Origin of the sequence: Salinibacillus kushneri, from assembly GCF_900111405.1 — a bacterium.
Lineage (GTDB): Bacteria > Bacillota > Bacilli > Bacillales > Alkalibacillaceae > Salinibacillus > Salinibacillus kushneri.
This window is the reverse complement of sequence record NZ_FOHJ01000014.1, coordinates 1-57,292: the sequence shown is the minus strand read 5'-3', so window position 1 is coordinate 57,292 and position 57,292 is coordinate 1. Positions and strand designations below refer to the sequence as shown.

The following is a 57,292-nucleotide window of genomic DNA, read 5'->3' as shown; positions in this document are numbered from 1 at the left end:
TCAGGATGCGGCATCATACCAAGTACATTTCCTCTCTTATTCATAATTCCTGCAATGTCATCTTTAGAACCGTTCGGGTTATGACCATCATAACGGAAAACGATTTGATTATTCTTTATCATTTCCTCCCAAGTCGTATCATCACATTCGTAATTTCCATCTCCATGCGCTATAGGGATAACAATGCTTTCACCAGACTCATATTGATTCGTAAACATGGTCTTGTTATTTTCAACGCGAAGTTTTACATTTCGGCACATGAACTTTACATCTCGATTTTGTTTCATAGCTCCTGGTAAAAGACCGGACTCTAATAAAATTTGGAACCCATTACATACCCCTAACACGGGCTTCCCTTCGTCAGCCGCTTCTTGTACGGCTTTCATGATTGGAGCAAAACGAGCGATTGCACCAGAACGCAAATAATCTCCATAGGAAAATCCCCCTGGTAAGAGGATGGCATCAAATGAAGATAAATCGTACTCCGAATGAGGGACAAATACTGCCTCTTCCCCTAATTCATCTTGAATAGCATGAAACATATCTACATCACAATTAGATCCTGGAAAAACAACCACTGCAAACTTCATTGGCCAACTACCTCCTCCATCTCATAGCGATAATCTTCAATGACAGGATTGGCAAGCAGCCGTTGACACATTTCTTCTACTTTGGATCCAACATTTTCACTTTTCTCCATAATAAGCTCCATATATTTACCAACACGTACATCTTGCACTTGATCATAATCCATTGTGTGAAGAGCTTTTTCGACGGCCTTACCTTGTGGGTCTAGTACACCTTGTTTTAATGTGACATAAACTTTTATCTTATACATGCTGGTTCACCTCCTTTAGACGTTGTAAAATTTCAGCATACGCATCCGTTAAACTACCGATTCCCCTTCTAAACACATCTTTATCTAATTTTTGATTGGTTGCTATATCCCACAACCTGCATGTATCCGGAGATATTTCGTCTGCCAGGAGAAGTTTACCTTCATGATCAATACCAAATTCTAACTTAAAATCAACTAACCTAACATCGCACTTATTAAAGTAATTTATCAAAATATCGTTAATATTCCGTGCCATCTTTCGTATTTGTAAGATTTCATCCTGTGAAGCGATATTTAATATGTTCATATGATCCTCGTTAATTAATGGATCCCCCAAGTCATCATCTTTGTAATAAAATTCTAAGACTGGTTTCGATAAAACCGTTCCTTCCTCTATTCCCATTCTTCTGGAAAGGCTTCCTGCAACGACATTCCTTACTACTACTTCAATAGGTATTATTTTTGTTTCTCGGACAAGCTGTTCCGTTTTAGAAAATTGTTTTACAAAATGAGTCGGAATCTTATAATGCTGAAGCAGTTGAAAAATCAACGATGAAATTTCGTTATTGTAACGACCTTTTCCATTAATTGTAGCTTTCTTTTCGGCATTAAACGCAGTCGCACTGTCTTTGTATTCAACCCATAAAACACCTTCTTGATCTGTTTGATATAATCGCTTTGCTTTCCCCTCATAGACCAATTGCTGCTTTACCATTCGCCATCTCTCCCTTTAGATTCAATCAATACCTAAGCGAGCAAATATTCTATCTACATTCTTCAAATGGTGTTGATGATTAAAACACTCCTCTATCTCTTCCTCTGAGAGTAACGAGGTAATTTGCTTTGATTGCTTTACTAATCCCTTGAATGTCTTCTGGTCGTGCCAGGCCTCCATCGCAAGTGGTTGCACAATATCATAGGCTTCTTCTCGAACCATTCCCTTATTTACAAGTCCAAGTAGCACACGCTGGGAATATATCAATCCATAAGTATGATCCATATTTTGCTTCATATTTTGATCAAACACGGTTAAATTCTTTATAATGTTTCCGAATCGATGAAGCATGTAATCAATCGCAATCGTCACATCTGGAATAATGATTCGCTCAGCAGAAGAATGTGATATATCCCGTTCATGCCAAAGGGGTACATTTTCATAACTAGTAAGCATATATCCTCGTATAACCCGTGCCATTCCGGTCATATTTTCAGAACCAATCGGGTTTCGTTTATGGGGCATGGCCGATGAACCTTTTTGTCCCTTAGCAAAAAACTCTTCTACTTCCCGTGTTTCACTCTTTTGAAGCGCTCGAATTTCGACTGCCATTTTTTCAATAGAGGTAGCTATCAAAGCTAGTGTCCCTATATAATGAGCATGACGATCACGTTGCAGCGTTTGGGTGGAAATAGGAGCATACTTTAAACCCAGCCTATCGCAAACGTATTCTTCAACGAATGGATCAATATTCGCGTAGGTACCAACTGCTCCGGACATTTTCCCGACCTCCATTTGGTCGCAAGCTTGATTAAATCGTTCCATGTTTCGTTTCATTTCTTCATACCAAAGGGCTAATTTCAACCCGAACGTTGTTGGTTCGGCATGGACTCCATGTGTTCTTCCCATTTGCACAGTATATTTATACTTTTTAGCTTTTTCTTTCAGTATCTCTAAAAAGGCAGTCAGTTTTTTACGTATTAAACCATTAGCTTGCTTGATGAGATAAGATAGGGCTGTGTCAACTACATCTGTTGAAGTTAATCCATAATGAATCCACTTCCTTTCTTCTCCTAATGTTTCAGAAACGGCTCTCGTAAACGCCACCACATCATGCCGCGTCTCCTCTTCCATGGCTAAAATACGATTCACACTGAAAGAAGCACGTTCTCGAATCAGCTCGACATCTTTCGTTGGTATTTCCCCAAGTTCTGCCCAAGCTTCACAGGCTAATATTTCAACCTCTAACCAAGCTTTATATTTATTGTCATCCCTCCATATAGCCCCCATTTCCGGACGGGTATAGCGGTCAATCATAACGTAGCCCCCTGTTTCATTTCCTGCCATATTTGCATAGCTGAAATGTTTTCTAAAATCGTTCCATGATCCTTACCGATGAAATTTATATGACCCATTTTACGTTTTCGTTTCGCTTCGCCTTTGCCATATAAATGAACATGACAGCCATTCATTTGTGGAATTGCGGTTAAGGTTTTCGCTAAATGTTCGCCCAATATATTCATCATCACAACAGGTGTACGTATTGCTGTAGATCCTAATGGCCAATTGCATATGGCACGAATATGCTGCTGAAATTGCGTAGTTTCGCAGGCATTTAATGTATAATGACCAGAGTTATGAGGCCTTGGGGCTAATTCATTTATATATATCTTTGCATCTGATGTTAGAAACATTTCCACACCAAGTGTTCCAACCATATCCAGTGATTCAGCTAAATTTTTGGCTGTGGTTCCAGCCAGTTCCCTAGTGTTAGCGTCGATTTGAGCCGGTACAATCGTTTGAATCAAGATGTGTTCTTTATGTGTATTTTCCCCGACCGGAAACGTCTTCAATTCTCCATCCCGATTTCGATGAACGATAACAGAAAGCTCTTTTTCAAACGGGATAAACTGTTCGAGAATACATGGACCCTTTTGAAGCAAGGTCACTGCTTTCTTCAAATCCGCTTCCGTGTGAATCATGATTTGGCCTTTCCCGTCATAACCACCAGTCCTTGTTTTTAATACAGCTGGTATCCCCATCTTTTCCACCGCTTGCTTTACATCTGTTTCTGAATTAACAAGATGGTAATAAACAGGCTTTCCTCCACTTTGTTCAATGGCACGTTTTTCATTTGCTCGGTCCTGTGTCACCTCAATAAGACTGCTGCCTTGAGGGAGATTAGCGTTTTGCTCAAGCCATAAGAGCACCCTATAATCGATATTCTCAAATTCATATGTAATCACATCACTTATGTTTGCAAGTTGTCGTGCCGCTTCCATGTCATGGTATGGAGCAACGATTTCAAAATCGGCTATTTGACCGGTTGGCGAGTTCTCCTTTGGATCTAATACAGCGACTTTATACCCCATCTCTTTTGCTGCAATGGCCATCATTCTTCCGAGTTGACCTCCACCAATAATTCCAATCGTACTATCTGGTAAAATCATATCCATATTTATAACTCCTCACTACTTTCCTCTACTTGTTCCTTCATTTGTTCACGACGTTTTACTAACTTCGTATCCATTTCTTTATATTGCGTTGCTAATATCTGACAAGCTAGTAATCCTGCATTTATAGATCCCGCTTTCCCTATTGCAACCGTCGCAACCGGGACTCCTCCAGGCATCTGAGCAATGGAAAGAAGCGAATCAAGCCCATTGAGAGCCTTTGATTGAACAGGTACACCTATTACGGGTAAAGTTGTCTTAGCTGCTACCATCCCTGGTAAATGGGCCGCCCCGCCCGCACCTGCAATAATGACCTTTATCCCTCTTTCTTTTGCAGACTCCGCATATCGAAACATCCGATTCGGTGTACGGTGAGCAGATACAACTTTCTTTTCAAAAGGTACCTGACATTCATCTAATATTCTGCAGGCATGCTCCATCGTTTCCCAATCGGATACACTTCCCATAATCACACCAACTAAAGGGCCATTCTCCATGTGAAATCATCTCCTCATTAAAAAAGTGCAGACTGCTTCTACGAGAGAAAGCAGTCTGCACCCTGTTGTTCTACACTACGCCTTTAAAAAATTCATCTCTTCTATAACGAATGTGGAAGCTTTTTTATACGAGCTTCCTATTAAGGAATACATAAAAGACTTTTACGGTATACAAACTCTTCCTCTCATAGTCTAGTCATTTACGGTAACTAGGTAGAAACTTTTGGGCCATATTCCCAATATTATATGAGAGGTACTCTATTAAATTTCGGTTGATGTTTCCAATTCCATTTCATTATAACATGCATTTATCGGAAAAAAAGATGTAATTTCATTTTTTACGAACGAAAATCCATTGATTTTTATCAATATTCGCTTTTAATAGGTTACTTTCCATAAAAATAACCCTTGTGGAGGTGCTGTTAATCCGGCCAATGCTCGATCTTTTTGTTCAATAATCGCTGGAATCTCTTCTGCTTTTTTCTTGCCTTGCCCTACCTCTACCAGGGTACCTGTTATAATTCTAACCATATTATATAAAAAGCCACTACCTTCCACTTGAATGGCTATTCTATTCCCTTCTTGAAGGCAGTCTACATTATACATCGTACGAACCTTATCGCCTCTAATGGTTGTTTTCGTAGAGCTAAACGATGTAAAATCATGAGTCCCCATTATATTTCTACAGGCTTCTTTCATGTTTTCAACATTTAATGACTGGTTCACATGCCAATGATAGTAACGATTGAAAAGGTCCGGCTCCTTTTGATTTAAAATTTGGTAACGGTACTCTTTCACCTTCACATCAAAACGGGCATGAAAATCATCGGAGACTTTTTCGACAGCAGCTATATAAATATCGTCTGGCAACAGGGAATTAAGGGCTTTTTTCCACTTGTCTTCGGAAAGGTTTAAATCTGAATCATAATGAAAAACCTGTCCACGTGCATGAACACCTGTATCCGTTCTGCCGGAAGCAATAATACGGATAAATCGATTTCGATGCATACGTTGAAGCGCACCTTCAATTTCTCCCTGAACCGTTCGTCTATCTGGCTGAATCTGAAAACCTGAAAAGAAAGTCCCGTCATACTGTACCGTACACTTCACTCTTTCCATCGGCTTCACCCTTTATGTGCGTAAAATCCAAAATGTAATCAGAACAATGATGAAAAGGATAAATATCCACACATCCATTGGTTTAAGTTTTAATTCACGAAATTTTGTTCTGCCTTCTCCACCTTTATATCCTCTTGCTTCCATTGCCATAGCCAGCTCTTCTGCCCGCTTAAAGGCACTGACAAACAAGGGAACTAATAATGGTACGACAGCCTTTAACCTTTCCTTAATCGTTCCTGTACGGAAATCAACTCCACGAGACGCCTGAGCTTTTGAAATTTTGTCGGTTTCCTGCATGAGAGTTGGGATAAACCGTAAAGAAATGGACATCATAAGCGCTAGCTCATGAACAGGAAACCGAATTCTTTTTAATGGCTGAAATAAGCTCTCTATGGCATCTGTAATGGAAATCGGTGTGGTCGTTAAAGTCAGCAATGTTGTCATTAAGATTAATAAAAAGAAACGTAAAGAGATTTCTAATCCCTTCCACAAAGCCCCAGAGTAAACATCAAAGTTCCAAATGGAAAACAGTATGTCTCCCTCTTTAGTTACAATTAAATGTAAAATAAAGGTGAAAATAATTAAAAACCATACAGGCTTTAGTCCCTTTATAACAAAAGAAGGGGCAATTCTGGTCGTCACTACACTAAGCAGTGCAAACAGTGTTAAAACCAAATAGCTCATCCAGCTGTTTGCAAGAAAGATAAAAATGATAAATAGAAAGACCATAATCATTTTTAGTCGTGGATCCAAACGGTGTACTAGCGATTGTCCAGGGACGTATTGTCCAATAATGACCGAATTACTCATCTTTCACGCCCCTCCTGACAATCTCCGTCATCTCTTTTGCTAATTCTTGAATCGATTGACCCTTAAATGGGATAGACTGTCCAAACCTGCTCTCAAATGCATGAAGAAATTTAATGACTTCTGGTACAGCTAATCCCACTTGATTTAATGCCTCTTCCTTTTGAAACACTTCCAAAGGGGTTCCTTCCATAACAAGCTTTCCATGATTCATAATAAATACATAATCTGCATATTTCAAAGCGTCTTCCATACTATGTGTAACAAGGATTGTCGTCCGTTGTGTTTCTTTATGAACACGAGAAAACATGTCCATCATTTCCTTTTGTCCACGCGGATCTAAACCTGCAGTTGGCTCATCTAATACAAGCAGGTCAGGGCTCATCATAAGCACGCCTGCAATGGCTACTCTTCTCATTTGTCCTCCACTTAAATCAAAGGGGGACCTGGACAATAGACCTTCAGGAAGATTTACCGATTTTAATACTTCAGGAAGACGTGAATCAATCTTATCTTGAGATAGGCCGAAGTTTTTAGGCCCAAACTGAATATCCTTTTCAACCGTTTCTTCAAATAACTGATGTTCCGGATACTGAAAGACGACCCCTACTCGCTTTCTTAAATCCATAATGTCTTTAACCTTTTTCTCGGCAGTTATGTTAAAATCACCCATTCGAATGTGTCCACTGGTAGGTTTAAGCAAGCCATTAAAATGCTGAATAAGAGTAGATTTTCCACTTCCAGTATGTCCAATAATCGCTGCAAATGAACCTGCTGGTATATGAAAGGAAACCTCTTCCAGTGCTTTAAATTCAAAGGGTGTATTCTTTTGATATATATGGCTTACGTTCTCGAATAAAATGTCCATAATTCATCCATCAATTCCTTGTGTGTTAATGGTTCCTGATTCAGTACTATACCTTCTGATTTTAATGAATTTGAAAGCTGTGTAACAAAAGGGGTGTCTAACCCGATTTCACCGAGTTCTTTATGAAGATTAAATATCTCTCTAGGGGTTCCTTCTTTCCAGACCTCCCCGTCATTCATAACAATGACGCGGTCTGCAAACAACACTTCATTTAAATCATGGGTAATGGTTACAACCGAAACGTCCCGCTCGCTTCTTACATGATCAACAGTTTCCATAATAGAGTTCCGTCCTATTGGATCTAACATGGCTGTTGCTTCATCTAAAATAATGATATCGGGCTCAATAGCAAGCACACTGGCTATAGCTACCCGCTGTTTTTGACCACCTGAAAGATTATGAGGTTCATGGTTTTCATAACCCTCCATTTTGACAGCTTCCAGACTATATTTCATACGTTTAAGCATTTCATCCCTTTGAACACCATGATTTTCCAGTCCAAAAGCGATATCATCGATGACCGTTGTTCCCACAAATTGATTATCAGGATTTTGAAATACCATCCCTACTTTTTTTCGCACTTCCCAAATATTCTCTTCATTTACTTCCAAACCTTTAATATGAATTCGTCCGCTTTGTGGAGTGAGTAAACCATTCATTAATTTTGCGATGGTTGATTTTCCGGATCCATTATGACCGATAATGGCTACCCATTCATTTTCCTCTATATGAAAAGATACATCCTTTAAAGCCCACTCATCACCTTGGGGATATTGAAAGGATATATTCTGAAAGGATATATCATTAGGCTGACTCATAAAATTACCTCCGCTATTCTAAAGGCTCGACTATTTCCTAGGTAATAGAATGGTTATTCGTCTATTACCTTTTGATGAGTTTTTGATTTATTCTCTACCATAAGAACAAGTGGCAGTTCTCACTGACTAATAGAAGTTTCACTTTATTTTAACATAAACCATGTAAAACTTTTGGATAAAATAAAAAAGGGTCGGAATCACATCCCAGGATGCTTACCGCCCTTTCACCTACGAAAATCTTATACAAGTTCAATAATCACCGTTTTAGCACCGTCTCCACGACGCTCCCCTAATTTAAGGATACGAGTATAACCGCCTTGACGGTCTTCATAACGTGGTGCTACATCAGCAAACAATTTTTGTAGAGCTGTTTGCTTCTCTTCTTCATCAACATTAACATTCTGTAAAAATGATTCTGCCTGACGACGAGCATGTAAGTCACCGCGTTTACCAAGAGTAATCATTTTTTCAACAACAGAACGTAACTCCTTAGCCTTTGCTTCAGTAGTCTCAATACGTTCCTTAACGATAAGATCTGTAGCTAGATTCCGGAGTAACGCAATGCGTTGATCTGTTGAACGACCAAGCTTAGTATTAGCCATTTCGTTTCCCTCCTTTTTCACAAAAGATCATAGATGCATATCATTAATCGTCGTTACGTAAACCTAAACCTAAATCAGCCAATTTGTATTTCACTTCATCAAGTGATTTACGCCCAAGATTACGTACTTTCATCATATCTTCTTCTGATTTTTGAGTGAGTTCCTGAACGGAATTAATTCCAGCACGTTTTAAGCAATTGTATGAACGAACGGACAAGTCAAGTTCTTCAATGGTCATTTCAAGGACTTTTTCTTTTTGATCTTCTTCTTTTTCTACCATAATTTCCGCGTTTTGTGCTTCATCTGTAAGTCCAACAAAAATATTTAAATGCTCTGTGAATACCTTAGCACCTAGTGAAACGGCTTCTTCTGGTCGAATACTACCATCTGTCCAAACATCTAGCGTAAGCTTATCAAAATTAGCCACTTGACCTACACGTGTGTCCTCAACTTGATAGGTTGCACGTGAAACTGGTGTGAAGATAGAGTCAACTGGAATGACACCAATAGGCTGATCCTCTTTCTTATTCTCCTCTGCTGGACGATAGCCACGACCACGCTCTGCTGTAATACGCATATGGAAGTTTGCATTACTGGATAGAGTGGCAATATAGAGATCTGGATTCAAAATTTCTACATCGCTATCGTGGGTAATATCAGCAGCTGTTACCGTTCCTTCTCCCTGAACATCAATCTCCATCGTTTTAACATCATCAGAATAGATTTTTAAAGCTAAGTTCTTAAGATTTAAAATGATGGTTGTAACATCTTCCACAACGCCTTCTACTGTTGAAAATTCATGAAGAACACCGTCAATTTGTACAGATGTTACAGCTGCACCTGGGAGTGAGGATAATAGGATACGACGTAAGGAGTTACCCATTGTTGTACCATATCCACGTTCCAGTGGTTCAACAACGAACTTTCCAAATGTAGCATCTTCACTTACTTCAACCGTCTCAATTTTTGGCTTTTCAATTTCAATCATTTTTATAAAACCCTCCTTCAAAACGTCGAAACCCCGGTTAGACCGTATGCCTAACCGAAATTCCTCAGGTAGGCAAGTCCCTCGTGTCTTCACGTGAAACTAAATGTCCTGCTGCAAGCGTGCTTGGTGTATAAGCTATCATAACCCATTATAGACAGGGTAACAAATGTCTATACAAAACGATTATACACGACGACGTTTTGGTGGGCGGCACCCATTATGAGGCACCGGTGTCACATCAGCGATGGCAGTTACTTCAAGCCCTGCAGCTTGAAGGGCACGAATAGCTGCTTCCCGGCCTGCACCAGGTCCTTTTACAGCTACTTCAATAGATTTCACACCATGTTCCATAGATGCTTTAGCTGCCGCCTCTGCAGCCATTTGTGCAGCAAATGGTGTTGATTTACGGGATCCTTTAAAGCCCAATGCACCAGCACTGCTCCATGCAAGGGAATTTCCTTGAGTATCTGTGATGGTAACAATGGTGTTGTTAAATGTAGAACGGATATGTGCCACACCCGTCTCTATATTCTTTTTCACTTTACGCTTTCTGCGAGCTGCTGTAGATTTACGAGCCATAGTTTAGCTAACCTCCTTTTTAAAGTTATTTTCTCTTATTAGCGATTGTACGTTTTGGACCTTTACGAGTACGGGAGTTATTTTTCGTCTTTTGACCTCTTAGTGGTAAACCACGACGATGACGGATACCGCGGTATGAACCAATTTCGATTAAACGTTTAATGTTTAAAGAAGTTTCACGACGAAGGTCACCTTCAACAGTTAGGTTGTTTACCTCAGTACGAATGCGACCAAGTTCATCCTCTGTAAGATCACGCACACGAGTATCAGGGGATACACCTGCATCTTCTACAACTTGTGCAGCAGTAGATTTACCAATTCCGTAAATGTATGTCAAAGAAACAACAACTCTTTTATCACGAGGAATATCAATACCTGCAATACGTGCCATTTATACAAGCACCTCCTTTATTATCCTTGTTTTTGTTTGTGTTTAGGGTTTTCACATATCACCATTACTTTACCTTTACGACGAATAACTTTGCACTTTTCGCACATTGGTTTAACAGACGGTTTTACCTTCATTTCACTCTTACCTCCTTTTACTCGGAGTATTTACTTATAACGGTAGACAATTCGACCTCTTGTTAAATCGTATGGAGATAGTTCAACAGTTACCTTGTCTCCAGCCAATATTCGTATAAAATGCATACGAATTTTTCCGGAAACATGGGCCAAAACCGTATGGCCATTTTCTAACTCCACTTTAAACATTGCATTGGGTAAAGTCTCTACTACTTTACCTTCCATTTCAATTACATCATCTTTCGCCATCGAGTTGATCTCCCTTCTTCAAATCAATCAAGTTTTCATTGATGAATTTTGATAAGGCAAAACGCAATTTACCGTTTGTCACTCGACCAGTCTCTAATAAGCTGTTTCTCACTTCAGGTGAAACATATTCACATAATTCGATATGCTGGATATTCTTTAGCTTAGGCTTATCAAACTTACGCTTTTCACCATCAGCTAATAAAACAGAACGTCCCTCAACAACCTCAATAACAATTGCATACTGTCCGGCTTCTCGGCCTTTTGAGATCCGTACAATTTGACCTATTTGCGGACTCGACCCTGGATCACTCAAATATCATCACCTTCACTTGGGGCTTTCGTTTTAAAACATCCTCAAGCAACGATTAATTATATGCTCATAAACAATATATGGTCGGGTATAAACCTTCATTTATTATAAGATTGATTCTTCTCTAATCATAGGAATCCCATCATCAAAATCTATACTTATATGAAAGAACATTCTTTCACAACGTCTATTATACCTCCAGAAAGGTGCTCATGTATAGAAAATCATAAGCCTTTTCTTCTGATATAACATGTTGATGCTAAAAAGAATAGGATAAGACTCTCGCATCATAACAATTTCTTAAGGAGTTTTGCAAATGATTATGAAGAAATCTTCCCAAGTTTCTCATCAATATCCTGGAATACCTGATCAATTTCCCGGTCCCCATCTATCGTAACAAGATAGCCTTTTTCGTCATAGAAATCTAATAATGGCTTTGCCTGATCCATATTAACTTCTAATCGATTTTTTACAGTGTCAGGCTGATCATCCTCACGTTGTATTAACTTCTCGCCATCTATATCACATTTTCCATCCACTTCAGGCGGATTGAATTCAACATGGTAAGTTGCCCCACACTTCGGACAAATACGACGACCTGTTAAACGATCAACAAGCTTTTCTTTTGGAACTTCAATATGAAGCACATAATTAATCTTAGAATTCATATCATCCAAAAGATTTTCAAGAGCTTCTGCTTGTGCAATGGTTCGTGGAAATCCATCTAGTAAAAATCCATTCTTACAATCAGGTTTACCTAATCGTTCTCGAACAATACCAATTGTTACCTCATCTGGTACAAGTTCACCTTTATCCATGAAGGACTTAGCTTTTTTACCTAATTCAGTGCCTTCTTTAATAGCTGAGCGGAACATATCTCCTGTTGAGATATGAGGGATTCCATACTTTTCAACAATTTTTTCTGCTTGCGTACCTTTTCCGGCACCTGGCAGACCCATTAAAATTAAATTCATGCTTTTCCCCTCGCTCTCATTTACCATTCGAAGCTGCTACTTTCTTTACTTAATAAATCCTGTATAATGGCGTTTGACCAATTGACTTTCCAGTTGTTTCATCGTTTCAAGCCCTACACTTACTACAATGAGCAAGCTCGTTCCGCCAATTTGAACAGCAGAAGGAAGACCAGCTACCGATCCTAAAATGATTGGCAGTACAGCTACAGATGCAAGAAAGATTGAACCAACAAAGGTTAGACGATACATAACACGTGTAAGATACGTTTCTGTATTCTTACCAGGACGAATACCTGGTACATATCCACCTTGTTTTTTTAGGTTATCAGCCATTTGTTCTGGATTGACCTGCACAAATGTATAGAAATATGAAAATGCAATAATCAACGCAATGTAAATCACCATACCAATTGGTTCCTGATAGTTAAATACTCGCTCAATAAAGCTTGCAACATTACCTTCAAAGAACTGTGCAACCGTTCTTGGTGCTATGATGAAAGAAATGGCAAAAATAACCGGGATAACTCCGGCTGCGTTAACTTTTAAAGGCAAGTGTGTTGACTGTCCACCAACCGGGGAACGATTTACAAGTCGTTTAGCATATTGAACAGGAATTTTACGTAATGCCTGTTGAATGAAGATAACACCTACAACAACGGCAAGTATAACAAGCACAATCAATGCCAGGATAACCAAGTTGATAAACAATTGATCTCCTGCATCAGTAATATATTGTTCATACAGTTGATTAATGCCATTTGGAATGGCTGCAACAATACCTGCAAAAATTAAAATCGAAATACCATTCCCTACCCCATTGGCTGTGATTTGTTCACCAAGCCACATAAGGAATGTAGTACCTGCAGTAAGTACAACTGCAATCATAACGAATTTTAACGGACCAGGATTTTGAATCAACTGACCACCTGTCATCGCATTAAATCCCACTGACATTCCAATTGCCTGAACAAAAGCCAGAACAACTGTACCATAACGTGTCACTTGTGCCAGTTTTTTACGTCCCATTTCACCTTGCTTTTTCCATTCTGTAAACTTAGGAACGACATCCATTTGTAACAATTGAACGACAATGGATGCCGTAATGTAAGGCATAATCCCCATAGCAAAAATGGAAAATTGACTTAAAGCTCCCCCGCCAAATGTATTCAGAAATCCAAATACATTGGATTGGTTCATAAAGTCAATAGCATTCTTATCTGTAAATGGAACAGGTATAAAAGTACCTAAGCGGAAAATAAACAGTGCCATTAGGGTATATAAAATTTTCCGCCTAATATCAGCTACGCGCATAAAATTGGAGAGAGTACGGAACATTAAATCACCTCAGTTTGACCGCCCGCTGCTTCGATCGCTTCTTTAGCGGAAGCAGAGAACTTATGAGCTTTTACAGTTAATTTCTTTTCAAGATTACCTTTTGCAAGTACTTTTACTCCAGCTTTTAGCTTGCTTACAACACCTGTTTCTATCAACAGTTCTGGAGTTACTTCAGTACCATCCTCGAAGCGGTTTAAAGCTTCAAGGTTTATAACTGCATACTCTTTACGATGAATGTTGGTAAAACCACGTTTTGGAAGGCGTTGGAATAATGGCATTTGACCACCTTCAAAGCCTGGACGAGTACCGCCGCCTGAACGAGCTTTTTGTCCTTTATGGCCACGCCCGGATGTCTTACCATTACCTGATGACATTCCACGTCCTACTCGATTACGTTTTTTACGAGTACCTTCTTCAGACTTCAATTCATGTAGTTTCATGGTTGCACCTCCTCTTAAACTATTTTTACACTAAGCTTCTTCTACAGTTACAAGATGGGACACTTTATTCACCATACCGCGAATCTGTGGTGTATCCTCATGAACAGCTTTCTGATTAATCTTCTTAAGTCCTAATGCTTTTACAGTAGCACGTTGATCCTCTGGTCTACCGATTAAGCTTCTAGTGAGGGTAACTTCTATTTTATTGGCCATGTTTTTTCCCTCCTTATCCTTGCAATTCTTCTACTGATTTGCCACGAAGTTTTGCAACATCTTCAGCACGTTTAAGATTATTTAATCCGTTCACTGTTGCGCGAACCATGTTAATTGGTGTATTGGAACCTAGAGATTTGGATAGGATATCGCCAATACCAGCAAGTTCTAATACCGCACGAACTGGTCCTCCAGCAATTACTCCTGTACCTTCAGCAGCAGGTTTTAGAAGGATATTACCAGCACCAAATTCACCATGAATTTCATGCGGAATTGTTGTACCAACGATAGGTACCTCAACTAGATTCTTCTTACCATCTTCAATAGCCTTGCGGATGGCTTCAGGTACTTCCTGCGCTTTACCTGTACCAAAACCTACATGGCCATTTTTATCTCCCACAACAACTAGAGCTGTAAAACGGAAACGACGTCCACCTTTCACAACTTTCGCTACTCGGTTAACTGTAACTACACGTTCTTCAATATCCAATTTGTTTGGATCGATATTTGTACGCATCATTTTCCCTCCTTTTTACGATTAAAATTCAAGACCTGCTTCACGAGCACTATCAGCCAAGGCCTTTACACGTCCGTGATATAAGTAACCTCCGCGATCAAATACAACTGATTTGAAACCTTTATCCAAAGCACGTTTAGCAACAATTTCGCCAACCTTCTTGGCAGCTTCAACATTACCAGTTGTATCAAGGTCAAATTCTTTATCCACAGTTGATGCACTCGCAACTGTAACACCATTGATGTCATCAATTAATTGTGCATAAATGTGTTTATTTGAACGATACACATTTAAACGTGGGCGGGATTCTGTACCGAATAAATTTCGACGCATACGTGTGTGGCGTTTTTTACGCACAGCGTTTTTGTCCTGCTTTGCGATCATTTGGGTCACTCCTTTCTGTCCTTACATGAACATTATTTAGCTGTCTTACCTTCTTTACGGCGTACATATTCGCCCTCATAGCGAATTCCTTTACCTTTGTAAGGCTCAGGTGTACGGATAGCACGAATGTTAGCAGCTACTGCACCAACTTTTTCTTTATCGATACCTTTTACAACAATCTTGGTATTAGAAGGTACATCAAGCTCTATGCCTTCAATCGCTTCAATTTCAACTGGATGTGAATAGCCGGCATTCACAACAACTTTATCACCTTGTTTTTGAGCACGGTAACCAACACCAGTAATTTCTAAAGCTTTTTCAAATCCTTTAGAAACTCCTTCAACCATGTTACTGATTAAGCTTCTGGTTGTTCCATGCAAAGCACGGTGTTCTTTACTATCACTTGGACGTTCAACCATTAGAACGTTATCTTCAATTTTAATATTCATGTCAGGGTTAAAAGAGCGAGCCAATTCGCCTTTTGGCCCTTTTACTTCAATGTTACCTTCGTTTACTTTCACTTCTACCCCTTCAGGAATTTCAACTGGTTTAAAACCTACACGAGACATTCTCTACACCTCCTGACGTAATGAATTACCAAATATATGCAAGTACTTCGCCACCAACGGCTTGTTGACGGGCTTCTTTATCGGTTAATACACCTTTTGAAGTTGATACAACTGCTACACCTAGACCGTTAAGAACACGTGGAAGTTCATCAGCTTTTGCATAAACACGTAGTCCAGGCTTACTGATCTTCTTAAGACCTGTAATTACACGCTCATTGTTGGATCCGTATTTAAGGAATAGACGGATAATTCCTTGTTTATCATCACTAACAAATTCATAGTCACGAATGAAACCTTCACGCTTTAAAATGTCTGCAATTTCCTGTTTTAGTTTAGAAGCAGGGACTTCTAGTTTTTCATGACGTACCATGTTTGCGTTACGAATACGAGTTAGCATATCTGCAATTGGATCTGTCATAGTCATTTTATATTACCTCCTTCCCTATTGGGGTTTACCAACTAGCTTTTTTAACGCCTGGAATTTGACCTTTATAGGCTAATTCACGGAAACAAATACGGCAAAGTTTAAATTTACGGATAACAGAATGTGGGCGTCCACATCTTTCACAACGAGTGTATTCACGAACTTTAAACTTTTGCTGGCGTTTTTGTTTCGCAATCATTGATTTTTTGGCCATGATTACCCTCCTTTTATCTAGGAACTATTTTCTGAATGGCATACCGAACTGAGTTAGAAGTTCACGAGCTTCTTCATCAGTATTAGCGCTTGAAACAATCACAATATCCATTCCACGAACTTTATCTACTTTATCGTAATCAATTTCAGGGAAAATCAATTGTTCTTTTACACCTAAAGTGTAATTTCCACGTCCATCAAATGCTTTGTTTGAAACCCCACGGAAGTCACGTACACGTGGTAGAGAAACAGCTATAAGTTTTTGTAGAAACTCATACATCCGTTCTCCACGAAGGGTTACTTTTGCACCGATTGGCATACCTTCACGCAGACGGAAGCCTGCAATTGATTTTTTTGCACGTGTAACAACTGGCTTTTGTCCTGAAATGAGGGTTAGCTCTTCTACTGCGTTATCAAGTGCTTTCGCATTTTGTACAGCATCACCAACACCCATATTGATTACAATCTTTTCGATTTGTGGTACTTCCATAACAGAATCATAATTGAATTTTTCCATTAATGATGGAATAACTTCGTTTTGATATTTTGATTTGAGTTCGTTCATCTTTTAAGCCCTCCTTTCGCCGTTAGACTTATTTATCTAATGGTTCACCGGATTTTTTTGCAATACGTACTTTTTTACCATTTTCTTCACTATAACCAACTCGTGTTGGTTCACCGGATTTTGGATCAACTGGCATAACGTTTGAAACATGAATAGCAGCTTCTTGTGTTAAAATCCCGCCTTGCGGATTGTCCTGAGAAGGCTTCGCGTGTTTTTTCACAAGATTAACGCCTTCCACAAGAACCCGATCTTTCTTTGGGAAAGCTTCAAGGACTGTTCCTTGTTTGCCTTTATCCTTACCTGAGATAACCATAACTTTGTCACCTTTTTTCACATGCATGACTCGTGCACCTCCTTACAAGGCTTTTCGTAATTAGGTTTTTATAAAACTTCTGGAGCTAAAGAAACAATTTTCATAAATTTATTGTCACGTAACTCACGGGCAACTGGTCCGAAGATACGTGTACCTCGTGGACCTTTATCATCACGAATAATCACAGCTGCATTTTCATCAAAACGAATGTAGGAACCATCTTTACGACGAACGCCGCTCTTTGAACGTACAATAACAGCTTTTACTACTTCGCCTTTTTTGACAACGCCTCCTGGTGTTGCTTGCTTTACAGAACAAACAATTACATCACCAATATTCGCAGTCTTACGTCCTGAACCACCTAGTACTTTAATAGTTGATACTTCGCGAGCACCAGAGTTATCCGCAACTTTTAATCGACTTTCCTGTTGGATCATAGCGGTGTGACCTCCCTTCAAAATGCGTTATGCTTCTGAAATATTATATAATAACCGCTTCTTCAACAACTTCAACTAAACGGAAACGTTTTGTAGCTGAAAGTGGGCGAGTTTCCATAATGGTTACAACGTCACCTTTTTTAGCCTGATTATTTTCATCGTGTGCTTTAAATTTCTTAGAATACTTAACTCGTTTTCCATATAAAGAATGGAATTTATAAGTCTCAACTAATACAGTGATGGTTTTGTCCATTTTATCGGAAACCACACGTCCAGTATAAACTTTACGATTGTTACGTTCGCTCATCGAGGTATACCTCCTCTCAAATTATTGAAATCACTCAGCAAGCTCTCTTTCACGTACAACGGTCTTCATACGAGCAATTGATTTACGAACTTCACGGATACGGGCAGTATTTTCAAGCTGACCTGTAGCCAGTTGGAAACGCAAATTAAAAAGCTCTTCTTTTAAAGACTTAACTTTTTGTTCAATTTCGGCAGTGGTTAGATCTCTTATTTCATTAGCCTTCATTATTTTCACCACCAATTTCTTCACGTTTTACAAATTTGGTCTTAATCGGTAGTTTGTGAGAAGCAAGACGTAATGCTTCGCGAGCAACTTCTTCAGAAACACCTGCTACTTCAAACATAATTTTTCCAGGTTTAACAACCGCTACCCATCCTTCTGGAGCACCTTTACCGGAACCCATGCGGACTTCTAGTGGCTTAGCTGTTTTCGGTTTATCTGGAAAGATTTTGATCCAAACTTTACCTCCACGCTTCATGTAACGAGTCATCGCAATACGAGCAGCTTCAATTTGACGGCTTGTAATCCAAGCACCATCAACCGCTTGAAGACCGTATTCACCAAAGGAAACACTCGTACCACCTTTTGCACGGCCTTTTAGGTTACCACGAAATTGTTTACGATATTTAACACGTTTAGGCATTAACATTTTGCTTTTCCCCCTTCCTTAATCTTCTTTCTTCGTTGGAAGGACTTCACCACGATAAATCCACACTTTAACACCTAGCTTACCATAAGTGGTGTCTGCCTCTGCAGTTCCATAATCAATGTCTGCACGAAGGGTGTGTAGTGGTACAGTTCCTTCACTGTAATCTTCAGCACGAGCGATGTCAGCGCCGCCTAGACGACCAGAAACTTGAGTTCTGATACCTTTTGCGCCAGCACGCATAGCTCTTTGAATAGCTTGTTTTTGAACACGACGGAATGAAACACGATTTTCTAATTGACGGGCAATGTTATCAGCAACTAGTGTTGCATCTAATTCAGGCTTTTTCACTTCAACAATGTTGATGTGAACCTTCTTACCCGTTAGATTGTTTAATGATTTACGAAGTGCTTCGACTTCAGAACCACCTTTACCGATTACCATTCCTGGCTTAGCTGTGTGAACAGTAACATTGATACGGCTTGCTGCACGTTCAATCTCAACGGAAGAAAGGGCAGCATCTTTTAGGCGGTTTTCAATATATTCACGAATTTTAATATCTTCATGTAATAGATCTGAATATTCATTTCCTGCGTACCATTTTGATTCCCAGTCACGAATAACGCCTACTCGTAGACCTACAGGATTAACTTTTTGACCCACAGATTATCCCTCCTTCTTTTCTGATACCATAACCGTAATATGGCTAGTGCGTTTGTTAATTTGAGTTGCGCGACCTTGAGCACGAGGGCGGAAACGTTTCAATGTAACTCCCTCATTTACAAATGCTTCTGAAATAACTAAGCTCTCAGGATCCAATTCATAATTGTGTTCTGCGTTAGCAACAGCAGATTTTAACACTTTCTCTACAATTGGAGAAGCCGCACGATTTGTGTGATTTAAAATAGCAAAAGCTTCGCCAACATCTTTTCCTCGAATTAAGTCAACCACTAAGCGAGCCTTACGAGGAGCGATACGAACAGTTTTTGCAACGGCTTTAGCTTGCATCTTGTGTGCCTCCTCTCATTAGCGTTTTGTTTTTTTATCGTCGCCGGCATGACCTTTGAAAGTACGTGTAGGTGCAAATTCACCTAATTTATGACCGACCATATCTTCCGTAATATAAACAGGTACATGTTTGCGTCCATCATATACCGCAATTGTGTGCCCTACAAAATTAGGGAAAATAGTTGAACGACGAGACCAAGTCTTAATTACTTGCTTTTTATTAGATTCGTTCAAGTTTTCAACTTTCTTCATTAAATGATCATCCACGAAAGGTCCTTTTTTCAAACTACGACCCATCAGTAAACCTCCCTTCGCGATTGATAGACTAAATGAATGATAAATTGCCTTTCAATCCCGCTATTATTTCTTACGTCTACGTACAATATATTTATCAGACTGTTTGTTGCGTTTACGAGTCTTAAGTCCAAGCGTAGGTTTGCCCCATGGTGACATTGGAGATGGAAGTCCTACTGGCGCACGACCTTCACCACCACCGTGAGGGTGATCTACTGGGTTCATTACGGAACCACGTACAGTTGGACGTTTACCTTGCCAACGACTACGGCCAGCTTTACCAACACTAATTAGTTCGTGTTCAAGATTTCCAACTTGACCGATTGTTGCACGACAGGAAGACAAAATCATACGAGTCTCGCCAGAAGCAAGACGTACAAGTACGTATTTACCTTCTCTACCTAAAATTTGTGCTTGAGCTCCTGCTGAACGAACAAGCTGTCCGCCGCGACCAGGTTTCAATTCCACATTATGAATGATTGTACCTACTGGAATATCTTTAAGCTCTAAAGTATTTCCAAGTTTAATGTCAGCACCTTTACCGGATTGGATTTCATGACCTATTTGAAGACCTTTAGGTGCTAGAATATAACGTTTTTCACCATCTGCATAATGAATAAGAGCAATGTTAGCAGAACGGTTTGGATCATATTCGATAGTGGCAACGCGTCCTGGTATACCATCTTTATCACGTTTGAAATCGATGATACGATACTTACGCTTATGACCGCCACCTTGATGACGAGTAGTCAAACGACCTTGGTTATTACGACCAGCTTTTTTACTTAGCGGTGCAAGCAAGGTTTTCTCAGGTTTGTTCGTCGTAATTTCTGCGAAGTCTGATGCGGACATGTTACGACGACCGTTTGAGGTTGGCTTGAATTTTTTGATCGCCATCTCAATTTCCCTCCTTTAATATCTATTATTCGGCTTATACACCTTCAAAGAAGTCTAGTTCTTTACTGTCTTCTGAAAGCTGTACAACGGCCTTTTTACGATTTGGACGATATCCACCATAACGTCCCATTCTTCTGAATTTACCTTTTTGGTTCAACGTGTTTACTTTATCTACTTCAACACCAAAAATGACTTCAACTGCATTTTTAATTTCTGTTTTATTCGCTTTAGGGTCGACTTCAAAAGTGTATTTTTTATCAACCATTAAATCAGCTGAATCTTCCGTAATGACAGGGCGCTTAATAATATCGCGTGGGTCTTTCATTATGCGAGCACCTCCCCTGCTTTTTCGGCTGCATCCTTCGTAATCACTAACTTATCATGAGTTAATAAATCAAGTACGTTTACTTGCTCAACTGTCAACACTTTTACGCCTTGAATGTTATTAGCAGAACGTTCAATATTTTCGTCTTGTTCAGCTGTTACGATCAATGTATCTTCAGGAACACTTAAACCTTCAAGCATTTTGATAACTTCTTTTGTTTTAGGAGCATCAAAAGCTAAAGTATCTAAAACATAAATGCTCTCATCTTTTACTTTTGAAGAAAGGGCAGATCTTAAAGCTAAACGACGTACTTTTTTAGGCAGTTTATAGCTATAACTACGTGGTGTAGGACCAAATACAGTTCCTCCACCTACCCATTGTGGTGAACGGATAGAACCTTGGCGCGCACGGCCTGTTCCTTTTTGTCGCCATGGCTTACGACCTCCGCCACTAACTTCGGAACGATTCTTAACTTTATGCGTACCTTGACGCAATGAAGCTTGTTGAGCTTGAACCGCTTCATGTAATACGTGAGTGTTTGGTTCAATTCCAAAGACAGCTTCTACTAATTCAACATCTCCAGCATTTGAGCCGTCTTGTTTGTATAGTGCTACTTTAGGCATGACATATCCTCCCTTCATTTAATAGTCTTTTACGCCTTTACTGCACTTGTAATCGTTACGTAAGATTTTTTGGCACCTGGCACATTACCTTTAATAAGAAGAAGATTGTTCTCTTCATCTACTTTAACAACTTCAAGGTTTTGGATTGTTACTGTGTTACCACCCATTTGACCAGGAAGTTTCTTTCCCTTAAATACATGCATAGGGTCAATAGCACCCATAGCACCTGGACTTCTATGATAATGTGAACCGTGAGTCATTGGACCACGAGATTGATTGTGGCGTTTAATTGCCCCTTGGAATCCTTTACCTTTAGAAGTACCTGTTACATCTATTGTTTCACCAGGTTCAAAAATGTTTACTTTTACTTCTTGACCAACTTCATATTCGTCAAGAGCATTACGGATTTCGCGAACGTAGCGCTTAGGGTTTGTATTTGCTTTTTCAGCATGACCCTTTTCAGGTTTATTTGATCGAACGGACTTTTTATCGGCAATTCCCAATTGAACAGCTTCATAACCATCATTTTCAAGTGTTTTGGTTTGCAAAACTACGTTAGGGTCAGCTTGAACGACAGTTACAGGAACCATTTCTCCATCTTCAGAGAAAAGCTGAGTCATGCCAATTTTTCGACCTAAGATTCCTTTCGCCATCCGTTACACCTCCTATTTTTACTTATAAATTTTATAGTTTTATTTCAATATCTACACCAGACGGAAGATCCAATCGCATTAAAGAATCAACAGTCTGTGGTGTTGGGTTTACAATATCAATTAGACGTTTATGTGTACGCATTTCAAATTGTTCACGTGCATCCTTATATTTGTGAACAGCACGCAGCACTGTGTAAACCGATCTTTCCGTTGGAAGCGGGATTGGTCCTGAAACATTAGCACCAGAACGTTTTGCCGTTTCCACAATCTTCACAGCAGATTGATCCAAAATTCTGTGATCATAAGCTTTCAAACGAATACGAATCTTTTCTTTTGCCATTACTTTCCCTCCTTTTCGCCCATTTTAAATAGACATACTCCGCGAAAATTTCCCAACACCCGCCATGGCAAAGGGGCCGGGTGTTTCGGCAACCTTTCGCATCATCGCCTTTATAGCCAACATTTCTTATTATATAGAAGATAAAGGCGTTTTTCAACCATGAATTCGTTCTTTATGCATGATTGACACTTGATTTATTATACATACTTATTTTATTGATTTCAACATACAGATTCAGTTGGATTTAATTTCCGAATCGTTTGTTATTTTGTTAAGGAAGAGTTTCTAATCGCCAATGCTTTATTTGCCGCTTTTATTCTAATATACCTACCCAAACTGCAGTTTATCGGCGGACATCAGCGAGAGGCTAATGCATGGAGATAGACCATGAAAGGTGAGGCGATCAGGTAGATTTAACTGATTAAACTGTGAACGGAAATTTTATAAAGGTTTCTGCTGTTCATTTAATTACCTGTTTAAAAATAACCGAATTAATCCGCATTACCGGGGTTTTTTGTTAAAGCCGTTTATGCAATACTATTTTCTGTTTTCCAGATCTATTAATTATTTATCATAATGATCCATTTTCGCCAAGTGTGAATGTTGTTACTTTCCGTTTGCGTTATTTAATTTCCTTAGGTACCTAGCTATTAGCAAGCTAACAAATTATAATCTATTTACCAGGCATTGCCTACTCTACATAAAGAAATCAAAACTAAAAGAAGCTATCCCATTTAAATGGGATAGCTTCTTTTTTATAGAAGATTTACTTACTCTTCAATTTTAGAAACAACACCAGCGCCTACAGTACGTCCACCTTCACGGATAGAGAACTTAGTACCGTCTTCGATAGCGATAGGAGAAATAAGTTCAACAGCCATTTCAACGTTATCGCCAGGCATAACCATTTCTACTCCTTCTGGTAGTTGAATAACTCCAGTTACGTCTGTTGTACGGAAGTAGAACTGTGGACGATAGTTTGAGAAGAATGGAGTATGACGTCCACCTTCATCTTTAGATAGTACATAAACTTCTGCTTTAAATTTAGTATGTGGTGTAATAGAACCAGGCTTTGCTAGCACTTGACCACGGTTTATATCTTCACGTGCAACACCACGAAGAAGTGCACCAATGTTGTCACCTGCTTCAGCATAGTCTAGAAGCTTACGGAACATTTCAACACCTGTTACAGTTGTTTTAGAAGAGTCTTCAGCAAGACCGATGATTTCTACATCGTCACCTACTTTTACTTGTCCACGCTCAACACGACCTGTTGCAACTGTACCACGACCAGTGATTGAGAATACGTCCTCAACAGGCATCATGAATGGCTTATCAGTGTCACGGTCTGGAGCTGGGATGTACTCATCAACTGCATCCATAAGTTCAAAGATTTTGTTTACATATTCTTCTTCACCTTCAAGAGCTTTAAGGGCAGAACCTGCAATTACTGGTACATCATCACCAGGAAATTCATACTCAGAAAGCAGGTCACGAACTTCCATTTCTACTAGTTCAAGTAGTTCTTCGTCATCTACCATGTCAACTTTGTTTAGGAATACAACGATAGCTGGCACACCAACTTGACGAGAAAGAAGGATGTGCTCACGAGTTTGTGGCATTGGGCCATCAGCTGCGGATACAACTAGAATAGCTCCATCCATTTGAGCAGCACCAGTAATCATGTTTTTTACGTAGTCAGCGTGTCCTGGGCAGTCAACGTGTGCATAGTGACGAGTGTCAGTTTCATACTCAACGTGTGCAGTGGAGATTGTGATTCCACGTTCACGCTCTTCTGGAGCACCGTCGATAGAATCGTATGCACGAGCTTCACCTGTACCAGTCTTGTTGAAAAGTGAAGTAGTGATAGCTGCAGTTAAAGTAGTTTTACCATGGTCAACGTGACCGATAGTTCCAATGTTAATGTGCGATTTGGAACGATCAAATTTTTCTTTACCCATTTATGTTTCCTCCTTAAAAATGATTTCTTATGGATTTAATTTATAGTTTACTTGGAAGTGCAATTTGTTTGGGACAAAACACACTCCCAAGCCTCTAACTCATTTATAATGGATGTTTATAAAAAAATCAATTATCATCCATTATTTTTTTCAATAATTTCTTCTGAAATGGATTTTGGTACTTCCTCATAATGACTGAAGTGCATCGTGTAAGTTCCGCGTCCCTGAGTGTTGGAACGTAGAGAAGTTGCATAACCAAACATTTCAGATAATGGGACGAAGGCATTTACAACTTGTGCATTACCGCGAGCTTCCATACCTTCAACACGTCCACGACGTGATGTTACATCGCCCATAATGTCACCCATGTATTCTTCTGGGATAACCACTTCAACCTTCATCATTGGTTCAAGTAAAACTGGGTTACATTTACTTTTTGCTTCACGAACTGCCATAGAAGCTGCTACTTTAAAGGCCATCTCGTTAGAGTCAACATCATGGTAAGATCCATCATATAAAGTAGCTTTTACATCGATTAGAGGGTAACCTGCAAGTACTCCATTTTCAAGAGCCTCTTGAATTCCCTGCTCTACGGATGGAATGTATTCACGAGGGACAACCCCACCGACGATTTTATCAATAAATTCAAATCCTGCACCTTCATCGTTTGGTTCAAATTTAACCCAAACGTGACCATACTGTCCACGTCCACCAGATTGGCGAACAAACTTACCTTCCACTTCAGCTGATGAACGGAATGTTTCACGATAAGCAACTTGTGGAGAACCAATATTTGCTTCTACTTTGAATTCGCGCTTCAAACGATCAACGATAATATCAAGGTGAAGCTCACCCATACCTGAAATAATCGTTTGTCCTGTTTCTGTATTGGTTTCGGTCTTAAAGGTTGGATCCTCTTCAGCTAATTTACCTAAAGCAACAGACATCTTATCCTGGTCTGCTTTAGATTTTGGTTCTATAGCTACAGAGATTACTGGCTCAGGGAATTCCATTGACTCAAGAATTACTTTACTCTTCTCATCAACTAAAGTATCACCAGTACCTGTTTCTTTTAAACCAACTGCTGCAGCAATGTCACCCGCATAAACAGTTGAAATTTCTTCACGGGAGTTTGCGTGCATTTGCAGAATACGTCCTACACGTTCACGCTTATCCTTAGTAGAGTTCTTGATATAAGAACCAGAACTTAATGTACCGGAATAAACGCGGAAGAATGTGAGCTTACCTACATAAGGGTCTGACATTACCTTGAAGGCAAGAGCTGAGAATGGCTCATTGTCGTCAGCCTTACGTACAACTTCCTCACCTGTTTCTGAATCTTTACCTTCAATTGGAGGTACATCTAATGGTGATGGTAAGTAATCAATGACCGCATCAATTAGTAATTGAACCCCTTTGTTTTTGAAGGCTGAACCTACTAGTACTGGATAAAATTCCACGTTTAGTGTTGCTGTACGGATAGCTTGTTTTAGTTCCTCATTTGTAATCTCTTCACCTTCAAGATACTTCATCATGAGTTCCTCATCTAATTCCGCAACAGCTTCTACTAGTTTGCCTCGATACTCTTCAGCTTGCTCCTTATATTCATCAGGAATAGGTCTGGATTCAGCACGAGTACCTAAATCATCCAAGTAATAGTAAGCTTCCATAGTTACAAGATCGATGATTCCTTCGAATTCATCTTCTGCACCAATGGGTAATTGTACAGCATGTGCATTTGCACCCAAACGATCATGAAGAGTGTCAACTGAAAATAAGAAGTTGGCACCTACTTTATCCATTTTGTTTACAAACACAACTCGTGGAACGCCATAAGTTGTAGCTTGGCGCCAAACGGTTTCTGTTTGCGGCTCCACACCTGATTGGGCATCCAATACAGCAACAGAACCATCTAATACACGTAGTGAACGTTCAACTTCTACTGTGAAGTCCACGTGTCCTGGTGTATCAATAATGTTGATACGGTGATCTTTCCATTGAGCAGTGGTAGCTGCGGAAGTAATGGTAATTCCGCGCTCTTGCTCTTGAGACATCCAGTCCATTTGGGAAGCACCTTCGTGCGTTTCCCCAATTTTATGGATACGTCCTGTATAGAAAAGAATACGTTCAGTTGCGGTAGTTTTACCGGCATCTATATGGGCCATTATCCCAATATTACGTGTTCTTTCCAAGGAGAACTCTCTAGCCATGAACTTTTCTCCTTCCTAGAGTATAGTTTTGTAGAATGAATGTCATTACCAACGATAATGAGCAAATGCTTTATTGGCTTCTGCCATTTTATGCATATCTTCACGTCTTTTTACAGCTGCACCTGTATTGTTAGCTGCATCAAGAATTTCGTTTGCAAGACGTTCTTCCATAGTTTTCTCACCGCGTTGGCGAGAATATAGAACGATATGACGAAGACCTAATGCTTGACGACGTTCTGGGCGAACTTCTACTGGTACCTGATAGTTTGAACCACCAACACGACGAGCACGAACTTCAAGTACAGGCATTACGTTCTTCATAGCTTCTTCAAATACTTCCATTGCATCTTGTCCGCTGCGTTCATTCACTAATTCGAACGCTTTGTACAAGATTTTTTGGGCAGTACCACGTTTACCATCTACCATAATCTGGTTGATCAAACGTGTTACTAGCTTGGAATTATAAATAGGATCTGGCAATACATCACGTTTTGCCACTGGACCTTTACGAGGCATACGTTCCCCTCCTTTCATTTTGTTCAGATATTCTAGTTTGTATAAATTTATTTCTTAGGTCTTTTTGTACCGTATTTGGAACGGCCTTGCTGACGACCTTCAACTCCTGCTGTATCAAGAGCGCCACGCACAACATGGTAGCGTACACCTGGTAAGTCTTTTACACGACCTCCACGAATTAATACAACACTGTGTTCCTGAAGATTATGACCAATACCAGGAATGTAAGCACTAACTTCAATACCATTAGTCAAACGAACACGCGCATATTTACGTAGTGCTGAGTTTGGCTTCTTAGGAGTTAATGTACCTACACGTGTGCAAACGCCACGTTTTTGTGGTGAAGATTGGTTGGTCATCGTCTTTTTGAAACTGTTATAACCTTTATTCAGTGCTGGAGAGTCTGATTTACCAGCTTTTGTTGTACGACCTTTACGTACTAATTGGTTAATAGTTGGCATCGTTGTTTTCCTCCCTTCATCATCATATTTTTAATACCACACATCCAGGTGGTTCATAAAAAGGCAAAAAAACAAAGTCTTAGCGAAATCTAATCGCCAGCACTTTATTTCTTTATTGCGACTGTAGCTGCGCCAACATCTATACCGCAAGCTTTCCCTAGTTTTTTCATAGAGTCCACATGTTTAACCGGAACATCTAATAGCTTAGCCTGACGAACTACCTTTTCAGTTACTCTTCGTTCAGCATCTTCCGCAACGAACACTTCTGAAACCTGGTCGCTCTTTAAAGCCTTCATTGTTTGTTTTGTACCTATTATTGCTTTCGATTTATCCTGTGCTACTTTTTCATAAGACATAAGTATCCTCCAAAGCAACAGGGCTAAATAGAAGCACCTTGAATATGTTATCACTCCAAACCAGGAAAGTCAACCTTGATTTCGGGTACAATTCAAGGTGCTCTATTCACCTATTTCCTTACATTATTGAGTCGTTATTTCTTCGTTTACCTCATCAGAAACAACTTCTGGTTCAGCATTTTTCTTCATCTCAATATCACGGTAACGATTCATTCCTGTACCAGCAGGAACTAGTTTACCAATGATTACATTTTCTTTCAAGCCCAATAGTTCATCCCGTTTTCCTTTAATTGCTGCATCTGTCAGCACTCTTGTTGTCTCCTGGAAGGATGCAGCTGATAAGAATGAATCTGTTTCAAGTGATGCTTTCGTAATACCTAGAATAACCGGTTTACCTACAGCAGGCTGTTCACCACTCTTAAGTGCTTTTGAGTTAGCATCTTTGAACTGGAAGGTTTCGAGTAGTGATCCAGGTAATACATCCGTATCACCGTTTTCAACCACACGGACTTTTCTAAGCATTTGACGAGCCATAACCTCAACGTGTTTATCAGAAATTTCAACACCTTGCATACGATAAACTTTTTGAACTTCTTTTAGAATATATTGCTGTACAGCTTTAGTTCCACTAATCTTCAGAAGTTCTTTAGGGTCCACGGAACCTTCCGTTAGCTCTTGACCGGCTTCAACTTCATCACCAACTGTAACTTTCAGGCGCGCATTGTAAGGTACAGTGTAAGACTTACTTTCCACTTCGCCTTGAACGACGATTTCAAGTTTATCTTTTGTTTCATTTATGCTCTCAACCGTACCAAAGATTTCACTGATTACAGCTTGACCTTTTGGATTTCGGGCTTCAAATAGCTCTTGAATACGTGGAAGACCTTGAGTGATGTCGTCTCCCGCTACCCCACCGGTGTGGAAGGTACGCATGGTAAGCTGTGTACCAGGTTCACCAATGGATTGAGCAGCGATAATTCCGACTGCCTCACCAACTTCTACTTCTGCCCCTGTAGCAAGGTTACGTCCGTAGCATTCCTTACAAACGCCGTGTTTTGTATTACATGTGAATACAGAACGAATATAAACTTCTTCAATTCCTGCATTTACAATTTCTTTTGCTTTGTCTTCCGTAATATATTCATTACGTCTGATGAGTACTTCACCTGTTTCTGGATTACGGTGAGTCTTAAATGCAGTACGCCCGATGAGACGGTCTATTAATGGAACAATAATTTCGTCTCCTTCTCTCAGGGCACTTACCCACATACCGCGATCGGTGCCACAGTCATCTTCGCGAACGATAACATCCTGCGCAACATCAACAAGACGACGTGTGAGGTAACCAGAGTCAGCAGTCTTAAGTGCTGTATCGGCAAGACCCTTACGTGCACCGTGTGTTGAAATAAAGTATTCAAGTACCGTTAATCCTTCGCGGAAGCTGGACTTAATTGGAAGCTCAATGATTCGTCCGGATGGGTTGGCCATCAACCCGCGCATACCTGCAAGCTGTGTAAAGTTCGATGCGTTACCACGTGCACCGGAATCACTCATCATAAAGATAGGGTTTGTTTGTTCAAGAGATTGCATAAGTCGATCTTGAATGTCGTCTTTTGCTTCCGTCCAAATGGCAACGACTCGGTCATAACGTTCTTCACCAGTAATCAGACCACGACGGAACTGTTTAACAACCTTATCGATTTTTTCTTGCGCTTTATCCAGAATCTCCTGTTTATCCGGAAGAACTACGATATCAGATACACCAACCGTAATACCGGCTTTAGTGGAATATTCAAATCCTAAATCCTTCATTCTATCAAGCATCTTGGATGTTTCAGTAATCTTATATCGTTTAAAGACTTCAGCAATGATATCACCTAAGATGCCCTTCTTAAATGGTGGAATGATATCGCGCTGAGCAATTTCTTCTGTTACATTTGCACCCTTTGGTATAAAGTACTTTTCAGGTGTTTTGATTTCTAAGTTTTCAGGAGTTGGTTCGTTCATATAAGGGAACGCATTTGGCAGCATGTTGTTAAAGACCAATTTACCAACTGTAGTAAGCAGCAACTGGTTATTTTGCTCTTCAGTAAAGGTTTGATTGTTTAAAGAACCGGCATATACAGCGATACGAGTATGCAAGTGTACATATCCGTTGCGATAAGCGATTAAGGCTTCATCCAAATCTTTAAATACTTTACCTTCACCTACTGCGTTTTCCCTTTCAAGCGTTAGATAATAGTTTCCTAAAACCATATCCTGAGATGGAGTAACAACTGGTTTTCCATCCTTAGGGTTTAGAATATTTTGAGCAGCCAGCATAAGAACTCGCGCCTCAGCTTGTGCTTCTGCTGATAATGGTACGTGTACCGCCATTTGGTCACCATCAAAGTCAGCATTGTACGCTGTACATACTAATGGGTGAAGGCGAATAGCACGACCTTCTACCAAAGTAGGTTCAAATGCCTGAATACCTAATCTGTGCAGGGTCGGTGCACGGTTTAGCAGTACAGGGTGTTCTTTAATGACTTCTTCAAGCACATCCCAAATTTCCGGATGCAGACGTTCAATTTTTCGTTTTGCTGATTTAATATTATGGGCGATTCCACGATCTACAAGTTCTTTCATAACAAATGGCTTAAACAATTCAATCGCCATTTCTTTTGGCAATCCGCATTGATACATTTTCAAGCTCGGGCCAACCACAATTACAGAACGTCCGGAATAGTCTACACGCTTACCAAGTAAGTTTTGACGGAAACGACCTTGCTTACCTTTTAACATATGAGATAAGGATTTTAACGGACGATTTCCCGGCCCTGTAACAGGACGACCTCTGCGACCATTATCAATTAGCGCATCTACTGCTTCCTGAAGCATGCGTTTTTCGTTTTGAACAATAATCGTTGGAGCACCCAAGTCCAATAAACGTTTCAAACGATTATTTCGATTAATCACACGGCGGTATAGGTCGTTTAAGTCCGATGTAGCAAAACGTCCTCCATCTAATTGAACCATTGGTCGAATTTCTGGCGGGATGATTGGTAATACATCTAAAACCATCCACGACGGATCATTTCCAGAGTTACGGAAGGACTCAAGAACTTCCAAACGTTTAATAGCTCTAGTTCGACGTTGACCTTGGGCTGTTTTCAATTCTTCTTTCAATGTATCTACTTCTTCATCTAAGTTTACATCCTGAAGAAGCTTACGAATAGCTTCAGCACCCATTTGTGCCTGGAATGTCGCCCCGTATTTATCACGATACTGGCGATACTCTCTTTCAGATAGCAATTGTTTCTTTTCAAGTGGTGTATCACCAACATCCGTTACGATGTATGCAGCAAAGTAGATAACTTCCTCAAGTGCTCGAGGAGACATATCTAATACAAGCCCCATACGGCTAGGTATACCTTTAAAGTACCAGATATGAGAGACAGGGGCAGCTAATTCAATATGCCCCATACGCTCTCTTCGCACTTTGGATTTAGTGACCTCAACACCACAACGGTCACACACAATCCCTTTATAACGTACACGCTTATACTTTCCACAATGGCACTCCCAATCCTTTTGAGGGCCAAAAATACGCTCGCAGAACAGACCATCTTTTTCTGGTTTTAATGTACGATAATTAATCGTTTCTGGTTTTTTCACTTCACCATAAGACCAGGAACGAATCTTTTCAGGTGAAGCTAAACCAATCTTCATGAATTCAAAATTATTTACATCTAGCAAGGGGCCTACCTCCCTTAGATTATCCGGATTTTCGTAAACTCATTTATATAATCAATTTGCATCTTCATGTTGTTCCATATTTACATTTAACTGTTCAGCAGATTGATCATCTTCTTCTATGTCACGCATTTCAATCTCGGATTCATCGCTTGAAAGAATCTTCACATCCATGCCAAGACTTTGTAATTCTTTAATTAATACTTTGAATGATTCAGGCACTCCAGGTTCTGGAACATTATCACCTTTAACAACAGACTCATACGTTTTCACACGACCAACAACATCGTCCGATTTAACAGTAAGGATTTCTTGAAGCGTATAGGCTGCACCATAGGCCTCTAATGCCCAAACTTCCATTTCACCAAAACGCTGTCCACCAAACTGTGCTTTACCACCAAGCGGTTGTTGGGTTACAAGGGAATATGGTCCTGTTGAACGAGCGTGAAGCTTATCGTCAACCATATGTGCCAATTTAATCATATACATAACACCGACGGACACTCGGTTGTCAAATGGCTCACCAGAACGGCCATCGTAGAGAATCGTTTTTGCATCCCGGGACAATCCTGCTTCTTCTAGGGTATCCCAAACATCATGATCAGACGCACCATCAAATACTGGTGTAGCAACGTGAATACCAAGTTCACGAGCCGCCATACCTAAGTGCAACTCCAATACCTGACCAATGTTCATACGCGATGGGACACCAAGTGGGTTAAGCATGATATCAACTGGTGTTCCATCAGGTAAAAATGGCATATCCTCTTCTGGAAGAATGCGGGAAATAACACCCTTATTCCCGTGGCGTCCAGCCATTTTATCTCCAGCGTGGATTTTTCGTTTTTGGACTACATAAACACGTACCAACTGATTAACACCTGGAGGTAATTCATCACCGTCTTCACGGTTGAAGATCTTCACATCTAATACAATACCTCCACTACCATGCGGAACACGTAAAGATGTGTCTCGTACTTCACGGGCTTTCTCACCAAAGATAGCATGCAATAGTCTTTCTTCAGCTGTTAATTCGGTAACACCCTTAGGAGTCACTTTACCGACAAGTAAGTCACCATCTTCAACTTCAGCCCCAACCCGGATAATTCCACGCTCATCAAGGTTGCGAAGAGCATCTTCTCCAACATTTGGAATATCACGGGTGATTTCTTCTGGTCCTAACTTAGTGTCACGTGCCTCTGATTCGTATTCTTCAATATGAATGGACGTATAAACATCATCTTTTACAAGACGCTCACTCATAATGATGGCATCCTCATAGTTATAACCATCCCATGTCATGAAGGCAACAAGTACGTTTTGGCCAAGAGCAAGCTCACCTTGTTCCATAGAAGGTCCATCAGCAAGAATATCACCTTTTTTAACTCTTTCACCATTTTCAACAATCGGTTTTTGGTTGTAACAGGTTCCCTGATTGGAACGGATAAATTTCTGGAACTTATAAACGTCTACATCACCTTTTACTTCTTTACCATCAACCTCAGAAATACGACGAACATGTACTTCTTTTGCTTCTACACGCTCAACAATTCCGCCGTGTTTAGCAACGACTGCAGCACCTGAGTCTTTTCCAGAAACATACTCCATACCTGTACCAACAATAGGGGATTTAGGATTAATCAATGGAACTGCCTGACGTTGCATGTTTGCCCCCATCAAGGCACGGTTTGAGTCATCGTTTTCCAGGAATGGAATACATGCTGTCGCAGCAGACACAACCTGTTTTGGTGATACGTCCATATAATCGATACGCTCACGTGGAACAACTGTGTTTTCACCACGGAAACGAGCAATAACTTCATCTTCGGCGAATCTGCCACCTTCATCTAAAGTGGCGTTTGCCTGCGCAACCACATAATTGTCTTCTTCATCAGCTGTCAAATAGTCAATTTGATCGGTAACCTTACCAGTTTCCGGGTCTACACGTCGATAAGGGGTTTCGATAAAACCAAATTCATTTACTTTAGAATAAGAAGATAACGAGTTTATCAAACCAATGTTTGGACCTTCAGGCGTCTCAATCGGACACATACGGCCATAGTGGGAATAGTGAACGTCACGAACTTCGAAACCAGCACGCTCACGAGTAAGTCCTCCAGGCCCCAGTGCCGATAGACGACGTTTATGAGTAAGCTCAGCCAAAGGATTGGTTTGATCCATAAATTGTGATAACTGAGAACTTCCAAAGAATTCTTTAATAGATGCAATTACAGGTCGAATATTAATCAGCTGCTGTGGTGTAATAGAGTTCGTATCCTGGATAGACATACGTTCACGAACCACTCTTTCCATTCTGGATAAGCCAATACGGAATTGGTTTTGAAGCAGTTCACCAACAGAACGCAGACGTCGATTACCCAAGTGGTCAATATCATCTGTATCTCCAACACCATGCAAGATATTAAAGAAGTAACTGATGGACGCAATCATATCAGCAGGCGTAATATGTTTCACATCATAGTCGATGCCAGCATTACCTGTCACTTTTAATGTTCTTTCCCCTTCTGGATCAGATGGATCCATAATTTTAATGGACTGAACACGAACAGGATCATCCAGTACCCCTTCATGCGGTTCCAGAATCTGCTCGCCCACATTTTCATCTGAACCTTCTAGTAAAGGTAATAGTTTGTTAAGAAGTGGTCGATCAATTTTATCGCCTTTTCTACCAATTACCTCGCCTGTCTCTTCGTCAACAATTGTTTCAGCTAACGTCTGATTGAATAATCGATTTTTAATATGAAGCTTTTTGTTCATTTTATAGCGTCCTACACGTGCAAGATCATAACGCTTAGGATCAAAAAAGCGTGAGATCAATAGGCTTTTTGCACTTTCTACGGTAGGTGGCTCACCGGGACGAAGACGCTCGTAAATTTCAAGCAGAGCCTTTTCACTATTTTCGGTATTATCCTTATCTAACGTGTTTTTCAAGAATTCATTTTCACCGATTAAGTCAATAATCTCCTCATCGGTTCCAAATCCTAATGCACGTAACAGAACCGTAATAGGCAGTTTACGTGTGCGGTCAATACGGACGTGTGCCACATCTTTTGCATCTGTTTCGAATTCTAACCACGCACCCCGGTTCGGAATCACCGTTGTGGTATAGCCTTTTTTACCGTTTTTGTCTGTTTTCTCGCTAAAGTATACACTTGGTGAACGAACTAATTGGGATACAATAACACGTTCAGCACCATTTATAATAAAAGTACCGGTGTCTGTCATGAGAGGGAAATCTCCCATAAATACTTCCTGCTCTTTCACTTCACCTGTTTCATTGTTCAACAATCGAACTTTAACACGTAGAGGAGCGGAATAAGTGACATCGCGCTCTTTTGCCTCACCAACTGGATATTTTGGTTCCCCAAAACTGTAATCCACAAATTCTAAAGATAGATTTCCTGTAAAATCTTCAATTGGAGAAATGTCCTGAAACATTTCTTTCAAACCTTCATCTAAAAACCACTGATAGGATGCAGTTTGAATTTCAATGAGGTTTGGTAACTCCAACACTTCACTAATACGTGCGTATGTCCTACGCTTGCGTAGTCGACCATATTGAACTAGTTGACCTGCCAACTGATTCACCCCTCAAAACAAGCATATTTATTTTAGAAACCCAGACTTCCACACTTAAGCCTGAAGTTTACTGAACAAAATCATCATTTCTTACTAATCCTGCTAAAGATTAGTAAAAGGATAATTGGATTGCTAATCCTTCTAAATAGATAGAATGAAGTTCGGCAAAAATGGCATGCCGAACATGCTTGCTTCCGATTACAACTTGAATCTCCACAAGCATATATAACCATCACTTTCAGAAAAAACGTAATCAGAAAGCGTATATCTTACTATACTGTAATAACCTTTTATATTACAGTTACAAAGGTATTTAGACTTTATGGAGAAGATTGGTTATGTAGTTCTAAAGAATACATACTTTAAAATCGTTCAATATATCTATCTGATTTTATTAGTGTAACCAAACTTTCGCATCCCCTATACCTCTATATCAAAAATTAAAAATTCCCCTTGACAAGAGGAAGTTATTATTGGCATTTTTTAATAATAGCACAGCTTAAAAACTCAGTCAAATCTTACTGCTTTTAAAATGTAATATCCTTTTTCTTTTTTTACAATACTAACTTGCTGAAAGATTTCTTCCAGTTTCTTTTTTGCAGAGGGAGCTCCTTGTTTCTTTTGAATAACCACCCACAAAGCACCACCCTCACGAAGGTAATGAAAACTATTTTGAAGAATTGAGTGAACTACTTTTTTTCCCGCACGAATTGGAGGATTTGTGATGATTGCTGCAAATTGTTGCTGATTTACCTTTTCAAATAAATCGCTTGATAAAATCGTAACATTTGATATGTTATTCTGGTTAGCATTTTGCACAGCTAAATCTACTGCTCTTTTATTAATATCGATCATAAATATATGTCGATCCTGAAAGGAAGCAGCAAGACTTAACCCAATCGGCCCATAACCACAACCAACGTCTAAAAAATCTCCTTCTATTTCCGGTTCATCAAATGTTTCAATGAGTACTCTTGAACCAAAATCAACCTCATTTTTGGAAAAAACACCTATGTCAGAGGTAAATGTTAACGTTTTGTTCCGAAGCGTAAATGACCATGTTGCAGGATTACTTTTACTTGAAGGTTCTTTTGAATAGTAATGCTCTGACAAGTTACTACACCACCTGTTTTACAAACATGTCTATTAATAGCCAGTTCTTTCCTGAACGGAGATTAATATGCAATAACAATCTTATAAAGATAAAAAACGAACAGACCCTTATCCACTAATAAAAATAGATTTTTGCTTATCTTTCAAAATGCAGAAAAAGCTCGCCGGTATCCAGCGAGCTTCTCTTGTATTCATCTATTACTTCAATTCTACAGAAGCACCAGCTTCTTCAAGTTTACCTTTGATTTCTTCAGCTTCTTCTTTAGAAGCACCTTCTTTAACAGGCTTTGGAGCGTTATCTACTAAGTCTTTTGCATCTTTTAAGCCAAGACCAGTGATTTCGCGAACAGCTTTAACAACTTTAATCTTAGAAGAACCTGCATCACTTAGTTCAACATCAAATTCTGTTTTCTCCTCAGCAGCTTCTCCACCTGCAGCGCCTCCAGCTACAGCAACAGGAGCAGCAGCTGTTACACCAAATTCTTCTTCAATTGCTTTAACTAAATCGTTCAATTCAAGAACGGACATTTCTTTAATTGCATCAATAATTTGTTCTTTAGTCAATTTCATTTCCTCCTTAAAATTTTGTTATTCGTTTTATTAGCCGTTTCGGCCTCACTAACTTCTGTCTTTACAATCTAAACAACCCGGCAATTAAGCCCCTTCTTCTTCATCCTGTTGATCCGCAATAGCTTTTGTTGCGTATGCAAAGTTGCGAACAGGTGCTTGAAGCACGTTGAGCAACATGGATAGAAGACCTTCGTAGGATGGAAGATCGGCAAGCTCTTTGATTTGATCAAGAGTCGCGATATTTCCTTCAATAATTCCGCCTTTAATCTCTAAACTTTCATGCTCTTTAGCAAAATTGTTTAGAATTTTAGCCGGAGATACAACATCGTCATTACCAAAAGCAATAGCTGTTGGACCAACTAATACTTCATCAAGCTCCTGAAAGCCTGTCTCTTCAGTTGCACGGCGAGTCATCGTGTTTTTATAAACCTTGAAGTCTACATTAGCTTCACGAAGCTGTTGACGTAGTTCTGTTACCTCTTCAACATCTAAACCGCGGTAATCAACAAGAAGTGTTGTTTTACTATCTTTGAGTTTTTCAGCAATCTCAGATACAACTTGTTTTTTGTGTTCGATGATTTGGCTCACTTTTCCACCTCCCATGATTTGGTTATACCGATTCGTGTGTAAGATATTTTTCATTAAAAATGCCTCCACTGAAAGACAGCGGAGGCATGTATTGACTATACTTGAACATACACCATGTATGCGTCACATATCATTTCAACACACCTCGGTAGGAAATTAAGCGAAAAAACGCACCTACTGTCTTCGGTATTCGTTATATTTAATTTAACAACATCTCATATTATATTTAAAATAGAATCGAGTGTCAATATTTTTTATCAATTATAGATATTTAGATACATCTACGCGAACACCAGGTCCCATTGTAGAAGCAACAGAAACATTACGCATGTAAATACCTTTAGAAGACTGAGGCTTAGCTTTCACGATTTGTTCAACAACCTGCTCTAAGTTTTCTACAAGCTTTTGGTCATCAAAGGAAACTTTACCAATTGGTACGTGGATGTTTCCAGATTTATCTACACGATACTCAACCTTACCAGCTTTAATTTCATTTACTGCTTTTTCGACTTCGAATGTAACAGTACCGGTTTTAGGGTTTGGCATTAAGCCTTTTGGACCTAATACACGACCAAGCTTACCTACTTCAGCCATCATATCTGGTGTTGCCACAACTACATCAAAATCAAACCAGCCTTGGTTGATTTTATTAATGTAATCTTGTTCACCTACATAATCAGCGCCGGCTGCTTCTGCCTCTTTTGCTTTATCACCTTTAGCGAATACTAATACTCGCTGGGTTTTACCTGTTCCATGTGGCAATACCATTGCCCCACGAATTTGCTGGTCCGCTTTCTTAGGATCTACACCCAAACGGAAAGCAGCCTCTACAGATTCATCAAAGTTTGCTGTTGCAGCTTTTTTTACTAGTTCAACAGCTTCATTTATTTCATATGCTTTTGAGCGATCAACAAGCTTTAAAGCTTCTGCATTCTTTTTGCTTTTTTTAGCCATACTATTTTCCTCCTCGAAATTGTGGTTTTAACGGTTTTACCTCCCACTAATAAAGGTTGCGTGAGTTTTATAGAACCCCCGCAACCTCTACCTACTTCCACTAAGCGTGGGATTAGTCCTCAATTACAATGCCCATACTACGCGCTGTTCCTTCAACCATACGCATAGCAGCTTCCACGTTAGCAGCATTTAAATCAGGCAGTTTTGTCTCAGCGATTTCGCGAATTTTATCGCGGTTAACTGTCGCAACTTTATTGCGGTTTGGTTCGCCTGATCCTGAATCAATACCAGCTGCTTTCTTTAAAAGAACCGCAGCAGGCGGGGTTTTCGTAACAAATGTAAATGAACGGTCTTCAAAAACCGTAATTTCAACCGGAATAATCATACCAGCTTGTTCCTGTGTACGTGCGTTGAATTCCTTACAGAATCCCATAATGTTAATTCCAGCTTGACCTAATGCAGGACCTACTGGCGGTGCTGGGTTCGCTTTACCTGCAGGGATTTGTAACTTTACAACTTTAATTACTTTTTTAGCCACGAGACACACCTCCTTAAGTCCGTGATGTGGTATTTGGGGGTTTTCCCCTCCCACTTATTTTCAACTTTATAAAATTCTCATACACTAGGCATAAAGAACATAAAAATTTTAGCATCTTTACAACGTGAATGCAAGGGGGGTAATCCGATGATTATAGTTTTTCTACCTGTGAAAACTCTAATTCTACCGGAGTTTCCCGTCCAAACATGTTCACATGTACTTTAATTTTTTGTTTATCTAGGTCAATATTCTCTACTGTACCTGTGAAATTAGCAAATGGTCCGTCTGTTACGCGAACATTTTCATTGATTTCAATATCAATATCTGTAACAGGTTCATCTAAGCCTAATCGTTTTAATATCGTTTCAACTTCTTCAGGTAAGAGAGGGATAGGTTTCGTTCCTGATCCAGTTGAACCGACAAAACCTGTTACACCAGGTGTGTTGCGCACAACATACCATGAGTCATCCGTCATAATCATTTCGGCAATCACATAGCCTGGAAAAACCTTCTTTTTATTCGTTTTCCGTTTTCCATTTTTAATTTCCGTTTCTTCCTCTTCCGGAACCAGTACGCGGAAGATTTTATCCTGCATACCCATTGATTCCACACGTTTTTCTAAATTCGTTTTTACTTTATTTTCATATCCTGAATACGTATGAACTACATACCATTTCTTTTCCATAACTTAGGACAATTCTTTGTCCTTCCCTCCCTTACGCATAATATCGACGTTATATTGAAGCAATAAAAACTCAACACTAAAATTGCCCAATAGAAAAAAACCCTCCTTGCGGGTTTTTTCCATGAATAACTATATTTTACATTATAGCATAAATATCGTTCGTTTATTCAAAAAATAGCTCTAGTAATTGTGAAATCCCTAAATCCACAACAGCGAAAAAAACAGTTACAAATGCAACAGTTGTTACCACTGTAATGGTATAACGGGTTAGTTCCTTACCCTTAGGCCAGCTAACCTTTCTCATTTCACGAACGACGTCTTTCAAAAACTTCATGTTCGAACCCCCAACCTGCAAAACAGTCGTTTATTTTGTTTCTAAATGGAGTGTGTGCTCCCCACATTGCTTACAATATTTTTTGACTTCTAATCTATCTGAGTTCGTTTTGGTATTTTTATACGTTGTATAATTTCGATTATGGCATTCTGTACACGCCAAAATGACTTTCTTCCGCAATTTTTATCAATCCCTTATACCAGGGTTGTCGTCACTTATCTAAATTTAGCATGTGACGCGAGGTCTGTCAATCTAATCTAGGGGGTTAGTCCATTCAACTCAAGATAGCGTTCGAGTTTCCGTTTAACACGTTGCAACGCATTATCTATTGATTTGACGTGACGATTTAGTTCAACGGAAATCTCTTGGTAGGAGCGGCCATCTAAATATAAATTTAAAACCTTTTTTTCTAAATCACTTAATATTTCGCTCATCTTATCTTCCATATCGCCATAACGTTCCCGGGTAATAATCAATTGTTCAGGGTCCATCGTCTTTGAACCTTCTAACACATCCAGTAACGTTCGATCAGACTCTTCATCATAAATAGGCTTGTCCAATGATACATAAGAGTTTAGTGGAATATGCTTTTGTCTGGTAGCTGTTTTGATTGCGGTAATAATTTGCCTGGTAACACACAGTTCTGCGAAGGCTTTAAAAGAAGATAGCTTGTCCTCCTGATAATCCCGAATAGCTTTATACAGGCCAATCATTCCTTCCTGCACAATATCCTCCCGGTCAGCACCAATCAGGAAATACGTTCGTGCTTTAGCGCGCACAAAATTACGGTATTTATTAATTAAATAATCAAGTGCCTGGCTATTTCCATTATGAACAAGCTCCACTACTATTTCATCTGAAGTATGCTCCAAATCAATATCTTGATTTTCATGTTCCTCGAGTCTGATGGTCACACAGGATTCCCCCTGATTCACATAATCCGTGATATAAAGCTATTATACAAGAATTGTCAAAATTGCGTCAACGTTGCTAAATTTATTTTTCCCCTCTTCTCCACTTCTCAAAGACTTCCAGTACATCCTGATCAATCGGAATTTTAGATCGAGTTTTAACGGAATGCCGTATTTTAACATTATGTTCAATTTCTTTTTCAATATTTTCTGTTTCAATAAATAATTCCCTTGCTGATAGACGTAAGGCACCTTGAGCAAAAATTGTCCGTTGCTCTGTATAGTCAGAAGTAGCAACATAAACCTTTGTCTTTATATTTTTTATCTCTCCTACCAGTTTCTCAATCCGTTCATCTGCCGTCTCATGTTCTCTAGTATAAATAATCTGTACGTTTCGATGTTTATTCTTTGTCTCAATGCCTTCAACTCCATAGGCATCAAAAACAATAATCACTCGGGAGCCAGTATAAGCTTGATAATCGGCCATTTTCTCTATTAAAAGTTCACGAGCCTGAGCGAGGTCATTATCCCTCAGAGCCTGCAATTCAGGCCAAGCGCCAATGATATTGTATCCGTCTACAATAAGCACATCCATTTTATACACCTATTGGACTACGTTTACGATAGACTTCATACATAAGCAAACTTGCAGCAACAGATGCGTTCAAGGATGTAACCTTTCCCTTCATCGGCAAGCGTACCAGCCAATCACACTTATCCCTTACCAATCGGCTCATTCCTTTTCCTTCACTTCCGATTACAAGCGCAATAGGCATATCTCCATTCAACTCACGGTAGTCTTCTTCTCCTTTTGCATCTGTTCCAACAACCCATATGTTTCGATCCTTCAACTCATCAATGGTCCGTGCAAGATTTGTTACTCTGGCAACCGCAATATGCTCAATGGCGCCTGTAGACGCCTTTACAACGGTTTGCGTTAGTTGTACAGAACGTCTCTTGGGGATAATGACACCGTGCGCACCTACTGCATCAGCTGTTCGTAATATGGATCCAAGATTATGGGGATCCTCCAGCTCATCTAAAATAATGAAAAAGGGACTTTCTCCTTGTTTTTCAGCAAAAGCATACAAATCATCCAGGTCAGCATAATCATAAGCGGCAATCGATGCAGCCACCCCTTGATGATGCTGGCCAATTTGATCAAGCTTTCGTTTTGGTACTGGTTGTACGGTAACACCCTTCTTTTTAGCTAATTGCTGAATTTGTTTTGCAGACTGTGGTTTTAAATTTTCCAAGACCATTACTTTATTCATTGCACGGCCGGACTTTAATGCTTCTATAACTGGATTTTTACCGACAATCCATTCTTCCTTCATATTACTGGCTCCTTTCTTCGGTATTTTGAATGGCATGATGAACGAGCTGTTCCAAACGTTCTATATTTCCCAGTAAATAATGAAAACCTAAAAGGGCCTCAAATGCTGTACTATATCTATACGTCATGACATCTGTATTTTTGGGAACTCGGGATTTTGCATTCCTCCCTCTACGAACCACACCCAGCTCCTCTTCACTGAGCATTTCTTCTGATAACCATGTTTTAAGAACTTCTGACTGGGATGTAGCAGCCACAAACCCAACCGTTTTATGGTGCAACTGATCAGGCTGGACAAACCCTTTTTGAATTAAATGTTCACGAATATACTTGTCGTAAATGACATCTCCCATATAAGCAAGCGTTAAACTTTTTAATTGCTTTACATCCAACTTTTTTTCGGTCATATCCTAGCCTCTTTTCCAACGGGTTCCTTGAGGGGTATCTTCTAAAATAATATTTTTCTCCTTTAATTCATCACGAATTTGGTCCGCGCGTGCAAAATTCCGATTTTTTCTCGCCTGATTGCGTTCCTCAATCAACGACTCTATTTCATCATCAAGCAGCTTCTCATTATCATCGATTTCCACACCCAATATGTTTATAAAGTCATCCATTGTCTGAATAAATGCATCGATTACCTTTTCTGAAGTATGGCTTTCCTGTACATATACATTCCCCTCTTTCGCTAAATCAAACAAAACAGAAATTGCATTGGCCGTATTAAAATCATCATCCATTTCTGTAATAAATTTATCCTTCAATTCCTCTATTTTTTGCAGCCATTCTTCATCATTATCAGTAAGGTTTGTACTAGCCTGCTTCCGGTGAGATAGATTTACTCTCGCACTTTTTATTCGCTCCAAGCCGTTTTCTGCACTATCAAGCAGGAATTTACTGAAATTAATCGGATTTCGATAATGAACACTAAGCATGAAGAAACGAACGACATTAGGATTCTGTTCCTTAATGACATCATGGACAAGGACAAAGTTTCCTTGAGATTTAGACATTTTTTCATTTTCTATATTAATGTAGCCGTTATGCATCCAATAATTAGCAAACGTCTTTCCATTCAGAGACTCAGACTGAGCAATTTCATTTTCATGATGGGGAAAAGATAAATCCTGCCCGCCAGCGTGAATGTCAATCGTGTCTCCTAAATACTTTTTCGCCATGGTTGAGCATTCAATATGCCAGCCTGGACGACCTTTGCCCCATGGACTATCCCAGGCAATTTCACCAGGTTTTGCCGGCTTCCAAAGTGTAAAATCGAGTGGATCATGTTTCTTCTCCCCTACTTCAATTCTTGCTCCCGAACGAAGCTCATCAATTGATTGGTGAGACAGTTTTCCATACTCATCAAATGAACGAGTTTTAAAATATACATCCCCTTTTTCTTCATAAGCGTAACCACCATCAATTAATCCTTGAATAAATTCGATAATATCATCCATTGTTTCCGTTACACGCGGGTGGCTATCGGCTTTTCTAACGCCAAATGCACGAACATCTTCATGATAAGCTTTTATAAAGCGGTCCGCGACATCAGGGACTTCCATACCTAATTCATTCGCAGCTTTAATCAATTTATCATCAACATCTGTAAAATTTAAAACATACTTTACGTCATACCCTCTGTATTCCAGATAACGTCTTACCGTATCAAAAACAATGGCAGGTCGAGCATTGCCAATGTGAATATAGTTGTAGACGGTAGGACCGCATACATACATTTTTACTTTTCCTTCTTCTATTGGCTTAAATACCTCTTTTTGTCTTGTTAAAGTATTATAAATTTTTATAGACACCTATTATCACTCCTTATTCACATTTTCCATTGCAGACTTTAATTCATATAGTTCTGTTTCTAATTGTTTAATCTTATCGGAAACAGGGTCAGGCATTTTATGATGATCCAGGTCTTTTCGAACCTTCATCCCATTCTGGACAACAACCTTACCTGGAATACCGACAACAGTAGAATTATCAGGGACATCCCGTAACACAACTGAGCCTGCACCGACCTTTGAATTTTCACCAATAGTAATAGAACCCAGCACTTTGGCACCTGAAGCAATTAATGCATTGTCTTTCACTGTGGGGTGCCGCTTCCCCTTTTCTTTTCCAGTACCACCTAAAGTAACTCCCTGAAATAGCGTTACATTATCTCCAATTTCACACGTTTCCCCAATGACAACTCCCATACCATGATCAATAAAAAAACGTTTACCGATTTTGGCACCAGGATGAATTTCAATTCCTGTAAAAAAACGTGCCATCTGGGAAATAAAACGAGCTAAAAATAATAGCTTTCGTTTATAACAAGCATGGGCCACCCGATGCGCCCATATCGCATGTAAACCTGAATATAACAAAATGACTTCAAGACGATTGCGAGCAGCTGGATCCTGGTCAAACACAACATCTACGTCAGCTCTTAACATTTTAAAAAAACCACCCATACCTGTTTCCCCTCCTTATTCATCAAAAATCTATTATCTTATAAACGCAAAAAAAACGTCTCTGTATAAAATATACAGAGACGTTCGCACGCGGTCCCACTCTGTTTAGGAACGAATCCCGTTCATTCCTCCACTTCAACTCATAACGGTCGATAACCGCCCTTATTTACTATCATTCAATAAGGGACTCCGAGGTGCATTTCAAAAGGTTCCTATAGAATCACTTTCAGCCGGTGGCAATTCTCTCTGTATATAGGGAAGACCCTTTTACTTCTCCTCATCAGCGTTCAAAAATATTCCTAATACACTATATTATAAACCATATAATTCGTGATGTTAACGAGTACGTTCGATTACATTTTGCAACCGTACTTTAACAGTATCAAAACCTAAAAGATGTATGGCATCAGGTAATTCAGGACCATGACTTTGACCTGTAGTTGCTACGCGAATAGGCATAAACAATTTCTTCCCTTTTGCACCGGTCTCTTTTTGTGTAGCTTTAATTGCCGCTTTAATTTCCTGCGGTTCAAAATTTTCAAGTTCTTCAAGTTTTTGAAGGAATGTTTCCATCACAGCAGGAACCTGTTCGCCGCTTAAAATGTCCATGCTTGCTTCATCATATTCAATTTCCTCTTTAAAGAATAAATCCGTAAGTTCAACAATTTCTGCTCCATAACTGAGCTGTTCCTTATAAAGGGAAATTAGTTCCTCTGCCCATTTACGCTGAGTGTCATCCATGTTTTCTGGTAATTTGCCTGCTTTAATCAAGTGTGGAAGTGTTAAATCAATGATTCGATCTAAATCTGATGCTTTAATATACTGGTTATTCATCCACTTCAATTTATGCGGGTCAAACACAGCAGGTGAAGTCGCCAATCGGGTCGCATCAAAAATTTCAATGAATTCTTCTCTTGTAAACAGCTCCTCTTCACCCTCAGGAGACCATCCTAGAAGTGCAATGAAATTAAATAATGCTTCCGGTAAATACCCCAGCTCTTCGTATTGCTCAATAAATTGAATTATGCTCTCGTCTCGTTTACTTAACTTCTTCCGTTCTTCATTTACAATTAATGTCATATGACAAAATGTTGGAACTTCCCAGTCAAACGCTTCATATATCATCATTTGCTTCGGCGTATTGGAAATATGATCTTCTCCACGTAATACATGTGTGATGGCCATAAGATGGTCATCAATGGCCACCGCAAAGTTATATGTAGGTGTCCCATCTTTCTTCATGATGACCCAGTCACCAAAGTCATCTGACTCAAAAGTGATGTTTCCTTTGACAATATCTTTAAAACGATACGTACTATTTTCAGGTACTTTCAAACGAATACTAGGTTTTCTTCCCTCTGCTTCAAATTGCTGACGCTCTTCTTCTGTCAGATTACGATGTGCACCTGAATAACGAGGAACTTCGCCACGAGCTCGTTGTTCTTCTCTTTCCTTTTCCAATTCCTCTTCCGTCATATAGCATTTATAAGCTAAACCTTGTTCTAAAAGCTTGTTTACATACTTTTTATAAATATCCAAACGATCCATTTGGCGATAAGGGCCATAATCCCCACCTGTATCAATACTTTCATCCCAGTCAATACCTAACCATTTCAAATATTTTAGCTGGCTAAGATCGCCGCCTTCTACATTTCTCTTTTGGTCGGTATCTTCTATACGAATAATAAATTGACCACCAGATTCACGAGCAAATAAATAGTTAAATAAGGCTGTACGTGCGTTTCCAATATGAAGATGGCCGGTTGGACTCGGCGCATACCTTACCCGAATATTGTTTGACATATGTGTAATCCCCTTCCTAAATCCTATTTCCCATTCATGTTCTGTCTAAAATATATTTTACGATTCTCTTATTTATTTTGCAAAAGAACTGTCGCTTGGGCAGCAATACCTTCTTTTCGTCCTGGAAAGCCTAACTTTTCTGTAGTAGTAGCTTTTACATTTATTTGTGAAACATCCGCTTCTAAAAGTGTAGCAATATTTTCCCTTATTTGCCCTATGTAAGGGGACATTTTAGGGGCTTGAGCAATTATCGTACAATCTATATTACCTAACCGCAACCCCTTATGTCTTACTAAATTCCACACTTCTTTTAATAATTCCTTTGAATCCGCATCTTTAAAAGCGGGGTCTGTATCAGGGAAATGCCTGCCAATATCTCCTTCACCTATGGCACCAAGGCATGCATCGGCTACTGTATGTAAAAGCACATCTGCATCAGAATGCCCGAGAAGACCTTGATCATGAGGAATGATAACACCTCCAATAATACATGGCCGACCATGTACAAGCTGATGAACATCAAATCCTGTTCCAACTTTTATTTGCAAGCCCTCCTCCTCCTTCTTCTTCTGCAGTATACTCTCCGCTTTTTTGATATCCTCAGGTGTTGTTAATTTAAAATTATTATAACTCCCATGAACAACCTCTACTGGATAGCCTAAACGTTCGACAAGACAAGCGTCGTCTGTACCTAAATACCCTTCATTACGTGCCTGTTCGTGTGCCTGTTTAATTAATGAAGGCTGAAATCCTTGCGGGGTCTGGGCTGCCCACAACGTCTTTCGATTCAGCGTGGTCAAATAATCTTCATCCTTCTTTTTAATTGTGTCGGTTACAGGCACAGCTAACAATCCTGCCTTTTTCTCCACCACACACTCTACAAGTTGATGAATATCATTTTTCTCCACAAAAGGACGGGCACCATCGTGAATAAGAACCACCTGATCATCCTGACAACTTCTAAGTCCGTTGTATACACTATCCTGACGTTCCCTGCCACCCAGAATGAAAGCAGTAATCTTTGAAAAATGGTATTGCTTAATCAGCATTTCCATTTCGCCCCGTTCTTTTGGATTAACCACTAAATAGATATTTGCACACCAGGGATCCTGTTCAAAGACTTGTAATGTATGTATTACCAGTGGTTTATCGTCCAAATGTAAAAATTGTTTGTTCTTTTCCATTTGCATTCGTTTGCCAAGCCCTGCAGCAAGAACAATCACTTGATAATCCATGTTATGTACCGCCTTTATTCACGCTCTTTCGCAATTAATTGTATCTGGGATGAGAGTCTTTAAACAACAAAAGTGATAACATTCTTTAGTGTTATCACTTTTGTATACGCCTCTCTTATTATTCCCTTTTTACAAAGCTTTTTCAAGTAATTTTGGTTTAGCGAATATCATTCTGCCTGCAGAAGTTTGTAGGACGCTTGTCACAATGACTTCAATGGTTTTTCCAATATAGTTCCGTCCCTCTTCCACAACAATCATCGTACCATCATCAAGGTAAGCAACACCTTGTTTTTCTTCCTTACCATCTTTAATGACATGAACGGATAATTCTTCACCTGGAAGAACAACAGGTTTAACCGCATTGGCAAGGTCGTTGATATTTAACACTTCAACATTTTGAAACTCACAAACTTTATTTAAATTAAAGTCGTTTGTAACCAGTATACCCTGCAAGTTTTTTGCTAGTTTCACAAGCTTACTATCAACTTCCTGAATATCTTCAAAGTCACCTTCATAAATTTGTACATCAACAGGAAGATCTTTTTGCATGCGATTTAATACATCTAACCCACGTCTACCTCTATTTCGTTTTAATACATCTGATGAATCCGCAATGTGCTGCAATTCTTCTAAAACAAACTGAGGTATGACAATCGTTCCTTCTAAAAATTTCGTTTGACAAATATCCGCTATACGACCATCAATAATAACACTGGTATCTAAAATTTTTGGTTTCATATTAAAAAAGGAATCAGTAGTTTCATTACCTTCTCCAGTCTTACGTTTATCTTTTCTAGCATTTGCTAATAAATTGGTAAATTCATTCCTTCTCTTAAAACCAACTTGAAACCCTAAATAACCTAAAATCACCGTTAAGAAAATGGGAATAACCTGAGATACGAGCTGAATTTCGATATCTTGTATTGGAATATTTATAAGCACTGCTATAATCAAGCCAATAATTAAGCCGATACTGCCAAATAACAAATCGGTAACAGGGACTCTAACTAATGTCTCCTCAACCCATCGGATAAACCCTACAATATAATCAACCAACCAAAACGTGGATAAAAATAATATAATAGCACCTATTACCGTACCTACATATGGCGATAAGAGCCATAATGGACTATCAAGACCCATCAGTTCCAAAAAATCAGGGACATATAAATATCCAATCGTACCTCCAGCTACTATTATAAAGAGCTGAATAATTCTTTTCAGCATCCATTTCACCTCCTGACATATAGTGTTACCAAAAAATACAAAATTAATAAGTAAAAAATAATTGCACGGACTACCAAATACAAATATTTGGTAGATTTCATTATATCACGCCGCTTAACACTAGTCAAAAATAATAAACAGATAATTTTAACACTAGTTTTACAATGTGTCAAATTTATTACGAATTTCAGCCTATTCCAACTACATCTAGAAATGTACAGGAAACCTGTTGTAATGCCTTCCCACATAGACTTCAAATGACTTTTGATAATTGATGAAAAACATACGCTATGCTGCGTTCTATGGTAATATTCAACCTAAAGTCCCAGATTCAAAAAACAACATTTCATTTATGTTTCAGTTAATGTAATTTTTAATGCATCCTGAACCGTATCAACCCCAACAACTTCTAACGAGTCAGGAGGATTCCAGCTAGATAAATTATTATTAGGGATGATGGCCCGTTTAAACCCTAGTTTAGCTGCTTCCTGAATTCTTTGTTCGATACGGGACACCCGCCGAACTTCACCGGTTAATCCTACCTCCCCAATTAAAATATCATCGGGCTTTGTTGGCTTATCTCTAAAACTGGATGCAATACTGACAGCTATTGCTAAATCAATTGCAGGTTCATCCAGCTTAATACCACCTGCGACTTTAATATATGCATCCTGATTCTGTAATAACAAACCTGCTCTTTTTTCCAATACAGCCATTAAAAGAGGTACACGGTTTTGACTTAATCCTGTGGCCATTCTTCGCGGGTTTCCAAAGCTTGTAGGGGAAATTAAAGCTTGTATTTCAACCAAGACAGGTCTGGTCCCTTCCATCGATGCTACAATCGTCGATCCGGCAACTCCGCTTGAACGCTCTTCCAAAAATATTTCTGAAGGATTGAATACTTCCTGAAGACCCTCTTCTTTCATTTCAAAAATGCCCATTTCATGAGTACTGCCAAAACGGTTTTTGACACTTCGTACAATACGAAAAGTATGATGACGTTCTCCTTCAAAGTATAAAACCGTATCTACCATATGCTCCAGTAAACGAGGACCAGCAATTGACCCTTCCTTAGTTACGTGGCCAACGATAAAAATGGGAATACCATTCTGTTTGGCCATTCGCATGAGTTCAGACGTAGATTCCCTTACTTGTGAAACACTACCTGGTGCTGAGGTAATCTCACTATGATAGACGGTTTGAATCGAGTCTACTACTACAAATGATGGTTTCATATCATGGATGGCGTCCGCTAATTGCTGTAAATTTGTTTCAGCCATCACATATAAGTTATCAGATTTAATCTCCAGTCGATCTGCCCGAAGCTTCGTTTGGCGAACGGACTCTTCCCCAGATATATATAAAATATCCAACCCTTTTTGTGCGAGCTGTGAGGAAATCTGCAAGAGGAGAGTTGACTTCCCTATACCCGGATCTCCCCCGATTAAAACGAGCGAGCCAGGCACAATTCCTCCACCTAACACTCGGTTAAATTCTGGCATCTTAGTGATTATACGTTCTTCTTCCTGAATGGTAATGCCTGTAATCCTTTCGGGCTTACTCGCCTTCTGTGAACCGCCCGTACTAACATGTCGAGTCTTTGTTACTTCCTTTTCTTCTACTAATGTATTCCATGCTTGACAGGCTGGACATTTTCCCATCCATTTGGGTGATTCATATCCACACTCCTGACAAACAAATTTCACTTTTGTTTTAGCCATAATAACCTTCCTTTTTTACCTTCACCAATATATACGAATGAAACTTGTTTTTCGTTGCACATTTTTGTGACAAATATATGAACATCACTAATGATAGTATAAAAAAATATCGGAAGGACAGCACCCTCCGATATTTTTATTTTACTATCTTTTTCCATTTTATTTTTGTGAGGTCTACGCTCTTACCATGATTTCTCCATTATCATTCACATCAATGGTTACTTTTTCACCTTTTTTAACATTCCCTTTAAGAACTTCTTCAGATAGCAGGTCTTCAATATTTTTTTGAATCGATCTTCGTAGTGGGCGAGCACCATATTCAAGGTCTATACCTTCATCTGAAATTTTTTCTACTGCCTTATCTGTAACATCAAAGTCGATTTCCTGATCTACAAGACGTTTTCTTAACTGTTCAATCATCAAGGTAACAATTTCTTTTAGATGCTTCTTCTCAAGAGAATGGAAGACGATGGTCTCATCAATACGGTTCAAGAATTCTGGTCGGAATGCTTTCTTCAGTTCTTCCATTACCTTAGATTTCATATTTTGGAAGTCCTGCTCTTCATCTCCTAAAGTGAATCCTACATATTTATTTCTGCGCAGCTCCTGAGCTCCTACATTGGATGTCATAATAAGCACCGTATTACGGAAATCCACAGTACGTCCTTTAGAATCAGTTAAACGACCATCTTCTAAAACTTGCAGGAGCATATTAAACACTTCTGGATGTGCTTTTTCAATTTCATCTAAAAGAACAACTGAATAAGGCTTAGTACGAACCTTTTCTGTTAATTGTCCTCCTTCTTCATAGCCGACATATCCTGGAGGAGATCCAACTAGACGGGAGGTTGAGTGCTTCTCCATATACTCAGACATGTCTATTCGAATCATCGCGTCCTCATCACCAAACATTGATGTAGCTAAGGCACGTGCAAGTTCTGTTTTTCCAACTCCAGTAGGTCCCAGAAAGATAAAGGAACCGATTGGTCGTTTTGGATCCTTCAAACCTGCCCTAGCACGACGAATTGCTTTGGAAATGGCCTTAACGGCTTCATCCTGGCCAATTACACGATCATGTAATGTTTCTTCCAAATTAAGAAGTCGTTCACTCTCATCCTTAGCAAGCCTTGATACGGGAACACCAGTCCACGTGGAAACAACTCCTGCGATATCTTCCAGATGAACCTCGGAATTTTCCTGACCTTGCTTTTCCTTCCACTCACTTTGTGTTTTTTCAACTTGTTCACGAAGGCGCTGCTCATTATCTCTTAAGGATGCCGCTTTTTCAAATTCCTGACTTTGCACAGCTGCATCCTTTTCCTTTCTTACTTCCTCAAGCTTTTGCTCCAGCTCTTTTAAATCAGGTGGAGCTGTATAGGAACGAAGACGTACTTTAGATGCTGCCTCATCAATTAAATCGATAGCTTTATCCGGTAAATAACGGTCCGTAATATAACGGTCAGAAAACCTTACAGCCGCTTCAATCGCTTCATCTGTAATGGAAACACGATGGTGTGCTTCATAGCGGTCTCTTAACCCTTGTAATATTTGAATGGATTCTTCATTTGTTGGCTCATCTACTTGAATCGGTTGAAAACGACGCTCCAGTGCTGCATCTTTTTCAATATATTTTCGATACTCATCTAATGTTGTAGCACCAATACATTGAAGCTCTCCTCTAGCTAAAGCAGGTTTTAAAATATTGGACGCATCAATCGCACCTTCTGCCCCACCTGCACCAATAAGTGTGTGAAGTTCATCGATAAACAAAATGATATTTCCAGCTTGGCGAATTTCTTCCATGACCTTCTTCAATCGGTCTTCAAACTCACCACGATATTTAGTACCTGCTACAACCGTACCCATATCGAGCGTCATAACACGTTTATCACGTAAAATTTCCGGGATTTCATTATTGACAATTTGTTGAGCTAAACCTTCAGCAATAGCCGTTTTACCTACACCAGGTTCCCCAATTAAAACAGGGTTGTTTTTGGTTCGACGACAGAGAACCTGAATAACCCGCTGAATTTCTTCGCTTCTACCAATAACCGGGTCAATATGATCTTCTTTTGCAATAGCAGTCAGGTCACGTGCCAGTGAATCTAATGTTGGAGTATTCGCATTTGAAGATTGACGTCCAACTCCACCACGTTGACTGGATGTTGATTCATTACTGCCCAAGAGTTGTAGTACTTGTTGACGAGCTTTATTTAAACTTACACCTAAGTTATTTAAAACACGAGCCGCGACACCTTCTCCTTCACGAATAAGACCAAGGAGAATGTGTTCAGTTCCTACATAGGAATGACCAAGCTTTCGCGCCTCATCCATTGAGAGTTCAATAACTTTCTTGGCCCGTGGAGTATAGTGAATCGTTTGATTGACTTTTTCACCTTTCCCAATTAATTGCTCAACTTCCTGCTGAATCTTATCCGGGGCCACATTTAGAGTTGTTAAAGCCTTAGCAGCTATTCCTTCTCCTTCGGTTACTAACCCCAGTAAAATATGCTCTGTACCAATATTGTTATGCCCTAAGCGCACCGCCTCTTCCTGCGCAAGAGCCAGTACCTTTTGTGCTCTTTCCGTAAATCGGCCAAACATCATATAAACGTTCCCTCCTTACATCTTTTCTAAATGAAGTCGTTCTCTTATTAATGCAGCTCTTCTTACATCTCTTTCCTCCGCTTTTAATGGCTTTTTCGCATATTGCTGCAAGAAGCCTGGCTGGGTTAAGATGGTTAGCTCATTTAATATGGTTTTGGAAATGTTTTGAATCAGTCCTAAGTCAATACCAAGTCGTACATCTGATAAACAATTTGCTGCTTCCTTAGATTCTATAATACGACTATTGGATAATATTCCATAAGAACGAAAAACTTTATCTTCTAATTGAATACTGGAATTACTCATTAAACGCCGGCGAGCATAGCGCTCTTGTTCAATCAATTGTTTTACAACACTTTTCAAGTCTTCTACAATATCTTCTTCGGATTTGCCTAAAGTAATTTGATTTGAAATTTGAAACAAGTTACCTAAAGCTTCACTGCCCTCTCCATATATTCCACGTACGACTAGACCGAGCTGGTTAATAGCTGGAATCATTCGATTAATTTGTTGTGTAATGACAAGAGCAGGTAAATGCATCATTACCGAAGCCCTCATACCAGTTCCAACATTAGTTGGACAACTGGTTAGATATCCACGATCTCTATCAAAGGCGTAATTTATTTTTTCTTCCAGCCAATCATCTATTTTAGACGCATAGTCCAAGGCATTTTCCAATTGAAGTCCAGGATAATAAAGCTGGATACGGATATGATCCTCTTCATTGAGCATAATGGAAACTTGTTCGTTTTGTGAGATTAACGCTGCTCCAGCATCATTATGTTCGGTTAATTGGGGACTGATGAGATGTTTTTCAACTAGTACCCGTTTCTCAATTGGTTCTAGATCCGTCATACGAATAAGCTCTAATTTTGCATCTTTTCCTATCGATTGATTTTCAAAGTGGTCTTCAAAGACTTCCAAAACCTTTTTTAATTTATCCGAATCTGCAACGATTGGAAAAGGATATTCTTTAAAATTTCTAGCTAAGCGAATTCGACTACTAAGAACAATATCACTATCTTCTGCTTCTTCCTTTAACCAAGGACTTACTGCTTTACTGATAAATTGCTGTAAAGACATTATGCATCACCGCCCTTGTCTTCGCTTAATTGCTTTTCTAATTCCCGAATCTGATCCCGCATTTTTGCCGCCTCTTCAAATTGTTCCTTCTCAACCAATTTTTGCAACTCCAGACGGTATTGCTGAAGATTTCGTTTTAGGTGAAGATTGCCTCCCACACGTTTTGGGATTTTCCCGTTATGTGTGGTATTTCCACTATGCACTCTTCTAAATATCGGATTTAAATGTTGATCAAAGGTTTCATAACAGTGTTCACATCCAAACTTTCCAAGGCTTTTAAACTCTTCATAAGTCATACCACATTTATCACACTGCAATGCATTCTGCCTTTGATAAGACGAGCTTTGGCTTTCTTTAAATGAAGTTCCCGAATCAAAATTAAATAAACCTGATAATAGGTCCTGAAATGAAAAATTTTGATTATATTGATCCATATACCCTTTTTCCTGGGCACAGTATTCACATAAATGAACTTCACTTTTTTCTCCATTTACAACCTGACTAAAGTGAACAGTAGCTGGTCTTTTTTGGCATTCTTGACATTCCATATGGGTCAACCTCCCTTACATTCTATATGTTAGAACCTCAAGCATGGCTACCAGGATTTTAGATCTTAGTTCATCTCTTGCAGGTAGCTGAATCGAAATGACATTACGATCTAGTGCACTAAGCATTAACTTTGCCTCCCGTTCTGTGATAATCCCTTCTTCCAGGAGACGCTCAATAATATCTACACTAGCTTGTTGTGTAATTTGAGGTTGAGCAAGTTTTTTTATTTGTTCAATTAATTCGACCTTACTTTGTGGCTTAACCCTTATAATTCGTATATATCCTCCGCCACCTCGCTTACTTTCCACTATATATCCTTTTTCAATTGTAAACCTTGTATTGATAACATAATTAATTTGAGAAGGTACACATTGAAAACGATCTGCAATTTCACTTCGCTTGATTTCAATTGCATTTCTATGACTAGAATTTAAAACTTCCTTTAAATAATTTTCAATGATGTCGGATATATTCCGCATCTTCCCTCCTCCTTAACTATTTAACACCCATCCTGTTTGACTTTGACTATCTTTGACTTTATTTTCATTATACTCAAATTATCGCTCCATGCAAATAATATGTATCCTAAAATACAACAAACGACATCAAAGAACAGACTATATTATAAGGTTATCCGTTAGCAGCAAAATCTAACCTTATAAATTTAGTGAGCCCTAATGTTTATCATAAATATACGTAACATTTTTAACTTTGGTTAAATAATCCAGAAGATGATTCCTGTCAAACTGTTGCCCCTTTTCCAGTTCAACCATTAAAAACCGTTCGTCATTATCCTTATGATTCACTTCAACCCTTTTAATTCGTAAATGAAAATCATCAAAGATTTTTAATAAGTTGTTTAACTTAGCCTCTTGATTTAAAATGAGACGAATTTTTCTGTCACTCTTTTTATTCTTTGCTAAACGGTTTTCAAACTGGTTTAAAAAAATGAGACTTAACAAAACAACAATGGTAGTGAGTAAAGCTGGTCCATACATTCCGGCTCCGATAACTAACCCCAATCCAGCCACTGTCCAAATAGAAGCTGCTGTCGTAAGCCCTCTAATTGTCATTCCATGAACCATAATTGTTCCAGCTCCTAAAAAACCAATTCCACTAATGACATAAGATGGAATACGAGCCGGATCAAAGCGAATGGTCTCAAACTTATCCAAATATTGTTCAAACCCATAAAGGGACAATAGCATCATTAAACATGCACTTACACCAACCAATATATGTGTACGGAAGCCAGCTGAATGATTCTTTATCTCCCGCTCAAACCCTATAATCCCACATAAACATGCAGCTAATATTAACCGGAATGTCATAAGCTCGAAATGTTCACCTAATACCGTTTCAAACATAACCTTCTCCCCTTATTTCAGCTTTTTTACAACAATCAGCAGCAAAAAATTATTTTTACTTTATCTTGTCCCTGTATATATATTATTCAACTGAAATATCTGAGATGTTAGTTAACATTATCTATTTAAATAGTATTATAACGAAAAAAAAGCCAAGAAGAAATCTCTTCTTGGCTTTTTGCCCAGCAGCGTCCTACTCTCGCAGGGGAAGGACCCCAACTACCATCGGCGCTGGAGAGCTTAACTACTGTGTTCGGAATGGAAACAGGTGTGACCTCTCCGCCATCGCCACTGGACTTTGATTCTTTTGTAATGCTTATATAGCACCTTCAAAACTAGATAAGAAAGGCAATCGGAATGATCAGTGCGTTTTTCGCTGTCTAGCTCCGGCTCCTAGGTCCAAGCCGTCCTAAGCACAATCCACTCTGTGCATTCTGCTTATGCGGTCGGACCTGATCAGTCGCCTCTGCTTTTCGTATAAGTTAAGTCCTCGATTGATTAGTATCCGTCAGCTGCACGTGT

General features: G+C 39.3%; 70 protein-coding genes, 1 rRNA gene, 1 pseudogene, 1 riboswitch and 2 other annotated features (1 of these 75 cut by a window edge). All 72 genes and pseudogenes read right to left on the bottom strand.

What is annotated here, in order from left to right; all coding sequences use genetic code 11:
• Positions 1-590, bottom strand: partial view of a phosphoribosylformylglycinamidine synthase subunit PurQ gene (gene purQ, locus BMX63_RS15870; protein ID WP_093137341.1) — the 5' portion only. The gene continues 97 nt to the left of window position 1, outside the view; 590 of the gene's 687 nt are visible here — the first part of the coding sequence; its start codon is at positions 588-590; the stop codon falls past the left edge of the window.
• Positions 587-838 carry a phosphoribosylformylglycinamidine synthase subunit PurS gene (gene purS / locus BMX63_RS15865; RefSeq protein ID WP_093137339.1) on the bottom strand — a complete coding sequence of 84 codons (252 nt, stop codon included), beginning with the start codon at positions 836-838 and terminating at the stop codon, positions 587-589. The genes purQ and purS overlap by 4 nt, the downstream gene beginning before the upstream one ends.
• The gene (gene purC / locus BMX63_RS15860) at positions 831-1,553 is read right to left on the bottom strand and encodes a phosphoribosylaminoimidazolesuccinocarboxamide synthase (RefSeq protein ID WP_093137337.1); all 723 of its coding nucleotides are present in this window, start codon (positions 1,551-1,553) and stop codon (positions 831-833) included. The genes purS and purC overlap by 8 nt, the downstream gene beginning before the upstream one ends.
• A gap of 21 nt (positions 1,554-1,574) precedes the next feature.
• Positions 1,575-2,870, bottom strand: coding sequence for an adenylosuccinate lyase (gene purB / locus BMX63_RS15855; protein WP_093137335.1), 1,296 nt, complete (start codon positions 2,868-2,870; stop codon positions 1,575-1,577).
• Positions 2,867-4,009: a 5-(carboxyamino)imidazole ribonucleotide synthase gene (purK, locus tag BMX63_RS15850; protein ID WP_093137333.1), complete on the bottom strand. Its 1,143-nt coding sequence runs from the start codon at positions 4,007-4,009 to the stop codon at positions 2,867-2,869. Before purK ends, purB begins: the two co-directional genes overlap by 4 nt.
• A gap of 2 nt (positions 4,010-4,011) precedes the next feature.
• Positions 4,012-4,503 carry a 5-(carboxyamino)imidazole ribonucleotide mutase gene (purE, locus tag BMX63_RS15845; protein WP_093137331.1) on the bottom strand — a complete coding sequence of 164 codons (492 nt, stop codon included), beginning with the start codon at positions 4,501-4,503 and terminating at the stop codon, positions 4,012-4,014.
• Between the two features lie 168 nt (positions 4,504-4,671).
• Positions 4,672-4,773, bottom strand: a riboswitch (purine riboswitch).
• A 108-nt stretch (positions 4,774-4,881) separates the two neighbouring features.
• Positions 4,882-5,622: a tRNA pseudouridine(38-40) synthase TruA gene (truA, locus tag BMX63_RS15840; protein ID WP_093137329.1), complete on the bottom strand. Its 741-nt coding sequence runs from the start codon at positions 5,620-5,622 to the stop codon at positions 4,882-4,884.
• Between the two features lie 12 nt (positions 5,623-5,634).
• Positions 5,635-6,432, bottom strand: coding sequence for an energy-coupling factor transporter transmembrane component T family protein (locus BMX63_RS15835; protein WP_093137327.1), 798 nt, complete (start codon positions 6,430-6,432; stop codon positions 5,635-5,637).
• The gene (locus tag BMX63_RS15830; protein WP_093137325.1) at positions 6,425-7,297 is read right to left on the bottom strand and encodes an energy-coupling factor ABC transporter ATP-binding protein; all 873 of its coding nucleotides are present in this window, start codon (positions 7,295-7,297) and stop codon (positions 6,425-6,427) included. Before BMX63_RS15830 ends, BMX63_RS15835 begins: the two co-directional genes overlap by 8 nt.
• Complete coding sequence (locus BMX63_RS15825; protein WP_093137323.1) at positions 7,273-8,115, bottom strand: energy-coupling factor ABC transporter ATP-binding protein; 843 nt, start codon at positions 8,113-8,115, stop codon at positions 7,273-7,275. Before BMX63_RS15825 ends, BMX63_RS15830 begins: the two co-directional genes overlap by 25 nt.
• Positions 8,116-8,354: 239 nt before the next feature.
• Entirely contained in the window at positions 8,355-8,717 is a 363-nt protein-coding gene (gene rplQ / locus BMX63_RS15820) for a 50S ribosomal protein L17 (protein ID WP_093137321.1), read from the bottom strand.
• 43 nt (positions 8,718-8,760) lie between these two features.
• On the bottom strand, positions 8,761-9,705 hold the full coding sequence (locus BMX63_RS15815) for a DNA-directed RNA polymerase subunit alpha (protein WP_093137319.1): 945 nt from the start codon (positions 9,703-9,705) through the stop codon (positions 8,761-8,763).
• A 183-nt stretch (positions 9,706-9,888) separates the two neighbouring features.
• Entirely contained in the window at positions 9,889-10,284 is a 396-nt protein-coding gene (rpsK, locus tag BMX63_RS15810; RefSeq protein WP_093137317.1) for a 30S ribosomal protein S11, read from the bottom strand.
• A 25-nt stretch (positions 10,285-10,309) separates the two neighbouring features.
• Positions 10,310-10,675: a 30S ribosomal protein S13 gene (gene rpsM, locus BMX63_RS15805; RefSeq protein ID WP_093137315.1), complete on the bottom strand. Its 366-nt coding sequence runs from the start codon at positions 10,673-10,675 to the stop codon at positions 10,310-10,312.
• 20 nt (positions 10,676-10,695) lie between these two features.
• On the bottom strand, positions 10,696-10,809 hold the full coding sequence (gene rpmJ, locus BMX63_RS15800) for a 50S ribosomal protein L36 (RefSeq protein WP_044153295.1): 114 nt from the start codon (positions 10,807-10,809) through the stop codon (positions 10,696-10,698).
• Between the two features lie 30 nt (positions 10,810-10,839).
• Positions 10,840-11,058 (bottom strand): translation initiation factor IF-1, encoded by a 219-nt coding sequence (gene infA / locus BMX63_RS15795; protein WP_093137314.1) that lies wholly within the window; start codon positions 11,056-11,058, stop codon positions 10,840-10,842.
• Entirely contained in the window at positions 11,045-11,371 is a 327-nt protein-coding gene (locus BMX63_RS15790) for a KOW domain-containing RNA-binding protein (RefSeq protein WP_093137312.1), read from the bottom strand. Before BMX63_RS15790 ends, infA begins: the two co-directional genes overlap by 14 nt.
• 317 nt (positions 11,372-11,688) lie before the next feature.
• Complete coding sequence (locus BMX63_RS15785; RefSeq protein WP_093137310.1) at positions 11,689-12,342, bottom strand: adenylate kinase; 654 nt, start codon at positions 12,340-12,342, stop codon at positions 11,689-11,691.
• A 45-nt stretch (positions 12,343-12,387) separates the two neighbouring features.
• A complete protein-coding gene (secY, locus tag BMX63_RS15780) occupies positions 12,388-13,677 on the bottom strand; it encodes a preprotein translocase subunit SecY (protein WP_093137308.1) in 1,290 nt (429 codons plus the stop codon).
• Positions 13,677-14,117 carry a 50S ribosomal protein L15 gene (gene rplO, locus BMX63_RS15775; protein ID WP_093137306.1) on the bottom strand — a complete coding sequence of 147 codons (441 nt, stop codon included), beginning with the start codon at positions 14,115-14,117 and terminating at the stop codon, positions 13,677-13,679. Before rplO ends, secY begins: the two co-directional genes overlap by 1 nt.
• A gap of 30 nt (positions 14,118-14,147) precedes the next feature.
• Positions 14,148-14,330 (bottom strand): 50S ribosomal protein L30, encoded by a 183-nt coding sequence (rpmD, locus tag BMX63_RS15770; RefSeq protein ID WP_093137304.1) that lies wholly within the window; start codon positions 14,328-14,330, stop codon positions 14,148-14,150.
• Positions 14,331-14,343: 13 nt separating this feature from the next.
• Positions 14,344-14,850, bottom strand: coding sequence for a 30S ribosomal protein S5 (gene rpsE, locus BMX63_RS15765; RefSeq protein WP_342733455.1), 507 nt, complete (start codon positions 14,848-14,850; stop codon positions 14,344-14,346).
• 18 nt (positions 14,851-14,868) lie between these two features.
• Positions 14,869-15,231, bottom strand: a complete 363-nt coding sequence (rplR, locus tag BMX63_RS15760; protein WP_093137301.1) for a 50S ribosomal protein L18 — start codon at positions 15,229-15,231, stop codon at positions 14,869-14,871.
• Positions 15,232-15,263: 32 nt separating this feature from the next.
• Positions 15,264-15,800, bottom strand: coding sequence for a 50S ribosomal protein L6 (gene rplF, locus BMX63_RS15755; RefSeq protein WP_093137300.1), 537 nt, complete (start codon positions 15,798-15,800; stop codon positions 15,264-15,266).
• A gap of 25 nt (positions 15,801-15,825) precedes the next feature.
• The gene (gene rpsH, locus BMX63_RS15750) at positions 15,826-16,224 is read right to left on the bottom strand and encodes a 30S ribosomal protein S8 (protein ID WP_093137298.1); all 399 of its coding nucleotides are present in this window, start codon (positions 16,222-16,224) and stop codon (positions 15,826-15,828) included.
• 28 nt (positions 16,225-16,252) lie between these two features.
• Entirely contained in the window at positions 16,253-16,438 is a 186-nt protein-coding gene (locus BMX63_RS15745) for a type Z 30S ribosomal protein S14 (protein ID WP_044153340.1), read from the bottom strand.
• 24 nt (positions 16,439-16,462) lie between these two features.
• Positions 16,463-17,002: a 50S ribosomal protein L5 gene (gene rplE, locus BMX63_RS15740; protein ID WP_093137296.1), complete on the bottom strand. Its 540-nt coding sequence runs from the start codon at positions 17,000-17,002 to the stop codon at positions 16,463-16,465.
• 28 nt (positions 17,003-17,030) lie between these two features.
• On the bottom strand, positions 17,031-17,342 hold the full coding sequence (gene rplX, locus BMX63_RS15735) for a 50S ribosomal protein L24 (RefSeq protein WP_093137295.1): 312 nt from the start codon (positions 17,340-17,342) through the stop codon (positions 17,031-17,033).
• A 41-nt stretch (positions 17,343-17,383) separates the two neighbouring features.
• Positions 17,384-17,752 (bottom strand): 50S ribosomal protein L14, encoded by a 369-nt coding sequence (gene rplN, locus BMX63_RS15730; RefSeq protein ID WP_044153345.1) that lies wholly within the window; start codon positions 17,750-17,752, stop codon positions 17,384-17,386.
• Between the two features lie 43 nt (positions 17,753-17,795).
• Positions 17,796-18,059, bottom strand: a complete 264-nt coding sequence (gene rpsQ / locus BMX63_RS15725) for a 30S ribosomal protein S17 (protein ID WP_093137293.1) — start codon at positions 18,057-18,059, stop codon at positions 17,796-17,798.
• Between the two features lie 30 nt (positions 18,060-18,089).
• Positions 18,090-18,284, bottom strand: a complete 195-nt coding sequence (gene rpmC, locus BMX63_RS15720; RefSeq protein WP_044153347.1) for a 50S ribosomal protein L29 — start codon at positions 18,282-18,284, stop codon at positions 18,090-18,092.
• Positions 18,274-18,708 carry a 50S ribosomal protein L16 gene (gene rplP / locus BMX63_RS15715; protein ID WP_044153348.1) on the bottom strand — a complete coding sequence of 145 codons (435 nt, stop codon included), beginning with the start codon at positions 18,706-18,708 and terminating at the stop codon, positions 18,274-18,276. The genes rpmC and rplP overlap by 11 nt, the downstream gene beginning before the upstream one ends.
• Before the next feature lie 18 nt (positions 18,709-18,726).
• Entirely contained in the window at positions 18,727-19,368 is a 642-nt protein-coding gene (rpsC, locus tag BMX63_RS15710) for a 30S ribosomal protein S3 (protein ID WP_093137291.1), read from the bottom strand.
• 3 nt (positions 19,369-19,371) lie between these two features.
• Entirely contained in the window at positions 19,372-19,713 is a 342-nt protein-coding gene (gene rplV / locus BMX63_RS15705; RefSeq protein WP_093137290.1) for a 50S ribosomal protein L22, read from the bottom strand.
• 18 nt (positions 19,714-19,731) lie between these two features.
• Entirely contained in the window at positions 19,732-20,010 is a 279-nt protein-coding gene (gene rpsS, locus BMX63_RS15700; protein ID WP_093137288.1) for a 30S ribosomal protein S19, read from the bottom strand.
• A gap of 63 nt (positions 20,011-20,073) precedes the next feature.
• On the bottom strand, positions 20,074-20,904 hold the full coding sequence (rplB, locus tag BMX63_RS15695; RefSeq protein ID WP_093137287.1) for a 50S ribosomal protein L2: 831 nt from the start codon (positions 20,902-20,904) through the stop codon (positions 20,074-20,076).
• Between the two features lie 34 nt (positions 20,905-20,938).
• A complete protein-coding gene (rplW, locus tag BMX63_RS15690) occupies positions 20,939-21,229 on the bottom strand; it encodes a 50S ribosomal protein L23 (RefSeq protein ID WP_093137285.1) in 291 nt (96 codons plus the stop codon).
• Positions 21,229-21,852 carry a 50S ribosomal protein L4 gene (rplD, locus tag BMX63_RS15685; RefSeq protein WP_093137283.1) on the bottom strand — a complete coding sequence of 208 codons (624 nt, stop codon included), beginning with the start codon at positions 21,850-21,852 and terminating at the stop codon, positions 21,229-21,231. The genes rplW and rplD overlap by 1 nt, the downstream gene beginning before the upstream one ends.
• Before the next feature lie 29 nt (positions 21,853-21,881).
• The gene (gene rplC / locus BMX63_RS15680) at positions 21,882-22,505 is read right to left on the bottom strand and encodes a 50S ribosomal protein L3 (protein ID WP_093137282.1); all 624 of its coding nucleotides are present in this window, start codon (positions 22,503-22,505) and stop codon (positions 21,882-21,884) included.
• Between the two features lie 31 nt (positions 22,506-22,536).
• Positions 22,537-22,845 carry a 30S ribosomal protein S10 gene (gene rpsJ, locus BMX63_RS15675; RefSeq protein ID WP_093137280.1) on the bottom strand — a complete coding sequence of 103 codons (309 nt, stop codon included), beginning with the start codon at positions 22,843-22,845 and terminating at the stop codon, positions 22,537-22,539.
• Between the two features lie 770 nt (positions 22,846-23,615).
• Positions 23,616-24,806, bottom strand: coding sequence for an elongation factor Tu (gene tuf, locus BMX63_RS15670; RefSeq protein ID WP_093137279.1), 1,191 nt, complete (start codon positions 24,804-24,806; stop codon positions 23,616-23,618).
• Between the two features lie 134 nt (positions 24,807-24,940).
• Positions 24,941-27,016 carry an elongation factor G gene (fusA, locus tag BMX63_RS15665; RefSeq protein WP_093137277.1) on the bottom strand — a complete coding sequence of 692 codons (2,076 nt, stop codon included), beginning with the start codon at positions 27,014-27,016 and terminating at the stop codon, positions 24,941-24,943.
• Between the two features lie 45 nt (positions 27,017-27,061).
• A complete protein-coding gene (gene rpsG / locus BMX63_RS15660) occupies positions 27,062-27,532 on the bottom strand; it encodes a 30S ribosomal protein S7 (protein ID WP_093137276.1) in 471 nt (156 codons plus the stop codon).
• A 47-nt stretch (positions 27,533-27,579) separates the two neighbouring features.
• Complete coding sequence (gene rpsL / locus BMX63_RS15655) at positions 27,580-27,993, bottom strand: 30S ribosomal protein S12 (protein ID WP_093137274.1); 414 nt, start codon at positions 27,991-27,993, stop codon at positions 27,580-27,582.
• Positions 27,994-28,097: 104 nt separating this feature from the next.
• On the bottom strand, positions 28,098-28,349 hold the full coding sequence (locus tag BMX63_RS15650; RefSeq protein WP_093137272.1) for a 50S ribosomal protein L7ae-like protein: 252 nt from the start codon (positions 28,347-28,349) through the stop codon (positions 28,098-28,100).
• A 123-nt stretch (positions 28,350-28,472) separates the two neighbouring features.
• Entirely contained in the window at positions 28,473-32,087 is a 3,615-nt protein-coding gene (gene rpoC / locus BMX63_RS15645) for a DNA-directed RNA polymerase subunit beta' (RefSeq protein ID WP_093137270.1), read from the bottom strand.
• Between the two features lie 51 nt (positions 32,088-32,138).
• Positions 32,139-35,693 carry a DNA-directed RNA polymerase subunit beta gene (gene rpoB / locus BMX63_RS15640; RefSeq protein WP_177167359.1) on the bottom strand — a complete coding sequence of 1,185 codons (3,555 nt, stop codon included), beginning with the start codon at positions 35,691-35,693 and terminating at the stop codon, positions 32,139-32,141.
• Between the two features lie 498 nt (positions 35,694-36,191).
• Positions 36,192-36,797, bottom strand: coding sequence for a class I SAM-dependent methyltransferase (locus tag BMX63_RS15635; RefSeq protein WP_093137267.1), 606 nt, complete (start codon positions 36,795-36,797; stop codon positions 36,192-36,194).
• 198 nt (positions 36,798-36,995) lie between these two features.
• Positions 36,996-37,361 (bottom strand): 50S ribosomal protein L7/L12, encoded by a 366-nt coding sequence (gene rplL, locus BMX63_RS15630; RefSeq protein ID WP_044153365.1) that lies wholly within the window; start codon positions 37,359-37,361, stop codon positions 36,996-36,998.
• A 90-nt stretch (positions 37,362-37,451) separates the two neighbouring features.
• Positions 37,452-37,955, bottom strand: a complete 504-nt coding sequence (gene rplJ / locus BMX63_RS15625) for a 50S ribosomal protein L10 (protein WP_093137376.1) — start codon at positions 37,953-37,955, stop codon at positions 37,452-37,454.
• A 46-nt stretch (positions 37,956-38,001) separates the two neighbouring features.
• Positions 38,002-38,160: a sequence feature (ribosomal protein L10 leader region), on the bottom strand.
• Between the two features lie 56 nt (positions 38,161-38,216).
• Complete coding sequence (gene rplA / locus BMX63_RS15620) at positions 38,217-38,909, bottom strand: 50S ribosomal protein L1 (protein WP_093137265.1); 693 nt, start codon at positions 38,907-38,909, stop codon at positions 38,217-38,219.
• A 112-nt stretch (positions 38,910-39,021) separates the two neighbouring features.
• Positions 39,022-39,447 carry a 50S ribosomal protein L11 gene (gene rplK / locus BMX63_RS15615; protein WP_143060177.1) on the bottom strand — a complete coding sequence of 142 codons (426 nt, stop codon included), beginning with the start codon at positions 39,445-39,447 and terminating at the stop codon, positions 39,022-39,024.
• A 151-nt stretch (positions 39,448-39,598) separates the two neighbouring features.
• On the bottom strand, positions 39,599-40,132 hold the full coding sequence (gene nusG, locus BMX63_RS15610) for a transcription termination/antitermination protein NusG (RefSeq protein ID WP_093137262.1): 534 nt from the start codon (positions 40,130-40,132) through the stop codon (positions 39,599-39,601).
• Between the two features lie 163 nt (positions 40,133-40,295).
• The gene (gene secE, locus BMX63_RS15605; protein WP_093137261.1) at positions 40,296-40,466 is read right to left on the bottom strand and encodes a preprotein translocase subunit SecE; all 171 of its coding nucleotides are present in this window, start codon (positions 40,464-40,466) and stop codon (positions 40,296-40,298) included.
• Positions 40,467-40,496: 30 nt separating this feature from the next.
• Complete coding sequence (gene rpmG / locus BMX63_RS15600) at positions 40,497-40,646, bottom strand: 50S ribosomal protein L33 (RefSeq protein WP_093137259.1); 150 nt, start codon at positions 40,644-40,646, stop codon at positions 40,497-40,499.
• Between the two features lie 77 nt (positions 40,647-40,723).
• Complete coding sequence (sigH, locus tag BMX63_RS15595) at positions 40,724-41,344, bottom strand: RNA polymerase sporulation sigma factor SigH (RefSeq protein ID WP_425441502.1); 621 nt, start codon at positions 41,342-41,344, stop codon at positions 40,724-40,726.
• A gap of 118 nt (positions 41,345-41,462) precedes the next feature.
• Entirely contained in the window at positions 41,463-41,972 is a 510-nt protein-coding gene (locus tag BMX63_RS15590; RefSeq protein WP_093137257.1) for an NYN domain-containing protein, read from the bottom strand.
• 1 nt (position 41,973) lies between these two features.
• Positions 41,974-42,714 (bottom strand): 23S rRNA (guanosine(2251)-2'-O)-methyltransferase RlmB, encoded by a 741-nt coding sequence (gene rlmB / locus BMX63_RS15585; protein ID WP_093137256.1) that lies wholly within the window; start codon positions 42,712-42,714, stop codon positions 41,974-41,976.
• A 1-nt stretch (position 42,715) separates the two neighbouring features.
• Entirely contained in the window at positions 42,716-43,120 is a 405-nt protein-coding gene (locus BMX63_RS15580) for a Mini-ribonuclease 3 (protein ID WP_093137254.1), read from the bottom strand.
• 3 nt (positions 43,121-43,123) lie between these two features.
• The gene (cysS, locus tag BMX63_RS15575; RefSeq protein ID WP_093137253.1) at positions 43,124-44,524 is read right to left on the bottom strand and encodes a cysteine--tRNA ligase; all 1,401 of its coding nucleotides are present in this window, start codon (positions 44,522-44,524) and stop codon (positions 43,124-43,126) included.
• Positions 44,525-44,530: 6 nt separating this feature from the next.
• Positions 44,531-45,178, bottom strand: a complete 648-nt coding sequence (epsC, locus tag BMX63_RS15570; RefSeq protein WP_093137251.1) for a serine O-acetyltransferase EpsC — start codon at positions 45,176-45,178, stop codon at positions 44,531-44,533.
• 73 nt (positions 45,179-45,251) lie between these two features.
• Positions 45,252-45,471, bottom strand: a binding site (T-box leader).
• Between the two features lie 43 nt (positions 45,472-45,514).
• The gene (gene gltX, locus BMX63_RS15565) at positions 45,515-46,981 is read right to left on the bottom strand and encodes a glutamate--tRNA ligase (protein ID WP_093137250.1); all 1,467 of its coding nucleotides are present in this window, start codon (positions 46,979-46,981) and stop codon (positions 45,515-45,517) included.
• Between the two features lie 68 nt (positions 46,982-47,049).
• Entirely contained in the window at positions 47,050-47,529 is a 480-nt protein-coding gene (ispF, locus tag BMX63_RS18570; RefSeq protein WP_342733493.1) for a 2-C-methyl-D-erythritol 2,4-cyclodiphosphate synthase, read from the bottom strand.
• Between the two features lie 6 nt (positions 47,530-47,535).
• Positions 47,536-48,216: pseudogene (gene ispD / locus BMX63_RS18565) on the bottom strand (2-C-methyl-D-erythritol 4-phosphate cytidylyltransferase); the annotation flags it as partial.
• Positions 48,217-48,345: 129 nt separating this feature from the next.
• Complete coding sequence (locus BMX63_RS15555; RefSeq protein WP_093137247.1) at positions 48,346-49,443, bottom strand: PIN/TRAM domain-containing protein; 1,098 nt, start codon at positions 49,441-49,443, stop codon at positions 48,346-48,348.
• Positions 49,444-49,793: 350 nt separating this feature from the next.
• The gene (gene radA / locus BMX63_RS15550) at positions 49,794-51,164 is read right to left on the bottom strand and encodes a DNA repair protein RadA (protein WP_093137245.1); all 1,371 of its coding nucleotides are present in this window, start codon (positions 51,162-51,164) and stop codon (positions 49,794-49,796) included.
• Positions 51,165-51,338: 174 nt separating this feature from the next.
• A complete protein-coding gene (gene clpC / locus BMX63_RS15545) occupies positions 51,339-53,771 on the bottom strand; it encodes an ATP-dependent protease ATP-binding subunit ClpC (protein ID WP_093137243.1) in 2,433 nt (810 codons plus the stop codon).
• Positions 53,772-53,786: 15 nt separating this feature from the next.
• A complete protein-coding gene (gene mcsB, locus BMX63_RS15540) occupies positions 53,787-54,854 on the bottom strand; it encodes a protein-arginine kinase McsB (RefSeq protein ID WP_093137241.1) in 1,068 nt (355 codons plus the stop codon).
• Positions 54,854-55,402, bottom strand: a complete 549-nt coding sequence (gene mcsA / locus BMX63_RS15535) for a protein-arginine kinase activator protein McsA (protein WP_093137239.1) — start codon at positions 55,400-55,402, stop codon at positions 54,854-54,856. Before mcsA ends, mcsB begins: the two co-directional genes overlap by 1 nt.
• 15 nt (positions 55,403-55,417) lie before the next feature.
• Complete coding sequence (locus BMX63_RS15530) at positions 55,418-55,882, bottom strand: CtsR family transcriptional regulator (RefSeq protein WP_093137237.1); 465 nt, start codon at positions 55,880-55,882, stop codon at positions 55,418-55,420.
• A gap of 195 nt (positions 55,883-56,077) precedes the next feature.
• Positions 56,078-56,770: an MgtC/SapB family protein gene (locus tag BMX63_RS15525; protein ID WP_245732857.1), complete on the bottom strand. Its 693-nt coding sequence runs from the start codon at positions 56,768-56,770 to the stop codon at positions 56,078-56,080.
• 180 nt (positions 56,771-56,950) lie between these two features.
• Positions 56,951-57,066: ribosomal RNA gene (gene rrf / locus BMX63_RS15520) — 5S ribosomal RNA — on the bottom strand.
• Positions 57,067-57,292 lie beyond the last annotated feature (226 nt).

Bases quoted from the DNA above. Each gene is read 5' to 3' on its own strand.
- purK (WP_093137333.1), bottom strand. From the start codon at position 4,009: ATGGATATGATTTTACCAGATAGTACGATTGGAATTATTGGTGGAGGT.
- BMX63_RS15650 (WP_093137272.1), bottom strand. From the start codon at position 28,349: ATGTCTTATGAAAAAGTAGCACAGGATAAATCGAAAGCAATAATAGGT.
- purE (WP_093137331.1), bottom strand. From the start codon at position 4,503: ATGGAGAATGGCCCTTTAGTTGGTGTGATTATGGGAAGTGTATCCGAT.
- rpsM (WP_093137315.1), bottom strand. From the start codon at position 10,675: ATGGCACGTATTGCAGGTATTGATATTCCTCGTGATAAAAGAGTTGTT.
- rplN (WP_044153345.1), bottom strand. From the start codon at position 17,752: ATGATCCAACAGGAAAGTCGATTAAAAGTTGCGGATAACTCTGGTGCT.
- mcsB (WP_093137241.1), bottom strand. From the start codon at position 54,854: ATGTCTTTACAGCAATTTATCAGTAAAGCAGTAAGTCCTTGGTTAAAG.
- BMX63_RS15825 (WP_093137323.1), bottom strand. From the start codon at position 8,115: ATGAGTCAGCCTAATGATATATCCTTTCAGAATATATCCTTTCAATAT.
- rplV (WP_093137290.1), bottom strand. From the start codon at position 19,713: ATGCAAGCTAAAGCCGTTGCAAAAACTGTTCGTATCGCTCCTCGTAAG.
- gltX (WP_093137250.1), bottom strand. From the start codon at position 46,981: ATGTCAAACAATATTCGGGTAAGGTATGCGCCGAGTCCAACCGGCCAT.
- BMX63_RS15745 (WP_044153340.1), bottom strand. From the start codon at position 16,438: ATGGCCAAAAAATCAATGATTGCGAAACAAAAACGCCAGCAAAAGTTT.
- rplE (WP_093137296.1), bottom strand. From the start codon at position 17,002: ATGAACGAACTCAAATCAAAATATCAAAACGAAGTTATTCCATCATTA.
- BMX63_RS15815 (WP_093137319.1), bottom strand. From the start codon at position 9,705: ATGATTGAAATTGAAAAGCCAAAAATTGAGACGGTTGAAGTAAGTGAA.
- rplC (WP_093137282.1), bottom strand. From the start codon at position 22,505: ATGGCGAAAGGAATCTTAGGTCGAAAAATTGGCATGACTCAGCTTTTC.
- purB (WP_093137335.1), bottom strand. From the start codon at position 2,870: ATGATTGACCGCTATACCCGTCCGGAAATGGGGGCTATATGGAGGGAT.
- rpsQ (WP_093137293.1), bottom strand. From the start codon at position 18,059: ATGAGCGAACGTAACAATCGTAAAGTTTATACTGGACGTGTGGTTTCC.
- rplX (WP_093137295.1), bottom strand. From the start codon at position 17,342: ATGCATGTGAAAAAAGGTGACAAAGTTATGGTTATCTCAGGTAAGGAT.
- BMX63_RS15590 (WP_093137257.1), bottom strand. From the start codon at position 41,972: ATGGATGTGCTTATTGTAGACGGATACAATATCATTGGCGCTTGGCCT.
- BMX63_RS15835 (WP_093137327.1), bottom strand. From the start codon at position 6,432: ATGAGTAATTCGGTCATTATTGGACAATACGTCCCTGGACAATCGCTA.
- purS (WP_093137339.1), bottom strand. From the start codon at position 838: ATGTATAAGATAAAAGTTTATGTCACATTAAAACAAGGTGTACTAGAC.
- rpsH (WP_093137298.1), bottom strand. From the start codon at position 16,224: ATGACTATGACAGATCCAATTGCAGATATGCTAACTCGTATTCGTAAC.
- rplF (WP_093137300.1), bottom strand. From the start codon at position 15,800: ATGTCTCGTGTAGGTTTTAAACCAGTTGAAATTCCTGAAGGGGTAGAA.
- BMX63_RS15830 (WP_093137325.1), bottom strand. From the start codon at position 7,297: ATGGACATTTTATTCGAGAACGTAAGCCATATATATCAAAAGAATACA.
- rpsE (WP_342733455.1), bottom strand. From the start codon at position 14,850: ATGATGCGTACAAATATCGATCCAAACAAATTGGATATTGAAGAACGT.
- fusA (WP_093137277.1), bottom strand. From the start codon at position 27,016: ATGGCTAGAGAGTTCTCCTTGGAAAGAACACGTAATATTGGGATAATG.
- clpC (WP_093137243.1), bottom strand. From the start codon at position 53,771: ATGATGTTTGGCCGATTTACGGAAAGAGCACAAAAGGTACTGGCTCTT.
- rlmB (WP_093137256.1), bottom strand. From the start codon at position 42,714: ATGAAGGAAGAATGGATTGTCGGTAAAAATCCAGTTATAGAAGCATTA.
- rplW (WP_093137285.1), bottom strand. From the start codon at position 21,229: ATGAAAGACCCACGCGATATTATTAAGCGCCCTGTCATTACGGAAGAT.
- rplD (WP_093137283.1), bottom strand. From the start codon at position 21,852: ATGCCTAAAGTAGCACTATACAAACAAGACGGCTCAAATGCTGGAGAT.
- rplO (WP_093137306.1), bottom strand. From the start codon at position 14,117: ATGAAACTACATGAATTGAAGTCTGAAGAAGGTACTCGTAAAAAACGT.
- BMX63_RS15525 (WP_245732857.1), bottom strand. From the start codon at position 56,770: ATGTTTGAAACGGTATTAGGTGAACATTTCGAGCTTATGACATTCCGG.
- BMX63_RS15530 (WP_093137237.1), bottom strand. From the start codon at position 55,882: ATGCGGAATATATCCGACATCATTGAAAATTATTTAAAGGAAGTTTTA.
- secY (WP_093137308.1), bottom strand. From the start codon at position 13,677: ATGTTCCGTACTCTCTCCAATTTTATGCGCGTAGCTGATATTAGGCGG.
- infA (WP_093137314.1), bottom strand. From the start codon at position 11,058: ATGGCGAAAGATGATGTAATTGAAATGGAAGGTAAAGTAGTAGAGACT.
- rpsK (WP_093137317.1), bottom strand. From the start codon at position 10,284: ATGGCTCGTAAATCTACAGCAGCTCGCAGAAAGCGTAAAGTGAAAAAG.
- rpmC (WP_044153347.1), bottom strand. From the start codon at position 18,284: ATGAAGGCTAATGAAATAAGAGATCTAACCACTGCCGAAATTGAACAA.
- mcsA (WP_093137239.1), bottom strand. From the start codon at position 55,402: ATGGAATGTCAAGAATGCCAAAAAAGACCAGCTACTGTTCACTTTAGT.
- secE (WP_093137261.1), bottom strand. From the start codon at position 40,466: ATGAAGTTTTTGAAAGACGTCGTTCGTGAAATGAGAAAGGTTAGCTGG.
- rpmD (WP_093137304.1), bottom strand. From the start codon at position 14,330: ATGGCCAATAAAATAGAAGTTACCCTCACTAGAAGCTTAATCGGTAGA.
- nusG (WP_093137262.1), bottom strand. From the start codon at position 40,132: ATGGAAAAGAAATGGTATGTAGTTCATACGTATTCAGGATATGAAAAT.
- epsC (WP_093137251.1), bottom strand. From the start codon at position 45,178: ATGGGTGGTTTTTTTAAAATGTTAAGAGCTGACGTAGATGTTGTGTTT.
- BMX63_RS15555 (WP_093137247.1), bottom strand. From the start codon at position 49,443: ATGCTGAAAAGAATTATTCAGCTCTTTATAATAGTAGCTGGAGGTACG.
- rplP (WP_044153348.1), bottom strand. From the start codon at position 18,708: ATGTTAATGCCTAAACGTGTTAAATATCGTAAACAATTTCGTGGTAAC.
- BMX63_RS15580 (WP_093137254.1), bottom strand. From the start codon at position 43,120: ATGACCGAAAAAAAGTTGGATGTAAAGCAATTAAAAAGTTTAACGCTT.
- rpsG (WP_093137276.1), bottom strand. From the start codon at position 27,532: ATGCCTCGTAAAGGTCCAGTGGCAAAACGTGATGTATTGCCAGATCCT.
- tuf (WP_093137279.1), bottom strand. From the start codon at position 24,806: ATGGGTAAAGAAAAATTTGATCGTTCCAAATCGCACATTAACATTGGA.
- rplQ (WP_093137321.1), bottom strand. From the start codon at position 8,717: ATGGCTAATACTAAGCTTGGTCGTTCAACAGATCAACGCATTGCGTTA.
- radA (WP_093137245.1), bottom strand. From the start codon at position 51,164: ATGGCTAAAACAAAAGTGAAATTTGTTTGTCAGGAGTGTGGATATGAA.
- rpsL (WP_093137274.1), bottom strand. From the start codon at position 27,993: ATGCCAACTATTAACCAATTAGTACGTAAAGGTCGTACAACAAAAGCT.
- rpsJ (WP_093137280.1), bottom strand. From the start codon at position 22,845: ATGGCAAAAGAAAAGATTCGTATTCGTTTGAAAGCTTATGATCACAGA.
- rplA (WP_093137265.1), bottom strand. From the start codon at position 38,909: ATGGCTAAAAAAAGCAAAAAGAATGCAGAAGCTTTAAAGCTTGTTGAT.
- rplB (WP_093137287.1), bottom strand. From the start codon at position 20,904: ATGGCGATCAAAAAATTCAAGCCAACCTCAAACGGTCGTCGTAACATG.
- purC (WP_093137337.1), bottom strand. From the start codon at position 1,553: ATGGTAAAGCAGCAATTGGTCTATGAGGGGAAAGCAAAGCGATTATAT.
- rpsS (WP_093137288.1), bottom strand. From the start codon at position 20,010: ATGGGTCGTAGTTTGAAAAAAGGACCTTTCGTGGATGATCATTTAATG.
- rpmJ (WP_044153295.1), bottom strand. From the start codon at position 10,809: ATGAAGGTAAAACCGTCTGTTAAACCAATGTGCGAAAAGTGCAAAGTT.
- rplR (WP_093137301.1), bottom strand. From the start codon at position 15,231: ATGATCGCAAAGCAGGACAAAAACGCTGTGCGTAAAAAACGCCACACA.
- truA (WP_093137329.1), bottom strand. From the start codon at position 5,622: ATGGAAAGAGTGAAGTGTACGGTACAGTATGACGGGACTTTCTTTTCA.
- BMX63_RS15785 (WP_093137310.1), bottom strand. From the start codon at position 12,342: ATGAATTTAATTTTAATGGGTCTGCCAGGTGCCGGAAAAGGTACGCAA.